Annotated in this window: 48 protein-coding genes and 3 pseudogenes (2 of these 51 cut by a window edge); 13 read left to right on the top strand and 38 right to left on the bottom strand. The window is 41.8% G+C overall.

All coding sequences use genetic code 11. The annotated features are described in order from the left end of the window. The 10 genes from LC455_RS22495 to hutU form a co-directional block, all read right to left on the bottom strand. Positions 1–1,125: the 5' portion of a Ger(x)C family spore germination protein gene (locus tag LC455_RS22495; RefSeq protein ID WP_223594150.1), read on the bottom strand. The gene continues 87 nt to the left of window position 1, outside the view; the window shows 1,125 of its 1,212 coding nt (coding positions 1–1,125); the start codon lies at positions 1,123–1,125; its stop codon lies beyond the left edge, outside the window. Next, positions 1,122–2,231: a GerAB/ArcD/ProY family transporter gene (locus tag LC455_RS22490; protein ID WP_223594148.1), complete on the bottom strand. Its 1,110-nt coding sequence runs from the start codon at positions 2,229–2,231 to the stop codon at positions 1,122–1,124. The genes LC455_RS22495 and LC455_RS22490 overlap by 4 nt, the downstream gene beginning before the upstream one ends. 14 nt (positions 2,232–2,245) lie before the next feature. Next, positions 2,246–3,829 carry a spore germination protein gene (locus LC455_RS22485; protein ID WP_223594146.1) on the bottom strand — a complete coding sequence of 528 codons (1,584 nt, stop codon included), beginning with the start codon at positions 3,827–3,829 and terminating at the stop codon, positions 2,246–2,248. Positions 3,830–4,035: 206 nt separating this feature from the next. Further along, the gene (locus tag LC455_RS22480) at positions 4,036–4,758 is read right to left on the bottom strand and encodes an amino acid ABC transporter ATP-binding protein (protein WP_223594144.1); all 723 of its coding nucleotides are present in this window, start codon (positions 4,756–4,758) and stop codon (positions 4,036–4,038) included. Next, a complete protein-coding gene (locus LC455_RS22475) occupies positions 4,755–5,411 on the bottom strand; it encodes an amino acid ABC transporter permease (RefSeq protein WP_223594142.1) in 657 nt (218 codons plus the stop codon). The genes LC455_RS22480 and LC455_RS22475 overlap by 4 nt, the downstream gene beginning before the upstream one ends. 82 nt (positions 5,412–5,493) lie before the next feature. After that, on the bottom strand, positions 5,494–6,300 hold the full coding sequence (locus LC455_RS22470; RefSeq protein WP_223594140.1) for a basic amino acid ABC transporter substrate-binding protein: 807 nt from the start codon (positions 6,298–6,300) through the stop codon (positions 5,494–5,496). An 83-nt stretch (positions 6,301–6,383) separates the two neighbouring features. Beyond that, complete coding sequence (gene hutH, locus LC455_RS22465) at positions 6,384–7,904, bottom strand: histidine ammonia-lyase (protein WP_223594138.1); 1,521 nt, start codon at positions 7,902–7,904, stop codon at positions 6,384–6,386. 139 nt (positions 7,905–8,043) lie between these two features. Next, positions 8,044–9,213 carry a M20/M25/M40 family metallo-hydrolase gene (locus LC455_RS22460; RefSeq protein WP_223594136.1) on the bottom strand — a complete coding sequence of 390 codons (1,170 nt, stop codon included), beginning with the start codon at positions 9,211–9,213 and terminating at the stop codon, positions 8,044–8,046. Between the two features lie 21 nt (positions 9,214–9,234). After that, positions 9,235–10,476, bottom strand: a complete 1,242-nt coding sequence (hutI, locus tag LC455_RS22455) for an imidazolonepropionase (RefSeq protein WP_223594134.1) — start codon at positions 10,474–10,476, stop codon at positions 9,235–9,237. A gap of 213 nt (positions 10,477–10,689) precedes the next feature. Further along, a complete protein-coding gene (gene hutU, locus LC455_RS22450; RefSeq protein WP_223594132.1) occupies positions 10,690–12,411 on the bottom strand; it encodes a urocanate hydratase in 1,722 nt (573 codons plus the stop codon). 310 nt (positions 12,412–12,721) lie between these two features. Between hutU and LC455_RS22445 the strand changes: the two genes are divergently transcribed. Next, the gene (locus LC455_RS22445; protein WP_223594131.1) at positions 12,722–14,443 is read left to right on the top strand and encodes a sigma-54 interaction domain-containing protein; all 1,722 of its coding nucleotides are present in this window, start codon (positions 12,722–12,724) and stop codon (positions 14,441–14,443) included. Positions 14,444–14,473: 30 nt separating this feature from the next. Here the strand turns inward: LC455_RS22445 and LC455_RS22440 are convergent, their stop codons facing one another. From LC455_RS22440 to LC455_RS22420, 6 genes and pseudogenes are all read right to left on the bottom strand, one after another. Beyond that, positions 14,474–15,430 carry a UDP-glucose dehydrogenase family protein gene (locus LC455_RS22440; RefSeq protein ID WP_317851470.1) on the bottom strand — a complete coding sequence of 319 codons (957 nt, stop codon included), beginning with the start codon at positions 15,428–15,430 and terminating at the stop codon, positions 14,474–14,476. Beyond that, positions 15,415–15,821: pseudogene (locus LC455_RS31535) on the bottom strand (2-dehydropantoate 2-reductase N-terminal domain-containing protein). Before LC455_RS31535 ends, LC455_RS22440 begins: the two are co-directional and overlap by 16 nt. A gap of 228 nt (positions 15,822–16,049) precedes the next feature. After that, entirely contained in the window at positions 16,050–16,568 is a 519-nt protein-coding gene (locus tag LC455_RS22435; RefSeq protein ID WP_440446418.1) for a YfiT family bacillithiol transferase, read from the bottom strand. A 154-nt stretch (positions 16,569–16,722) separates the two neighbouring features. After that, complete coding sequence (gene msrA / locus LC455_RS22430) at positions 16,723–17,667, bottom strand: peptide-methionine (S)-S-oxide reductase MsrA (protein WP_223594128.1); 945 nt, start codon at positions 17,665–17,667, stop codon at positions 16,723–16,725. Between the two features lie 105 nt (positions 17,668–17,772). Further along, the gene (locus LC455_RS22425; protein ID WP_223594126.1) at positions 17,773–19,398 is read right to left on the bottom strand and encodes a hypothetical protein; all 1,626 of its coding nucleotides are present in this window, start codon (positions 19,396–19,398) and stop codon (positions 17,773–17,775) included. Between the two features lie 39 nt (positions 19,399–19,437). Further along, positions 19,438–20,298, bottom strand: coding sequence for a hypothetical protein (locus tag LC455_RS22420; protein WP_223594125.1), 861 nt, complete (start codon positions 20,296–20,298; stop codon positions 19,438–19,440). Between the two features lie 732 nt (positions 20,299–21,030). On the opposite strand from LC455_RS22420, the gene LC455_RS22415 reads away from it, so the two are divergent. Continuing rightward, positions 21,031–21,453: an organic hydroperoxide resistance protein gene (locus LC455_RS22415; protein ID WP_223594123.1), complete on the top strand. Its 423-nt coding sequence runs from the start codon at positions 21,031–21,033 to the stop codon at positions 21,451–21,453. A 60-nt stretch (positions 21,454–21,513) separates the two neighbouring features. On the opposite strand, the gene LC455_RS22410 is transcribed toward LC455_RS22415, so the two are convergent. Next, positions 21,514–21,993, bottom strand: a complete 480-nt coding sequence (locus tag LC455_RS22410) for a DUF2231 domain-containing protein (RefSeq protein ID WP_223594121.1) — start codon at positions 21,991–21,993, stop codon at positions 21,514–21,516. A gap of 14 nt (positions 21,994–22,007) precedes the next feature. Further along, positions 22,008–22,346, bottom strand: a complete 339-nt coding sequence (locus LC455_RS22405) for a hypothetical protein (RefSeq protein ID WP_223594120.1) — start codon at positions 22,344–22,346, stop codon at positions 22,008–22,010. A 465-nt stretch (positions 22,347–22,811) separates the two neighbouring features. Between LC455_RS22405 and LC455_RS22400 the strand changes: the two genes are divergently transcribed. The 3 genes from LC455_RS22400 to LC455_RS22390 all read left to right on the top strand — a co-directional run bounded on the left by LC455_RS22400 (position 22,812) and on the right by LC455_RS22390 (position 25,029). Beyond that, a complete protein-coding gene (locus tag LC455_RS22400) occupies positions 22,812–23,711 on the top strand; it encodes an SDR family NAD(P)-dependent oxidoreductase (protein ID WP_223594119.1) in 900 nt (299 codons plus the stop codon). Between the two features lie 51 nt (positions 23,712–23,762). Beyond that, a complete protein-coding gene (locus LC455_RS22395; protein ID WP_223594118.1) occupies positions 23,763–24,356 on the top strand; it encodes a TetR/AcrR family transcriptional regulator in 594 nt (197 codons plus the stop codon). 217 nt (positions 24,357–24,573) lie between these two features. Beyond that, the gene (locus tag LC455_RS22390; protein ID WP_223594117.1) at positions 24,574–25,029 is read left to right on the top strand and encodes a staygreen family protein; all 456 of its coding nucleotides are present in this window, start codon (positions 24,574–24,576) and stop codon (positions 25,027–25,029) included. 269 nt (positions 25,030–25,298) lie between these two features. Here the strand turns inward: LC455_RS22390 and LC455_RS32100 are convergent. The 3 genes and pseudogenes from LC455_RS32100 to guaD all read right to left on the bottom strand — a co-directional run. After that, positions 25,299–25,637, bottom strand: a pseudogene (locus tag LC455_RS32100) (COG4315 family predicted lipoprotein); the annotation flags it as partial. Positions 25,638–25,685: 48 nt separating this feature from the next. Beyond that, positions 25,686–26,126, bottom strand: a pseudogene (locus LC455_RS32095) (COG4315 family predicted lipoprotein); the annotation flags it as partial. 144 nt (positions 26,127–26,270) lie between these two features. Continuing rightward, the gene (gene guaD / locus LC455_RS22375) at positions 26,271–27,644 is read right to left on the bottom strand and encodes a guanine deaminase (RefSeq protein WP_223594115.1); all 1,374 of its coding nucleotides are present in this window, start codon (positions 27,642–27,644) and stop codon (positions 26,271–26,273) included. Positions 27,645–27,894: 250 nt separating this feature from the next. On the opposite strand from guaD, the gene LC455_RS22370 reads away from it, so the two are divergent. The 4 genes from LC455_RS22370 to LC455_RS22355 all read left to right on the top strand — a co-directional run bounded on the left by LC455_RS22370 (position 27,895) and on the right by LC455_RS22355 (position 32,997). After that, positions 27,895–29,148 carry a dicarboxylate/amino acid:cation symporter gene (locus tag LC455_RS22370; RefSeq protein WP_223594113.1) on the top strand — a complete coding sequence of 418 codons (1,254 nt, stop codon included), beginning with the start codon at positions 27,895–27,897 and terminating at the stop codon, positions 29,146–29,148. A gap of 109 nt (positions 29,149–29,257) precedes the next feature. Beyond that, positions 29,258–29,935, top strand: a complete 678-nt coding sequence (locus tag LC455_RS22365) for a response regulator (RefSeq protein ID WP_223594111.1) — start codon at positions 29,258–29,260, stop codon at positions 29,933–29,935. A gap of 14 nt (positions 29,936–29,949) precedes the next feature. Then, a complete protein-coding gene (dcuS, locus tag LC455_RS22360; protein WP_223594110.1) occupies positions 29,950–31,557 on the top strand; it encodes a DcuS/MalK family sensor histidine kinase in 1,608 nt (535 codons plus the stop codon). Positions 31,558–31,617: 60 nt separating this feature from the next. Then, a complete protein-coding gene (locus LC455_RS22355) occupies positions 31,618–32,997 on the top strand; it encodes an NAD-dependent malic enzyme (protein WP_263297872.1) in 1,380 nt (459 codons plus the stop codon). Between the two features lie 366 nt (positions 32,998–33,363). On the opposite strand, the gene LC455_RS22350 is transcribed toward LC455_RS22355, so the two are convergent. From LC455_RS22350 to LC455_RS22335, 4 genes are all read right to left on the bottom strand, one after another. Continuing rightward, positions 33,364–34,785: a glycoside hydrolase family 1 protein gene (locus tag LC455_RS22350; protein ID WP_223594105.1), complete on the bottom strand. Its 1,422-nt coding sequence runs from the start codon at positions 34,783–34,785 to the stop codon at positions 33,364–33,366. Positions 34,786–34,851: 66 nt separating this feature from the next. Then, complete coding sequence (locus LC455_RS22345; RefSeq protein WP_223594104.1) at positions 34,852–35,208, bottom strand: PTS lactose/cellobiose transporter subunit IIA; 357 nt, start codon at positions 35,206–35,208, stop codon at positions 34,852–34,854. A 23-nt stretch (positions 35,209–35,231) separates the two neighbouring features. Beyond that, complete coding sequence (locus tag LC455_RS22340; RefSeq protein ID WP_223594102.1) at positions 35,232–36,464, bottom strand: PTS sugar transporter subunit IIC; 1,233 nt, start codon at positions 36,462–36,464, stop codon at positions 35,232–35,234. 24 nt (positions 36,465–36,488) lie between these two features. After that, the gene (locus LC455_RS22335; RefSeq protein WP_223594095.1) at positions 36,489–36,806 is read right to left on the bottom strand and encodes a PTS sugar transporter subunit IIB; all 318 of its coding nucleotides are present in this window, start codon (positions 36,804–36,806) and stop codon (positions 36,489–36,491) included. Positions 36,807–36,987: 181 nt separating this feature from the next. Here LC455_RS22335 and LC455_RS22330 point away from each other — a divergent pair, with 181 nt between their 5' ends. Together LC455_RS22330 and LC455_RS22325 are read left to right on the top strand one after the other, a co-directional pair. Beyond that, entirely contained in the window at positions 36,988–38,916 is a 1,929-nt protein-coding gene (locus LC455_RS22330) for a BglG family transcription antiterminator (protein WP_223594093.1), read from the top strand. 152 nt (positions 38,917–39,068) lie between these two features. Further along, on the top strand, positions 39,069–39,986 hold the full coding sequence (locus tag LC455_RS22325) for an aldo/keto reductase (RefSeq protein WP_223594091.1): 918 nt from the start codon (positions 39,069–39,071) through the stop codon (positions 39,984–39,986). Positions 39,987–40,048: 62 nt separating this feature from the next. Here LC455_RS22325 and hxlB read toward each other — a convergent pair whose 3' ends face one another. The 13 genes from hxlB to LC455_RS31520 all read right to left on the bottom strand — a co-directional run bounded on the left by hxlB (position 40,049) and on the right by LC455_RS31520 (position 53,043). Next, complete coding sequence (gene hxlB / locus LC455_RS22320) at positions 40,049–40,597, bottom strand: 6-phospho-3-hexuloisomerase (RefSeq protein ID WP_223594086.1); 549 nt, start codon at positions 40,595–40,597, stop codon at positions 40,049–40,051. Positions 40,598–40,599: 2 nt separating this feature from the next. Then, positions 40,600–41,235: a 3-hexulose-6-phosphate synthase gene (gene hxlA, locus LC455_RS22315; RefSeq protein ID WP_223594084.1), complete on the bottom strand. Its 636-nt coding sequence runs from the start codon at positions 41,233–41,235 to the stop codon at positions 40,600–40,602. A 65-nt stretch (positions 41,236–41,300) separates the two neighbouring features. Beyond that, positions 41,301–42,278, bottom strand: coding sequence for a LacI family DNA-binding transcriptional regulator (locus LC455_RS22310; protein WP_223594083.1), 978 nt, complete (start codon positions 42,276–42,278; stop codon positions 41,301–41,303). 148 nt (positions 42,279–42,426) lie between these two features. Beyond that, entirely contained in the window at positions 42,427–43,062 is a 636-nt protein-coding gene (locus LC455_RS22305) for a bifunctional 4-hydroxy-2-oxoglutarate aldolase/2-dehydro-3-deoxy-phosphogluconate aldolase (protein ID WP_223594080.1), read from the bottom strand. A gap of 63 nt (positions 43,063–43,125) precedes the next feature. Next, a complete protein-coding gene (locus tag LC455_RS22300) occupies positions 43,126–44,406 on the bottom strand; it encodes an MFS transporter (RefSeq protein ID WP_223594079.1) in 1,281 nt (426 codons plus the stop codon). Position 44,407: 1 nt separating this feature from the next. After that, the gene (locus LC455_RS22295; protein ID WP_223594078.1) at positions 44,408–45,367 is read right to left on the bottom strand and encodes a sugar kinase; all 960 of its coding nucleotides are present in this window, start codon (positions 45,365–45,367) and stop codon (positions 44,408–44,410) included. Further along, on the bottom strand, positions 45,355–46,125 hold the full coding sequence (locus tag LC455_RS22290; RefSeq protein ID WP_223594076.1) for a sugar phosphate isomerase/epimerase family protein: 771 nt from the start codon (positions 46,123–46,125) through the stop codon (positions 45,355–45,357). The genes LC455_RS22295 and LC455_RS22290 overlap by 13 nt, the downstream gene beginning before the upstream one ends. 195 nt (positions 46,126–46,320) lie before the next feature. Next, positions 46,321–47,496 (bottom strand): NupC/NupG family nucleoside CNT transporter, encoded by a 1,176-nt coding sequence (locus LC455_RS22285; protein ID WP_223594074.1) that lies wholly within the window; start codon positions 47,494–47,496, stop codon positions 46,321–46,323. 1 nt (position 47,497) lies between these two features. Then, entirely contained in the window at positions 47,498–48,145 is a 648-nt protein-coding gene (locus LC455_RS22280) for an AmiS/UreI family transporter (RefSeq protein ID WP_223594073.1), read from the bottom strand. A gap of 339 nt (positions 48,146–48,484) precedes the next feature. Next, positions 48,485–50,329 (bottom strand): hypothetical protein, encoded by a 1,845-nt coding sequence (locus LC455_RS22275; RefSeq protein ID WP_223594072.1) that lies wholly within the window; start codon positions 50,327–50,329, stop codon positions 48,485–48,487. 39 nt (positions 50,330–50,368) lie between these two features. After that, positions 50,369–51,124: a DUF4253 domain-containing protein gene (locus tag LC455_RS31780; RefSeq protein ID WP_223594071.1), complete on the bottom strand. Its 756-nt coding sequence runs from the start codon at positions 51,122–51,124 to the stop codon at positions 50,369–50,371. A gap of 301 nt (positions 51,125–51,425) precedes the next feature. Next, positions 51,426–52,304, bottom strand: coding sequence for an Ig-like domain-containing protein (locus LC455_RS22265; RefSeq protein ID WP_223594069.1), 879 nt, complete (start codon positions 52,302–52,304; stop codon positions 51,426–51,428). A 70-nt stretch (positions 52,305–52,374) separates the two neighbouring features. Continuing rightward, the gene (locus LC455_RS31520; protein ID WP_263297868.1) at positions 52,375–53,043 is read right to left on the bottom strand and encodes a collagen-like protein; all 669 of its coding nucleotides are present in this window, start codon (positions 53,041–53,043) and stop codon (positions 52,375–52,377) included. 362 nt (positions 53,044–53,405) lie between these two features. Here LC455_RS31520 and LC455_RS22255 point away from each other — a divergent pair, with 362 nt between their 5' ends. Continuing rightward, the gene (locus LC455_RS22255; protein WP_223594067.1) at positions 53,406–54,524 is read left to right on the top strand and encodes an oxygenase MpaB family protein; all 1,119 of its coding nucleotides are present in this window, start codon (positions 53,406–53,408) and stop codon (positions 54,522–54,524) included. A gap of 452 nt (positions 54,525–54,976) precedes the next feature. Beyond that, positions 54,977–57,671, top strand: partial view of a S8 family serine peptidase gene (locus tag LC455_RS31775; RefSeq protein ID WP_317851467.1) — the 5' portion only. 797 nt of this gene lie beyond the right edge of the window; only the first 2,695 of its 3,492 coding nucleotides appear in the window; its start codon is at positions 54,977–54,979; the stop codon falls past the right edge of the window.

Below are 57,671 nucleotides of genomic sequence, written 5' to 3'. Positions count from 1 at the left end.
TACTTCTATGGTTGGAAAGATTTCATCCCAATGATTTTTTTCCCTTTTCCAAGCTTCGGGGTATTTGCGGTGAAAGGCATCTGCAAACCCAAAAACATCTGCTTTCATACCCTTTTGAACTTCCTTCAATGTTTCGTGCACTCTTTTAGCAAGTTGGATGTTTAATTGCTGCTCTAAAGACTTAACTACTTTAGGATTCGCCACATCTAAATTTGTTGTATTTTGTATGATATCATCATCCGCTTCAGCTTTGAGTACGATTTCCCATTTGCCATTTTGTATTTTCGGAATGATTTTTGAATTAGCCCGCAATAATTTCATGGAAACATAACCTTTTTCACCTTTAGGTGTAACGGAGATGGTAGAATATTTAATTTCATCTCTAAGCCACAAAAGCCCCCTCGTAAGGGAATCATTTATTTTACCAACCATTTTATCCCTTTTAAAGATAGCCGTTCCGCTAATATAGGCGATGGTTCGCTTTTCTTCCTGACCTTCGATTGGCGGAAGAATCTTAATCCAAGGGACAGCCGTATCCCCTGCTTCACTTACAAGCATTTCCGCGAAATCTTTGGTGGTAACCGTCATTCCTATTTTATGTTCCCCCAATTCTCGAACAACTTCTGCAAGGTCACGTTCCAGCGGAGGCAGAAGACTTAATATTTTTCGAGCTCTCTGTTTGCTGATAAATAATTGCGCTCGTTCACGAAGTTCTGGCATACGCATAAAAAAATCGACATGCTCTGCAAGTCCCTCTTTAGCTATTGTCTCATTGAAGATAAACACTTCACAATGACTCCAGAAAATTTGGCGCGGCAGCTTTTCTTGAAGAATCGACATAGCCTCAGCAATGGTATTTCCTTGGGCAGATCGTATCAAGGTCTGCATGTTTCCGCTGTCGCTGCTGCCTTCCATTCCCTGCTCACTTCCGCCGCCCTTAGGTATATACAAAAGAACCGTGAGCTCCATTTTTCCATCTTGTTTTTTATCGATACCGGCACCTCTTATCAATGCCAGATCGTTTACCTCTCTTCTATCCCAACAGCCCGAAAGCAAGAAAATGAATAGAATAAGGAAAAGAAATACAATCTTTTTTTGGGAGGCTTTCCAAAAATGCTGACTCATCCTGGAAATGACCCTTTCATTTGCTGTCTTTTCTTTTTAAGCCACGCAATGGTCAGAAGGAAAACTGGAATGCCAGCCTGAACGGACAGCAGATAAAAGGCTCCTGAAGAACTAAGAAAGTGAGATAGGACCTGCAAATTTGGCGCTGACCATATCCCAAATAAAATTAATAAAAAGCCAGTTGGGAGAACAATCGGGCGAAAATCGGAAAGCTTCAGCCACTGCGCAATCCCCAAAACAAGCACATAATAAAAAACGGTAATCTTAACAAATGTTCCTGCCACCCAAATGGCCATCACAATCGATTCCAAATGGGCCAAAAAATCAGCAATACTAATATACCGAGCTGCCACCATAACCGGATAAGTCAATAAAGCTGTCATTTTTCCAAATAACAATAGGGACATTACATTGGTAAGCACCATATAAAACATCACACTCAAGACCGAAATCATTGCCCATTTCATCCCTTTATTCCGGTCTCTTAAATAGGGGAAGAAAAAAGAGACAAGAATAAATTCACTAAACCAGCTTTGCAGAACAACTGACCCCTTTAGGGATGGACCTAACCCGTTTTCCAGCATCGGAAATAAATGCTTCATATCCAAATCTTTAATAAGCATGACAAATATAACCAAATAAAGGACTAACAAAACAGGGACAATCATTTCCGAGCATCTCCCAATCACTTCAAGGCCGCCATAGACAGCCATGGAGGAAACAATAATCATCGTCGAAAACACGACGACCATGGGTGTATGATGGAGGAAGGTACCCGAAACGAATTCTCCATATTCGCGGACTATAATTCCAGTTACATGAAAATAATAAAACACAAGAATCAAGCCAAGAATTTTCCCAAGAATTTTCCCTAGAATTTGTTCGCTATATTCAAAAATCGTTTCATTCGGATAGAACTTATGAAGTCGATAAGCAACAAAAACAATCATAAAACCCATGAAAGAAGCCCAAATCGGCGATAGCCACAAATCTTGTTTGGCTGACTTTGCAGTTATCGCAGGGACGAGAAGTAATCCGGTTGCCAAAATGGTTGGATTCATCATAATGGCCATTTGTAATGCCGATATCTTGCCCTGTTCAAGCATGTCCTTTTCAACTCCTATTCAGTCCCCTTTTGCGGGTTAGGTTTCTGACCCTCAGACTGTCGATTGGTATTAGAATAGCCTGTCAAGCGAGTGCGCTTTTTAAGGGACCACCAAGGTGCTCTTATCAATACATCTTTCATCTCTGCTCCCTTCATAGGTGCCATCGGAGACAGATAGGGAACGCCAAAGGAACGTATCGTGTTTAAATGAACAATGATCGTAAGAATCCCGAGCATAATCCCGAGTAACCCCAATGTCCCTGCTGCCACAATCATTGGGAAGCGCAGCATTCTGATAGCGGTGGATGCGTTGTACCGGGGAATGGCAAAGGAAGCAACCCCGGTGATTGCTACCACCATGACCATTGGTGCCGATACAAGCCCCGACGAGACAGCTGCCTGGCCAATGACTAAGGCCCCAACAATACTGACAGCGGAACCTACTTGTTTGGGCAAACGGATACCAGCCTCCCTAATGGCTTCAAATGTAATCTCCATAATGATCGCTTCAACAAGAGCAGGAAACGGGACTTGCTCCCTTGACTTCGCCATACTTAATAATAAGGTGGTCGGCAGCATCTCTTGATGATAGGTAAGAATCGCCACATACGTAGATGGAAGCAGTAAGGCTATTAGTAAAAAAAGGTAACGCAGCCAGCGAATGAGTGTCCCGATCATGAAACGTTGATAATAATCCTCTGATGCTTGAAACAAGGAATATAGGGTAGTGGGAGCTATAAGGACAAAAGGTGTCCCATCTACTAAGATGGCCACACGCCCTTCCAACAAACTCGATGCCGCAACATCAGGCCGTTCTGTATTTAAAATTTGCGGGAACGGCGAGAAAGGATTATCCTCGATGAACTCTTCGATATAGCCGCTCTCTAATACACCGTCGATATCAATGCGGTTCAGCCTGTTATGGACTTCTTCAAGCAGTTGTTGATCAACAACCCCCTCGATATACATATAAACAATTTGCGTTTGACTATAACGCCCCACGACTAAGGATTTCATTTTTAAATCGGGGCTTTTAATTTTCCTTCGTAAAAGCGATATATTAACACTTAAGGTTTCCGTAAAGCCATCCCTGGGCCCTCGAACAACAGATTCAGCCATTGGTTCTTCAATGGCGCGTTTTTCCCATTTCGCCAAACCTACAGTGATTCCCTGTAGTTGTTGATCAATCAAAATGACCGGATTCCCTGAAGAGATTTCCTGAACCGCCTGCATTGTGTCAGTAATAGGTTTCACCTTCGAAACGGACAGCTTCTGCTCAAGTATCGCCTGTATATCGGGAAGACTCGCTGTTTCTTGCTGCATTAGCGGCGAGAGCACATTTTTATCGATTTCTTCAATATTGGCCAAACCTTCTGTATAAATGAGAAGGGCTTTTGTTTTATTACCGATTAAAAAGCTGCGAAAAATAACATCAGGACAATCTGTGAATGTAGATTTCAAGACAGCTTCATTTTCAAATAAATGGCGTGAAAGTGTTTCCCGGTATGCATTTTGCTCCCGTTCACTTTCCAGCTGCTCATGTCCTTTAAAGTCTTCCTTTTTGAAATTAAGGCCTCTCATTTTTCGCCGCAAACCCATCACGAATTCCTCATTTTGTTTTGTTCAGTCTATTATCCTTTTTCAAGAAAATAATTCCATGTTTTAGTATGCTTCTAAATGGTTTTATTATCCAAGCATGATCACAAAATATGGATGTATTTATCTTAAACAACGGTAAAGGTCTGTTAGTAAAATCCGATTACAACAAAAAAAGACCAAATCGCCGCACGAATTGGTCTTTTTTTTTACAAAACCTTACTTAAAAAGGATATCGTCCGTTCTTCTTTTGGATTTTCGAATAATTCACTTGGGACATTTTCTTCTACAATGAAGCCGCCATCCATAAAAATGACACGGTCGCCCACTTCTCTGGCAAAGCCCATTTCATGGGTCACAACGACCATTGTCATTCCTTCCTTGGCGAGCTGCTTCATGACCTCTAATACCTCGCCGACCATTTCCGGGTCCAGGGCAGAAGTGGGTTCATCGAAAAGCATGATTTTTGGCTCCATCGCCAGGGCCCTGGCAATGGCGACACGCTGCTTTTGCCCCCCGGAAAGCGAATCTGGATATGCATCCGCCTTGTCTTCAAGCCCAACCTTTCTTAAAAGCGCCAACCCTTTCTCCCTTGCTTGTTCCGCAGCAACCTTTCTCACCTTCATCGGCGAGAGCATAATATTTTCAATGACCGTTTTATGTGGAAACAGATTAAACTGCTGAAAGACCATGCCCACTTCCGTCCGCACTTTATTGATATCTGTTTTTTTGTCAGCAAGATCAATACCTTCTATAAAAATATGTCCGTCTGTAATCGTTTCTAATAAATTGATGCACCGTAAAAAGGTGGACTTCCCTGACCCGGATGGACCTATCACCACAACAACCTCCTGCGGCTGGACCGAAACATTAATGTTCTTTAACACTTCGTGTTTTCCAAATGATTTTTTTAAATTTCTTATCTTAATCATCCGGTCGCGAGCCTCCTCTCCAATTTAGTTAGCAGAAAGCTTAAGCTGATAGTTAACAGGAGGTAGATTACTGCTGCGGTAAGATACGGCTCCCAAACCCGAAAATACTGGCCCTGCATGGCTCGTCCCCAATACATGAGTTCTGGCGCTGCAATTAACGCGGCCAGTGATGAATCCTTGATTAATACAATAAACTCATTTCCTAACGGAGGGATCATCCGTTTGAAGGCCTGCGGCAAAATCACATACCGCATCGCTTGGAAATGATTCATCCCGAGCGATCGTGCCGCCTCCATCTGTCCCCGATCAATCGATTGGATTCCTGCGCGGAAAATCTCCGCAATATACGCAGCTGAACAAAACGAAAGCGCTAAAATAGCTGCCACAATGGCATTGGTTTTTCCAAGGAACAACGGAACAACAGCAAAATGAATCAACAAAATTTGAACCAAAAAAGGTGTTCCGCGGAAAAAGACGATATACCAGGCAAACGGCTGCACAAAAATTTTATTTTTCATCATTTTGCCGAGTCCAATTAAGAGCCCCAAAATCGTTCCGAACAAAATACTGGCAATGGAAAGACCAATGGTGAGCATCGTCCCTTTTAGAAAAAAAGAACTATATTCAGATATTAAATCAAAACGAAAATCCATAAGCTAATCCTCCTTTATTAAAATTTTTCTCACCCAAAAATTGCGTAACTGCTTTTTGTAGAAGAGTTACGCAATTCCACCATTATTCGCTTAACAAACTCGCATCAGGAGCAACCTTAAACCACTGTTGATAAATCTTTGCATATTCACCGTTTTCCAGCACTGTTTTGATGGCTTTGTCGAAGTCGCCTTTTAGCCTGCTGCCCTTTGGAAACATCAGTCCATAAAATTCTTTTTCAAAGGCTGCATCATCTTTAATTACGACTACTTTTTCGTTTGGATTATTTTTTACGTATTCTTCGACGACTGTGTTATCAGCAACCACGGCATCCACACCGCCGCCTTTTAATTCCATGATCGCCAAGTTAGTGCTTTCAAATTTTTTCAGATCGGGACTGTTTTTTCCTAGGATGGCTTCAACAGCCTCCTGCCCTGTGGTCCCATTTTGCACAGCTACATTTTTCCCTTTCAAATCTGCTGCACTTTTTATCGGGCTTCCCTCTGGCACGAGGATTTCATTTGTCGATAGAAAGTAAGGGATTGAAAAATCATACGTCTGCTCCCGTTCATCGTTAATTGTGATCGCGGAGATACCAAAGTCAGCAGTTTTTCCTTTTATTTCCACAAATAAAGGATCCCAGCCGGTATTCACGACATTAATTTGGTAACCGGCTTCTTTTGCTACAATCTTGATAAAATCTAGATCAAACCCTTTGATATCTCCCTTATCCATGTATTCAAACGGGGCGTATTCCGCATTAGTCACAACCTTCAGTGTTTTCTTGTCCTGACTGCCTTCCCCACCTCCGCTGGTGGTCTTACTGGTCCCGCATGCTGATACAATCAACATTAAAACAAAGACGATAGATAAAATTTTATACGACTTCATAATGAACCCCCTTTTTTAATATCCGAAAATTCAGACTTTTATTTAGAGATTGAGCCTTGAACAGCTCAACCTCTTTCTATTAATTAAACCAATGATGAATCCCTTAAAATAAATTGCGCCAGTTCTTCCATTTGATCCGATATCGCCCGGTCCGATTCAAGCGGCGGACAGATTTCCCGGATCTTTTCTAAATACGCCCTTGTTGCCGGTGCCAATTCCTTTTCTGCCTTTTCTAAATAAATTGCCTGGGAGGCGCAGATCATTTCAATCGCAATAACCCTTGCAGAATTGTGAATGATCTCGCGGGCTTGTCTTGAGGCAATCGTCCCCATGCTGACGTGGTCCTCCTGATTGGCCGAAGTCGGAATCGAGTCCACACTTGCCGGGTGGGCGAGCACTTTATTTTCCGATACAAGCGATGCTGCAGCATATTGCGCCACCATCAGGCCGCATTCCAGCCCTGGGTCCACTGCCAGAAATGGCGATAGACCGCTCAATTGCGGATTGACGAGCCTTTCTGTTCTGCGCTCAGAAATATTCGCCCATTCTGCTGCCGCCACCTTTAAAAAGTCCATCGATAATGCGATTGGCTGACCATGGAAGTGCCCCCCTGAGAGGATTTCACCGCTTTCTAAAACAATGGGGTTATCGGTAGTTGAGTTCATTTCCACGCTCAAACGCTGATCAACATACTGAATCGCCTGCCACGAGGCACCATGAACCTGGGGAATACAGCGAATCGAGTAAGCATCCTGTATGCGGATTTCTCCCTGGCGGGTAATACGTTTACTGCCCTCCAGCCAATTCCTCATCCGGGAAGCAACCAATTCCAGCTCCGGATGCGGCCGGACCGCTAAAAGCTCGCTGTCAAAAGCAGAAACCACTCCGTTCAGTGCCTCCATCGTTAAACAGGCGGCCATATCAGCGGCAACACCGACACGTTCTGCTTCATTCAAAGCAAGTGTGCCGACTGCAGACATCGCCTGAGTTCCGTTAATAAGAGCAAGACCTTCCTTTGCTTGAAGGGATACCGGTTGAAGCCCCGCACGTTTTAGAGCTTCTGCACCCAGCAGGATTTCGCCTTTGAATTCGGCTTTCCCCTCGCCGACCAATACAATCGCAATATGAGAAAGCGGAGCTAGATCGCCGCTGGCACCCACAGAACCCTTACAAGGAACAACCGGATGAACCCCATTGTTGATCATGTCGATGAGCAGCTGCAGCGTTTCTACCCTGATTCCGGAGAAGCCTTTCGCAAGGGAGTTGGCTCTCAGTGTCATCATCGCTCTGACAACGGGGATTGGCAGCGGTTCACCGACACCGACAGCGTCGGCACGCAATAAATTCAACTGCAATTTCGCATTATCTTCACGGTCAATTTCGATATCGCTGAGTTTTCCGAACCCAGTATTCACACCGTAAACGACTTTTCCATCATTGATTTGTTTTTCCACGCGCTTGCGGCTTTCCCGCACTCGCAGCCAGTTATGCTCCGGTATGTCTACTTTCGCCTCGCCCTTTGCAACCCTTTCCACTTTATAACGGTCCAGGGTTAAGCCGTCTAATTCTATTAATTTCAACTCTACCAATTCTTTGCTGCCCATGATTTCTCACTCCTATAAAGGTTTAATCGACTTTATAAAATATTATAAAGCTCTTAATTAACTCTATTAAACTTAGTTGTTGATTTGCGCTCCAATCAACCTTCTTAAAATTCAACAGCCTAATAAAAAAACATTCCCATTATTCGGCGATTTTATGGTTTACATACCACTGTTCTATCAATGCAGCTGTTAATCGCCCTGTATTAATCAGGTTATCAATGCTAATACATTCCCTGAAGGAATGGATATTTTGGAATCCCAGTCCAAGCGTCAAACAGGTTAGTCCATGTTCATTTAACACATTCGTATCGGCACCGCCTAATGTTTCCGTTAAATACGGCTTCACGTCTATATTTTCAGCCGCAGTTTCCACTGTCTTTACTAAAATATTATCCTCTGGAATATCAAAGCCGAGATACTTTTTCTCAATCCTCACGTCCACTTTTCCGCCCTTTTTCTCGGCGGCCTGCTTCATGACTTCCTCCATATGCTCTAGCTGGGCATCTAATTTCTCCTTTAAAAAACTCCGCACCTCACCGGCAATGGTGACGCTGCCCGGAATGATCGATGTCAGCTCACCGCCTTTGATGATCCCGATATTGGCAAGTGTTTCTTCATCAATGGCACCGAGCTTCATATTCGCTAATCCTTCGGCGGCAAGAATAAACGCGCTGTTACCTTCCTCAGCATTGAGGGCGATATGGGCAGCATTTCCTTGAACCTCCATCCAAATCCGGCTGCTGTACGGTCCTTTTAAAATAATCTGGCCAACATCGCCGCTGCTGTCAAAAATATATCCGGTTTTGCTTTTTGCCTTGCTGTAGTCCATATATGTAGCACCAACTAGGCCTGGCTGTTCATTGACCGTTAAAATCAATTCAAGCGGTCCATGCGGGACCCCGCTCTCGATAATAGCGCGGATCGCTTCCAAATAAGCCGCCAAGGCCGCCCTGTCGTCGGCTCCAAGTATGGTCGTGCCATCTGAATAAATGACGCCTTCTTTAATGACTGGTTTCAATCCTTCCGTTGGCAGTACTGTGTCCATATGGGTTGAGAAAAATAACGGCGGAATCGACGGGTCCGTTCCTTCCCTCCAGGCGATTAAGTTCCCAACTTCTCCATCGAAATTTTTGTGTGCCTCATCAAACTCAAAGGTAAAACCTAACTCAGGCAGTGCCATTTTCAAATACTCCGCCACAAGACTTTCTTTTGTGCTCGGGGCATTTATTTTTGCCAGCTCCAAAAATAATTTCTGCAGGCGGTCCGCATTAATATAGTCAGCGGCTTTTGCTGCTTGATTCGTTCTCATTCAGTGTCCCTCCTTATAGAATTAGCGGCTAACGACAATCTTTCCGTTCTTAATCACAGTTTCCACAATGTTCGTCCCAAGCTCGTAAGCTATATGCTTATAGGTTGGAACATTCCAAATCTGCAAGTCTGCTAGTTTTCCTTCTTCAATGACTCCCCTATCATCGAGGTCAAGAGCCCTTGCGCCGCCATAGGTAGCAGCTTTGATCGCTTCTTCCACAGAGAATTGATAGAGTCGGCAGGCAAGGTTAATCACAAATTGCATCGATTGAGTATAGCAGGCGGGACATAAATCAGTTGCCAAGGCGATGTTCATGCCAAGGTCGAGCATTTTTCGTGCTTCGAATGGACGCTTATGAGCAACCGCAAAATCAAGTGCCGGCATTAACACGCCGGTAACCTTTGCTTCAGCGAGCTTTTCCATTACTTCAACTGGCGTGTAATTCAAATGGTCAATCGACACCATTTTCATTTCGGCTGCGAGGTCCGATCCGCCAATATAGGAATAGGCATCGGCATGAATTTTTGGTTTCATTCCGTACTGGAGCCCGGCTTTCAGGATCATTTCTGATTCCGCTGCGGTAAAATAACCTTCATCACACCAAACATCGCAAAATTCCGCCAGTCCCCGTTCTCCTACCTGCGGAATCATCTCGCTGACGATTTTAAAAAGATATTCCGCTTTCGTTAAATTTTCCGGAAATCCATGGGCACCTAAAAACGTATTAAGTACATCGATGGGTGTTTCTTTATTCAACCTTCTGCTGACTTCTAAAATTTTGATTTCACTCTCGGTCGTCAAACCATAGCCGCTCTTGCTTTCGACTGTAGTGATCCCATAATCCAGCATGTTCATCAGCCGTTTTTTTGATTGTTCAAAGAGCTCTTCAGCGGGTCGATTCCTCGTTAATTCAACAGTTCGGTTCGGTCCTGCAGAAATCCCGAGCTTTTTGGGGTCAAGCCCTGCCACCTTTGCTGTGTACTCTTCTACTCTAGTACCATAAAAAACTAAATGGGTGTGGGAATCTATGAAACCGGGGGCGACAACCTTTCCTTTAGCATCGATGACGGAAGAATGCTCTGTTATGAAGTCCTGCTTTATTTCCTCCTCAGTACCCACAGCAGCAATTTTTCCGTCCTTAATTGCAATCCAGGCATTTTGGAGGACGCCAATATCACTCATGCCTTCGCCCACACAGGTAATGACTTCTGAGGCATTGGTGATCAATAAATCTATTTTTGTCTTCAACTTTGTTTCAGACATTCTTATTAAAAACCTCCAATCTTTATGTAAATCCAAAAAAATTAGACTTTATCAGCGGATTTTTAGAGTTTATCAGTGAATTTTGGGTTTTATCAGCGAATCTGGAGTATTTATCAGCGAATTCCAGAGTTTTATCAGCGAATCAAATACTGAGTAAAAAAGAATAGTAGAGAACAATCCGGGATCTCTACTATCCAGTTTTTCTTTCGATCTTTATGCCTTTACATTTTCCTTTTCTAAATCCTTAGGGCCAAACGTTGCTTTTGGTGACCACCATAACGGAACCTTGATGCTTTCGTTCGTAAGTTTTCCTTTACCATTCGCTACATCACGGGCAGTTTCGTAACCGGCCTGGGCATGGCGGATAACGCCAATTCCTGAGTCAACGGTCATCGCCACTTCCAGTCTCATATCCGATTCTGCTGTACCATCGGCAACCATCGTTACACCGGTGTGAACCGCTTCCCCCATCGAATAGTTCGCTTGAAGGGCAATCAAATCACACATTCCGACTGCGTTTAATAGACCGTTCAATACCGGCCAGTCAGAAATTAAGTCGCCGCCGTCCTTCATATTTTCAGATTCAAAGGTAGGGTTCACAATGGAACCGGAGTCTAAGTTATCTCGTGAAAAAGCAACTGGTCCGGCAAGCTCGCCCTTTCGAATCATGTCATTTACTTTTAAAGCGAATTTCTTCCGCTGTCCAAAGCCCATATAACAAATACGTGCTGGCAAGGCTTCGATTGGAATATGTTCTTTGGCAAGCTTGATCCACCGGGTTACAAGCAAATCATCACTGAATTCTTCTAAAATCATATCGTCAATCTTTCGTAAATCCTCTGCTTCACCGGATAGACAAACCCAGCGGAATGGGCCGCGGCCTTCACAAAAGAGCGGACGGATGTATTCAGCAACGAAGCCTGGCAAACGCTTCGCTTCCTTCGCATCCATGCCGGCATCGATACATTCCTTTCGGATACTTGTACCGTATTCAAATGATTTCACCCCTAAGTCTAAGAACTTAATGAGCGCTTTTAGCTCGCGTACCATCGTTTCACGTGCTTTTTCTAAATAAAGCTCACGGTTTTTATCACGAAGCTCTTCTGCCTCATCGACTGAAAGCCCGGCTGGTAAGTAAGAAATAGGGTCATGGGCTGGGGTCATTGATGTGGCGATGTCTGGCAGGAACCCTTTTTGAATAACTTCTTCAAAAATATCAGCTGCGTTACCAACAACAGCAATCCCTAACGGTTTTCCCGCTGCCGCATATTCCTTCGCCAAGGCGATCGCCTCATCCAAGGAATCTACTAAAACATCAATAAATTTCTTTTCGATACGGCGATTAATGATTTCGACATTGGAATCACAAAGAATGGCGACACCGCCATGCATCGTCATTGCTCTTGTTTGGTTGCCTCCCATACCGCCTGCCCCGGCCGTTAACAGGATTTTACCAACCAGGGAATCGTCATAATGTAAGCGGGCAATCGCTGATAGGGTTTCAAATGTACCTTGGATAACACCTTGGGTACCAATGTACTCCCATGGAGCCGCTGTATAGTTGGCATACATCGTTAAGTTTTTATCTTGAAGATCATAGAATGTCGGCCAGTCAGCCTTCATGATGTTCGTCGTTGCCATGACAACGGTTGGCGCATATTTATGAGTTTTAAAGACGGCTACAGGCATACCGGATTGGACAACCAGTGTTTCATCATCTTCCAGTTCCTTTAACGATTTTACGATGGCGTGGTAGGACTCCCAGTTACGGGCCGCTTTTCCGATCCCGCCATAAATGACGAGTTCTTCCGGCTTTTCAGCGTTCTCCATATTGTTTTCAAGCATCCGCAAGATGGCCTCCTGTCTCCAGCCCTTACAGCGAAGTTCCGGTCCTCTCTGTGCTTTAACGGAATATAAGATTTCTGGTTTTGACATAAATAATTCCTCCTAGATTAAATGGTGTACTCTTATTTTTATATTGCAAGTACCGTGCCAAGATGGAGGAATGGTGCTTTTCTTTAAAAAATTCGCTACTAACCTATTAAATTAATGCTTAGCATATCGAAAAGACCGCAGATAGTTTTTGCAGGGTTTACGGGGGTAAAGTCGATTAAAGCTCCAACATTGAAAACGTTTGCATTTTTTTAATAGTGCAGATAAAATTTGCATGCAGATTATTTTAAACATTCGCAATAAATGTTATATTTTGAAATATAAACAATCTTTTTAAAAGGAGGTTTTTGGTATGAGTAATGCCGCATCAATTGGTTCGCTGGTTAGAAGTCTTGTAGACGGAGTCATTGTCTTAAATGGGAGCTGCGAAATTTTATGGCATGATGTAAATGAGGACCTCCAATTAGATCTTCCTATTGGGAGCAATATTTTTGATTTACTTCCAAATAAGGGAGAACTTTTAGTAGAAAATGATTCCTATCAAATAATAGTAAAGGATAAGAAGCTGGCAGTAGAAGTGAAAAAATTCTTTATGGACCAAGATTATCTGATTCTCAGTATAGAAGATACAACCAATATAACAACCAACCAAAAAGCAAGGTTGTATTGTCTTGAAAAAATTATCGAATCTCTGAATGAAGGCGTGGTGATGAGTGACCACGATGGAAAAATTGTCTTGTACAACGGGACTCAGGAAAAATTAGAAGGTCTGGACAGCAGGGAGATTCTCGGGAAACACCTTTGGGAAGCCTATAATTATAACCCGCAATATTCTGAGCACAAGCATACCTTTAAAACCGGCAAACCGATTTTCTCCAGATATCGGGCTCACGCTACAATCAATGGGGTACCAAAATATGTGAATTATAGTACTTATCCGATTCAGAAGGATGGGGAAACGATTGCTGTTTTTTCGATTAGTACGAATGAATCCAAACTCAAGAACTTGCTTCATGAAACGATTGAGCTCCGGAGGCAGGTCGTTCAATCGAATTCAACTAATCGCCTATTAAAAAATGGGACAACCTTTTCCTTTGATGATATTAAAGGAAAAAGCATTGCCTTAAAAAATCTCATTCTAGAGGCGCAAAATATTGCCATACATAATACCGACGTGTTAATCGTCGGGGAAACGGGAACGGGAAAAGAATTATTTGCCCAAAGTATCCATAACCACAGTCCAAGAGCAGAAAATCCGTTTGTCGCGATTAACTGTGCGGCGATACCGGAAACCCTTTTGGAAAGTACGTTATTTGGGACAGTCAAGGGGGCGTTTACCGGGGCAGCCAACCAGATCGGTCTGTTTGAATATGCCAAGAACGGGACTCTGTTCCTCGATGAAATTAACTCAATGCCGCTCGCGCTGCAATCGAAATTAATCCGTGTTCTACAGGAACGATTAGTTCGAAGAGTGGGGTCAAATGAAGTAACCCCTGTGGAGTGTACTGTAATCAGTGCATCAAACGAGGATCCGGAAAGGTTAATTGAGGAAGGAAAAATGCGCCTCGACTTATTTTATAGACTCGCGCATACAAGTCTCTATATTACTCCTTTAAGGGAGCGCACGGAGGATATTCATTTTTTCATTCATTTTTTCCTCGATAAGTACCGGCGGAAATTTAATAAAGAGGTTCCGAATCTCTCAACTGAGCTGCTCTCGATTCTACTTCAATATCATTGGCCGGGGAACACAAGAGAGCTCGAACATTTAATCGAAAATTTAATCATTCGGGCTGGTGAAAATGATGCGGCAATCGATGTTGACCATCTTCCAGCATTTATGAAGAAGAAATTACTGGCGGCTAAATCGGGGAAGGCAGCAAAGGAAAAGGAGTTGAAGAAGAATCCGTTTAAATCGATCTTCTCCAATTCGCAAGAGCACTATATCCAAAAAACGTTAGATGAAGCGGATTGGAATATCTCGCAGGCAGCCAAAACCCTTGGAATCACCCGTCAAAGTTTGCAGTATCATATTAAAAAACATGGTCTGGTTAAGCCAAGCAGCAGCATCTAAAAGAATAGGAGGTATATACCTCCTATTTTTTTATAAGGTTTCAACTAAAAAAGCCTGTAATTTTGTCCCCTGGCCCACTCCAACATACTTAAATCCCTTTTCTTCCATATACCTTTTTTGATAAATGTTTCTTAAATCAAAGAAAAGCGGTTTTTTGAGGAGTGATTTAACTTTTTCTAAATTAAGATTTCGAAATTGTTTCCACTCGGTGATAATGATTAGGGCATCACTATCCTTCATGGTTTCATATTCATCGCTGCAATAAACAATTCTGTCCCTTAAATGCACTAGTCTCCTATTTGCCTCTTTATAGGCAATCGGATCATAAACTTTAAATTTTGCTCCTTTTTTGGCAAGTTCATTAAGAATGGTAATAGAAGGAGCCTCTCTCATATCGTCAGTATTAGGCTTAAAGGATAAACCCAATACGGCCAGCTGCTTACCCTTCAAATCCCCCATTTCATCACTGATTTTACGGGCCATTAATAGTTTTTGATTTTCATTTGCTTGTATCGTTTGATCAATTAAGGAAAGGGGAGCTCCCATTTGCTTTCCCACTTCTGCTATCGCCCGCGTGTCCTTTGGAAAGCAACTTCCGCCAAAACCTGGACCAGGATGTAAAAACTCCGGACCTATTCTCCCGTCCTTTCCCATTCCATTTGCTACATCCTGAACATTGGCCCCTACCTTTTCGCAAAGATGGGCTATTTCATTCATAAAAGTTACCTTCATCGCAAGAAAAGCATTGGAAGCATACTTAATCATTTCAGCCGTTTCCATATCGGTTACGACATATTGGGAATCATCTAAAAATAATACTCGATACATTTGTTTGATTATATCCACAGCTCTCATTGTTTCAGATCCGATAACAACTCGATCTGGATGTAAGAAATCATCGATGGCTGAGCCCTCTCTTAAAAATTCCGGATTTGCCAGAATATCAAAATCGTAGGAAACTCCTCTAAGTCTTAGTTCTTCAAAAATCCATCCTTTAATCTTTTGGGCAGTGCCAATTGGTACAGTACTTTACTTTTATTAACGATTACCTTGTAACCATTCATATGACTTGCAATTTCCCTCACGGCCGCTTCGATAAATTGTAAATCCGCACTGCCGTCTACAGCTGGGGGAGTACCAACTGCAATCATAATCACATCGCATTCGGATACAGCGCTTTTTAGATCAGTGGTAAAAATTAAGCGTTTAGAATAAATACTTCGTTCTACAATCAAGTCAAGCCCCGGTTCGTAAATAGGAACGATACCTCTCTTAACCCGTTAATTTTTTCGCTATTGTTATCTACACAAGTAACATCTAATCCCAAATCGGCAAGAACAGCACCGGTAACTAAACCAACATAACCAGTACCAATCACCGCAATTTTATTTATCGCCAGACCGCTCACCCCTTGTTCATTTATTATAGTATGCAAAAAAATTATTGCATTCCCGGTAATATATCCATTCGTGATTGATTTCCAAAACTACCATACCAGATTATCTGTTCCTACTACGCAGGTAATTTATGAAAACTAAAAGGAATCAATGTTAATTAGACATTGACCCCCATAATAGATGAAGGCTTTCCCTCTTTATATGTAGGGCTAGCTGCGATTACATGCATTTGCAGCTAGGACATGTGCAAGATGATGCTGACCATGCCAGGAATAAATACCAATATTTTTTCCTACGGTCACTTCTCCTGACTCTGGATGGATAAACTTCTTATCTAAATCATTAGGACTTAGATTTCGCAGCAGATGGACCCAGCGGCTGTGCAAAGCTTCAAGCAGCGAAAGTGAAATATCAACCGGCAAGCTGGAATCCGGCAGTTCAGCCCATTTGCCTTCATCATATGGCTTGATGACAGGAATTTTCTCTGTAAGAGCTAATTTAAAACGAATATAGGCATTCATATGGCTATCCGCAAGGTGATGGACTACCTGCCGGACTGTCCACCCTCCAGAACGATAAGGTGTATCCAGTTGTCTATCATTTAAGCCACTTACCGCATCCCGTAACAATCCAGGTAATGCTTCAATCTCATTGATCCAGCACTCCATAACAGCGGGCGTAATCTCTCCATCATACTGAAATTTCCCAATAGGATATCTCGGGTCCATTTCCATTCCTCCTCATGAAAAAAGGACCGCTCATTTATCAGAGCAGTCCCAAAGTGCGTAAAGGTGGGCATCACCCTTATTTGAACTTATTATTGCTGCTGAGTATTTAGTATTACAAATGGCAAATAAATTTTTAAGCGAAAAAGAATGTCGATTATTCAAACAGCTTTATAAACTCTCCATACCCTTCTTCCAGGAGTTTATCCTTTGGCACAAACCGGAGGGCCGCTGAATTAATGCAGTACCGTGCACGGTCGGGGCCTGGTCCATCGTCAAATACGTGACCGAGATGGGAATCCGCCGTTTTGCCTCGGACCTCGATTCTCCTCATTCCATGCGAGGTATCAAAACGCTCTTCAATTTCCATCCGGCGAAGCGGCTTCGTAAAGCTCGGCCAACCGCAGCCTGCATCATATTTATCGGTTGAACTGAACAGAGGCTCGCCCGAGATAATATCCACATAAATGCCCTCAACCGTATGATTCCAATATTCATTTTGGAACGGCGGCTCTGTTTTGTTATTCCTGGTAACTTCAAACTGAAGCGGCGTCAGTTCCTTTCGTAATTCCTCATCACTTTTGCGCTTCTTCCAGTTTTCTCGAATAAAGCGCGCCCGCCCGGAACCTTCCTGATAGTGGTTATAGTGAAATGGCATTTTTTTATAATAATATTGATGCTTTTCCTCCGCCTTATAAAAAGGGCCTGCGGGGAGGATTTCTGTTACAATCGGCTGTTCAAAACGCCCGCTCTCGGCAAGCTCCCTTTTTGAAGCCTCCGCCATCTCACGCTGGGCTTCATTATGATAAAAAATTGCCGTCCGATACGAAAGCCCTCGATCATTAAACTGACCGCCTGCATCTGTTGGGTCAATTTGCTGCCAAAACAGCTCCAGTAATTTTTTATAAGGAAAGATTTCGGGGTCAAAGATAATCTGAACTGCTTCATAATGGCCGGTTGCATCAGAACATACTTCCTCATAAGTAGGGTTTTCAGTATGGCCGCCTATATAGCCGGAGGTTACTTCTTGAATCCCAGGCTGTTCGTCGAATGGTGATACCATGCACCAAAAGCAGCCGCCTGCAAATGTTGCTTTTTCCATCGGTGGTCAACTCCTTATTCATTATGATTATTACCTTTAGAATAAACAAAATGCAATAAAAAAAGAAACCGAAGGAAAGATCCATCGGTTTCTTTGAATAATAGATTATTCTTGTGTAGAAGCATCAACAGTAGTTTCTTCTGTTACTGCTTCTTCAGAAACTTTTACACCAGCTAATACAGCAGAATTTGCAGCTGCATGTTCTACTGCATTTTGGCTTGCATTTACGCTAGCTTGAGCTTTTGCTTTGTTTGCTGCAGATTTGTTTACTTCTGCAGCTTCTTCAGTTACTAATTCTTCTGTTGCAGTTTCTTCAGTTACTGCTTCTGTTGCTTCTGTTGTAGTTTCTTCAGTTACCGCTTCTGTTGCTTCTGTTGCAGTTTCTTCAGTTACCGCTTCTGTTGCTTCTTCTCCAGCTTCTTCAGTTACTGCTTCTGTTGCTTCTTCTCCAGCTTCTTCAGTTACTGCTTCTGTTGCTTCTTTTCCAGCTTCTTCAGTTACTGCTTCTGTTGTATCTGCAGTTTCATCAGTGACTACTTCTGTTGCTTCTTCCCCAGCTTGTTCAGTTTCAGTTGCTGCTTTTGCAGCTTCATTGGCAATTACTACAGCTGAGTTCTTTGATGCATGTTCTAAAGCAGTTGCACTTGCATGAGTCGCTTGAGACTTTGCTTTGTTCGCATAAGAAGGATTAACCTTAGCATCTTCTTCAGTTACCGCTTCTGTTGCTTCTTCTCCAGCTTCTTCAGTTACTGCTTCTGTTGCTTCTTCTCCAGCTTCTTCAGTTACTGCTTCTGTCGCTTCTTCTCCAGCTTCTTCAGTTACTGCTTCTGTTGCATCTGTTGCAGTTTCATCAGTTACTGCTTCTGTTGTTTCTGTTGCAGTTTCATCAGTTACTGCATCTGTTGCTTCTTCCCCAGCCTGTTCAGTTTCAGTTGCTGCTTTTGCAGCTTCATTGGCAATTACTACGGCTGAGTTCTTTGATGCATGTTCTAAAGCAGTTGCACTTGCATGAGTCGCTTGAGATTTTGCTTTGTTCGCAAAAGAAGGATTAACCTTTGCTTCTTTCTCATCATCTTCTTCAGTTACCGCTTCTGCTTCGTCTTCATCCTTTGTTTTGACTACAGCTTCCGTTTTAATAGCAGTTTGCTTAGAATCAGAATCTTGATCTTCATCAGCATCTTCTTTATCTTCCGTTTTCACGGCAGTCTCGGAATCTACTTCTTCAGACTTTTCCTCTTCTTTAACAGCTTCATCGTCAGTTTTTACAGCTTCTTCTGTTTCAACTTCTGTTGTTGCAGTAGCTTCCGCTTGATTTTCAACTGTTTCTTCAACAGGTACAGTTGCAGCCTCTTCTGTTGCTGGTTCTTGAACCTGAGCTTCCTCTGTTTTTGCCTCTTCAGTTTTTCCAACCTTACCTAAAACGGCAGAGTTTGGATTAGCATGCCATTTTGCATTCTCGCTTGCATGATAGATAGCTTGGGATTTGCTCGCCTTTTCAGCTTTTGGCTGCTCTTTAACTGCCGGTGCTGCAGGCTTCACTTGAACTGCTGGCTTAGCATTGACCTGAACTTTTACACTTTGTTCAGTTTTTACATGAACGTTTTGTCCAGCTTTTTCCTTGCCAAGACCAGCCGCTTCAGTAAAATGTCCTCCTGCAAATACTCCAAACGATACTGCTCCAGCCAATACGAAAGATTTCACAACAGAATTAGGGTTTAAGTAATGTTTCATTTTTAAATTCGCTCCTTTTATTATCATGTCCCGTGGCATTTAGCGGCGGTTAACCATTTTTAATAAAGGAGCTTCTTGTGGCGGTGGTGCCGGCGGCGCATTCACCCATTGATTAGTCAATAATGCAGACCGTGAAAGGTACAGTTGGACAAATTTGATTTCATAGTATTTATTCCATTCAAACCACTTATCCAACGAACTTATCATGTTTAGCCCCTGGCTGACTCGATCATTTGACGACCCGCCTGAACTATTGGAACGTTGAGTTGGGTTCGTCGCCCGATCAGCGTTAGGGATTTCATCATTTTTGGCAGGGACCTTTCTTTTACTTGCTGGTTTCTCCGCAAGTGGTTCATTAGGTTCTAGCTTATTCGGTTGCGATAAATGTGAATCTTCCCTTTGAGCTTCTAATCGGCTCGTTGACTCGCCTGGATTATTTACACCAAGGTTAGAAGAAACAGACAAATTTTCAGATGCCTGCGTATCCTTTCCTAACCCCTGGTTACTTTCGTTTGTCATGGCTTTTTTCTGTTGCCCTGGTGCCTCAACGTTTTTCTCTGTCTTTTTTATAACAGACTGGCCGTTTCCTTTTGCCTGAACTGGCAAACTTTTCGGCGCTACCGCTGCTTTTTGTGATGCAGCTTGTTGAGTACCATAGTTGGATACCTGTTGTTTTACAGTAGCCTGATTTTTATTAGCAGGTGCAGGTACTGTTTTTTCCGGTGACTTTGCTTGGACGTCAGCTTGCAGGTTTTTGCTATCAGCTTGTGCTGCCTGTACAGCCGCATTTTGGGCATTCTGCTGCCCGCTAAGCTCGTTCTTTTCTGCAAAGGCATTGTGTGGTAAAAACAAGGCTGCTCCAACCATAAGGCCTGAAATAATAAAATGGCGGAAGTGCAATCTCTCACCCCCTTTCAACGAATCATTTCTTACATGACAGCATTCGACTCGTTAAAACATTTTTTGACCGTTTTCTCCTTTTCTCATTAGAAACGATTCTTTTCACCTAAAAGCTCATGATTCAAAATACCTCAATATTGAATAGAATTAGGACTTTGTTCTGAAGGAAAGTAATAAATCTTGAGGTCCCCTTAAAGTGACCGGGGGAAACTTTTTCGAGCGGCAGCAGGCACTGTCAACTTTTCACAATGACCGTTGTTCTTTTTTTCATGCCACCTCGGGCACCTTCAGCCTCCCACAGTGACCGCTCTACTCTTTTCCAGGCCTCCTCGGGCACTGTCAGCCTTCCACAGTGACTGCCCTACTCTTTTCCAGGCCCCCTCGGGCACTTTCAGCCTTTCACAGTAACCGCTCTACTCTTTTCCCAGCCGCCTCGGGCACTGTCAGCCTTATACAGTAACTGCTCTACTCTTTTCCAAGCCACCTCGGGCACTTTCAGCCTTTCACAGTGACCGCTCTACTCTTTTCCCAGCCGCCTCGGGCACTGTCAACCTCCCACAGTGACCGACAGCCTCTATTCCGACCTCCCTCGGGCAATGTCAACTCTCTACAAATTTTCATTTTTACGCAATTTAATTGTTGACTTTATAAAGGTTTCCAAGTAATATGATTTTGTAATATTAAATTGCACACAATCAAATTTTATAAAATCAAAAAGGAGAGATTTATCAAATGGAAGCATTATACACAGCAAGCGCAACCGCTGAGGGCGGAAGACTAGGAAAAGTGACTAGCAGTGACGGCACACTAGATTTAGCACTGTCCATGCCAAAATCCCTTGGCGGACAAGGTAAAGAAAATGCCACAAATCCTGAACAATTATTCGCAGCTGGCTATGCAGCTTGCTTTGATAGCGCCTTAAATTTAGTGGCTCGACAAGCAAGAAAGCGGATTGAATCTAAGGTAACGGCAGAGGTTTCTTTAGGAAAAGACACGGACGGAGGCTACAAATTAGCAGCTGCCTTAAATGTGGCAATAGCTGGTGTCTCTTTCGAAGAAGCAGAGGAATTAGTAAAACTTGCACATGGTGTTTGTCCTTATTCTAAGGCTACTAGTGGTAATATCGAGGTTCAATTAACAACAAGGTTACTATAATAGGAAAGTAGAAAGGGAAAGGCTTCAAACCTTTCCCTTTTAATATCCAATGGTTCCTTATTAACATTTCTCCGATTCTGACTTATCATGGATGGGTTCGCTGCCTACAGCGTAACGGTAGACCAGATGACCGCCAAACCAGCCCCCAATCAGCAGAAAAATAAGCCCTAACAAGGAGAGAGAAACGGAACTCATTAACCGCCAACCGGATAGTACATCAACACCAAAACGAATAAAAAAGCTGCACGTATACAAAATGATTGCCGTAATTATCATGATCATATGGCGCATTGCCACACGATCAGCGCTCCCTTCCTGAGGGATGGCCATAAAGTCAATCACTCCAGTAATAAGCGCTGGCAGGGACAAAACCAGTCCTATGGCAAGGTTATAAAATGAAAAACTCCACCAGAACGAAGCATCCGTCCAGATTCCAAGCAGATCACCAAGGAACGACACCGGTAATAGGGCCATTGGAAAATGCGTAACGACAGGGTGTACCGGATGCCCCAAAAACCTTAACTTGGCCCGCTGTTTCATGTAACGCCCACCCCTTACAAAACTCCAATAAGTAAGAGAACATATGCGATAACGGCAGCTAATGCATGAATAACGATTAGACCTTTAGGATGAGGCTTTCGGCGTAAGTGGTAGGAAAAGAGTACGAATCCGCCAAGCGCGGCGATGAGGAATAGAATTAAGGATGTAATAACAAGTGAGCCTGCATTTTCCTGCACGACCCCAAGGATTAAAGTGATAAGACCAATTGCAGCAACGGCTCCATGGATAAGCGATAGACTCATGGGCAACTCTTTCTGACGAAGCCCTAAAACCCCAACCACCAGACCACCAAGCGCCGCGATGGCAAAAAGAATAACAGATGAGAACAGCATCTTTACAATCCCCTCCATTTTTCAATTTTCAAGCAGCCAAATTCGTACAAAAAGAAATAAATCTAATTAATCAATACAAAAATTGATTAATTCGGTTTATACATTATACTTCTGAATTAATTAAAGAATAACTTGATAATTAAATTTTTTGGAGCAGCAGACAAAAATTAATTTGGAAGAATCTATACAGCTTTACATCGCGCATGTTCTCCAAAAAAAATCCAATACTTTTGGAATTAAACCATAAAACTCCCAATAGAATCTCCACTGCACAGCTAATATTCCCATACATGGAATGACATAAAAAGTTCATTCTCTCTCCTTTCATAAGTCCTTGGAAAATTTCAAACTAATTTTTAAATTATCCAAACCATAAATTGTAAATTTTTATTACAATTTCCAAATACTAACATACACTATTTATAAATGAATGAAATATTCATTCAAAAAGGAGGCTTAATCGTTATGAGTGAACGAGAATGGAATCTTCAGGACAAATATGTATTGATTACAGGAGCAACAAATGGAATCGGGCTTGCAGCAGCAAAGGCTATTGCTGCACGTGGAGCAAATATCGGAATCATTGCCAGAAATCAGCTAAGGGCAGAGGAAATTTCTAAACAATTAAAGAAGCAAACGAGCAAACCGATTAAGGTAGATATCTTTATCGCTGATCTTTCCTCTCAAAGTTCCATCCGCCAAGCAGCCGACCAGATACTGGACAGATGCCCACAGATTGATATTTTAGTCAATAATGCCGGGGCTTTATTCGATACCTTTCAGAAAACGGAGGAAGGCGTGGAAATGACATGGGCATTGAACCACCTGGCACCCTTCCTGCTCACTTTACTGCTTTTAGATCGCCTGAAGGAAAATAATGAAGCTCGAGTAATCAATACTGCTTCACATGGGCATAAGATGGTGAAAAACGGTTTTGATTTTGATAATATCAACGGTGAAGATCTCTATACGGGAGTTAAAAAGTTAATGGGCGGTCCAACACTTCGCTATGCTCAGACCAAGCTTGCTAATATTTTATTTACATCGGAATTGGCATACCGGCTAGAAGGAACAAATATTACCGTTCATTGTTTTGATCCTGGACTCGTTGCCACGAATTTTAATCAAAACAATGGAAGGATGGCCAAAGCGACAATGGCTGTCATGAATCTCTTTTCCCGTAAACCGGAGGAGGGAGCGGATACATTAATCTGGCTCGCGGAAATGAAGGTTGTATCCTGGCTAAACGGAAAATACTGTGCTGACAGACAATTACAGAAACCGACGGAAGTGGCCGCTGACAGAGAATTGGCCAAAAGGCTTTGGGAAATTAGTGAGGAACAAGTTGGGGTATCATTGAAATAATTTTTATAATTTATTAATATAAAAAAACCTTATGGAAGAGGATGAATAAGGGTGACACCATTAAATGATCACCAACTGGACCAGCTCCGTGATGAACGGAAAGAACAAATAAAGAAAGCTGCTCTAAAAGTATTTGCCCGCCGGGGACTGATTGGAACGAAAATGAGCATGATTGCTCAGGAAGCGGGCATTAGCCAAGGTCTATCCTATCGATATTACCGTTCCAAGGATGAGCTTTTTATTGCACTTGTTCAGGATGCGATGGAAGAAACGGCTAAGGCATTTGCAGCATTCGGGCTCATGCAAGGATCTCCTTTAGAAAAAATCAAAGAATTTACCATAAATATGCTGGATGAAAGCAATCGACATTCCTTTATGCTCATACAGCAGGTACAAACATCCGATGAAGTACCTGACAAGGCAAAAGATATTGTCCAGCAATATCCAACCAGTTCTCTTATTGAACAAATGACCCCCATCTTTAAAGAGGGGCAAGAGAAAGGGGAATTTAGTAAAGGCGACCCTGATGAGCTTTTGATGCTCTATTTCTCCGTCATTTCCGGTTTGATGCTGCTGCCTCACGGACTAGATGGGGTTAACTTAATTCATCAGGTTGATAATTTAATGAAAATATTAAAGGAATGAAGCAAACAAATTCAAGTCACCTATCGTCATGGATTCTAACAGGCACTTATTACAGTAGGTGACTTATTTTTTGAATGTATTCGGTCAAAATGACTTAGGCTAATCTCATAATATTATTATCTTGTTTTTAATGAACTATTGTTCGAGGATTACAAAAGAAATACCTTTTTGAAAATTAACTTATCTATTAAAAAACTGGCCGATTGGAGTTGGTTGCTTGAGCACTTTTAATCCTGGGAAACTATTTGTGGCTTACAGCAGTGGTGTTACAGCTACGGAACCTGTTATACCAAGATGTTATACACTTACTCACTCTGATATTACTGGAGATCTATGTTTAACAATTGGAATTCGTTATGCCTGGGAAAATATCAATCTTAATAGAGATGAAGTATTAGGAGTATGGAAACAAGTTGGAAGTTCCTTCCACTTCTATGTTTATATATATTTAGATCAAGGGGAATATAACATAAATGTAGCTGCAAAACGTAATGAAATATTTAAAAGTGAATTACCACTTGCATTAACAGCTATTCGATACGGTGATAGGTTCTTATTCGACGCATACCCTAATCTAGAACAATCTTTAATAATAATTAACTTTATGTCCTCCTATCCTCAGTTTGCTAGACAAGAAAGCTGGGGAACTTTCCTCCATTTTTCATACCGATAATTATCTAAGATGATATGTCACAACTAACATAGTCACTTCCTCCACCAACGTACATTCTTCTTATAGTTTACTTGAAAACAAAAAACCTAAGAAGAATGCACTCAAATCAGTGCCTTCTTCTTATTATTAACTGCCTCTATTTATGGTAAGGTTCACCACGATTAATTCCGATATTTCAACGTTAAAATGAATTATAAAAATGGAAAAGAGGCTTCCTCACAAACAATCTGTGAGAAAGCCTTTTCCGATTTTAAATGTATTTACTTGAATTAAAAAGTGGTTTCCGTATTAACGATATACCAAACATTCCCGACTCCCTGGCCTGTTACATCGCCTTTTGCTTTGTCTTTGATCCAATAATATAGCGGGTATCCTTTGTAGGTCACTTGCTCGGCTCCATTATCTTCCCGCTTGATCGTGCCAAAATCACTTGGGTTAAAGCCTTCAGGCACTTTGAAATCTTTGGCTGAAAATGCCGGCCAGTTTACCAGACATTGCCCACTGCAATTGCTTTTTCCGGGTTGATCCTTCGTAAAATAATACAAGGTCATTCCATTTGCATCAGCTAAGTATTTGCCAATCTTATTATCTTCTAATAATTGTAATTGATTGACGTTTGCCTCTTCAAAAGTGGTTTGGCTATTAACAATAAACCAGACATTCCCGACTCCCTGACCAGTTACATCGCCTTTTGCTTTGTCTTTTATCCAATAATATAGCGGATATCCTTTGTAAGTTACTTGCTCTACTCCATTATCTTCCCTCTTGATCGTACCAAAATCGCTTAGGTTAAAGCCATCAGGCACTTTGAAATCTTTAGCTGAAAAAGCCGGCCAGTTTTCTAAGCATTGCCCGCTGCAATTGCTCTTTCCAACTTGATCCTTTGTAAACCAATACAACGCCATTCCCTTGGAATCCGCTAAGTAATTTCCAATATTCGCATTATCTAATAGTTGTAAACCATTCTCTTCGGACTTACTCCCTTTGTCAGCTGTTACTGTTTCGCTTTTTGGCTCCTTCTTTTTCGCAGTCTGATCGGTCTGGCTGTTACAAGCCGCTAATACTAAGATGACTGAAAAAACGGCTAAGAAAAACATCCACTTCTTCATTTAAGTCCCTCCCCAAAATTGTTTACATTTGAGGAAACGGACAATGTTTTAAACCGGTTTGATTTTTTTAAAAATTTTTCCAAAAAAATTACTAACCAAATTTAAAAAAGCTGAGACCGTTGACTGATTACCTCAACGGTCTTTTCGTGAATGAACCTTTTCTCCTTGGACCCAGACTTCACGAATGTTTTCCGGCCGGACCAAATACATGATTTTTTGAAAAATATCGTTTAAATCTTCATTTGTATCATAAATAGGCAGCTTGGCAGTTTCTAATAAGGTATCGATGAGTTGGACATCCCACACATAGTTTTCCGCAATGCGGCCGATTGGCAGACTTACACTTTCCCCTCCGCCAGCGGTGGCCAAATAGAACGCTTCATTAAGCGTAATCCGTGAATTCGGAACTCCGCGTTCTTCAGCAGAAAGAGCCGTATCAACACCATCCTCCAACATTCTCGATGACATCACCGCTTGTCGCACATTATCGAACAGACTTGGGGAAAATCCTCCTGAAATATCCGAGCCTAATCCAATTTCTATCCCTTTTGAATGCAACCGAGCAATCGGAATAACGCTATTGGCAAAGTAGGCATTAGAAATAGGACAATGACAGACAGCCGTACCCGTTTCGGCAAAGAGCCCCGCATCGTCGTCATTTAGAAAATTACAATGCGCCATAATAGACTTTTCACGTAATAGACCAAAATCATTTAAGGCAAACGCATCATTTTTATGAAAACGATCATGGACATACCCATGCTCCCAGTCACTTTCACTGCAGTGCGATTGGACGTAAGTATTATACTTTGCGGCTAATTCACCTAAGCCTTTTAATGTATCGTCTGTACAGCTTGGAATAAACCGAGGAGTAACGACTGGATAAACCCCCTGTTTCGTTCGCTTCGTCAATTCGCGAACAGCTAAAATAAACTCTTCCGTATCCGCCAATGCCGAAACAGTATCAGCGTCACGATAATATTCAGGGGTTTGGTCGGGGTTATCCATGACGACCTTCCCCACTAATCCCCTCTGACCTTTTTCGGCGCATATTTCTGCCAGCAATAAACTCGCTTCTTTATGGACAGTTGCAAAATAAAGCGCGGTCGTTGTCCCGTTAGCTAGTAAGGCACTGACGACATCCTCGTACACATTTTTGGCAAAGTCTAAATCGGAAAATTTAGACTCAATCGGAAAGGTATACGTATTCAACCATTCATAAAGCGGGATATCCAATGCCGTACCGGCCTGGGCCCACTGCGGAGCGTGCACATGTAAATCGATAAAGCCAGGTAACAAATACTGCCCTTCATCCAAACGATGAAAATTCTCTGTGTCTTGGTAAGCATTAAGTAAAGCTTGATATCCCACATCTTCTGGAGCCACGATTTTTTCAATTAATCCGTTTTCGTTAACACAAAAAAGATGGTCTTTTAAAATTTGAATTTCTTTTGGAGATTGACTTGTAAAAGCAGTCCCTTGAAAAATTCGCGTATATGGTTTCATGAATTCCACCCTCGTATTCTTGATTTCAATATTGTAATTGTAGAGCAGTAATAATGTTAAGTCCAACAAACGAAAGAAGCGATGACGTCGAGACCAAAATAACCAAAAAGAACGATATAACCAAAATATTGTCAGATAATTCACTAAAATTTATACTTCATTTAGTGATAGCGAGTTTCTATCATATTCATCTTGTTTAACTTGTAAGTGTTTACATTATTTTAAACTTAATAGATTAGGGGGATTGTCAATGAAAATCAATTTTAAGAGCCTTACCACGCAAGTTGTGATTGCCATTGTCCTTGGGATTGTCTTTGGTGCCTTATTTCCGAAAATGGGATCCGAATTAAAAGTGTTATCCGATATTTTTGTCAAAATGATCAAAATGGTCATTGCACCGATTATCTTCTTAACCATTGTCGTCGGTATTGCCGGTATGGGGGATATGAAGAAGGTCGGCCGAATTGGCGGAAAAGCTTTACTTTATTTTGAAATCGTTTCCACTATCTCTTTGGCGATCGGTATTCTGTTTGCTACGATTTTTAAGCCAGGTGCAGGGGTCAACGCCCACAGCGCAAATGCAGACATTAGCCAATTCACCAAGCAGGCAGCAGAAGGAAGCCACAGCTTCATGGACTTTATCATGGGAATCATCCCTGAAAACTTTATAGGTGCTTTAGCCAACGGTCAGCTTCTTCCGGTTCTTTTCTTGGCCGTCCTATTCGGAATCGCCTTAGCAGGCCTTGGCGAAAGAAGCAAGTCTGTCATTGATTTATTTGAAAAATTATCCGAAACCTTCTTCCGAATTGTAAACATCATTATGTATTATTCACCGATTGCAGCTTTTGGAGCAATCTCCTATACGATTGGCCAGTTCGGGATTGGTTCGCTTTTATCCCTCGGAAAATTGTTCGGGTTAACGGTATTGGCGATGGCAGTATTTATCGTTGTCATTCTCGGCGGAATTGCAAAATTTTATCGTTTTAATATCTTCAAATTTATCAGCTATATTAAAGACGAAATCTTTTTAGTATTAGGTACATCCTCTTCTGAATCGGCTCTTCCTAAAATGGTGGAGAAGCTTGAAACATACGGATGTTCAAAATCTGTTGTCGGTCTTGTTGTACCGACCGGGTATTCGTTTAACTTGGATGGAACCTCCATCTACCTATCGATGGCAGCACTATTCATCGCTCAAGCTTTTGGAGTTGATTTAAGCCTTGGGCAGGAACTCACACTGCTTGGCGTATTAATGCTTACTTCTAAAGGGGCTGCAGGTGTAACAGGCTCCGGTTTTGTTACCTTGGCAGCAACTCTCGCAGCATTCCCAAGCGTTCCGGTTGAAGGAATTGCCCTTCTTCTAGGGGTTGACCGCTTTATGTCAACGGCCCGTGCCCTGACAAATCTTATCGGTAACGGGGTTGCAACGGTGGTTGTTTCCAAAATGGAAAATGAGTTTGATGATAAAGCTGCAACAAAGTCATCTTTGAGCAAAACAGCGTAACCATGCTTACACATGTATAACTTTCAGCCACGGTATACGTGGCTGTTTCTTTGGTTATTCGCCATTAAGTAAGCTATAATGGGCAAAAAAGCAAGGAAAGGAGAGAATCATGGAACCAATCCGAGTCTTGATTGTCGAGGATGATCCGATGGTCATGGAGATTAACGCGGAATTTGTATCCAAGCTGCCAGGTTTTACGTTAGTCGGAAAAGCCTTTTCTGGCAAAGATGCCCTGTCTTTAATCAAGGAAGTCCATCCAAATCTAGTCCTGCTCGATTACTTTTTGCCGGACATGAACGGATTTTCCCTCCTTCAGCTAATTAGAAACGAAAACTATCCTTTAGATGTCATTCTCTTAACAGCCAACCGCGATCCCCAACATGTACAGGAAATTTTCCGTGCCGGGGTTGTCGATTATATTGTTAAGCCGTTCCGGTTTGACCGATTCCAATCGGCGCTAGAGCAGTACCGAAACACCTTTAAAAAATTCAAGGAAAACCGGCCATTGGAACAGGCTGATTTGGATGCGATGACAAGAGTCCCTACAAAGCAGCCGGAGCATGAAGAGTCCTTGCCAAAAGGATTAAATGACAGGACCATGAAGCAGGTTTTACAATTTTTAGATGGGCAGACAGAGCCTCTATCCTCTGATGAAGTGGCCGCTGGAACTGGTTTAGCGCGAGTTACGGTACGCCGTTATTTAGACTATCTAGAGAAAAAGGGCGACATCCTCATGGAAATTCAATATGGTTCCGTCGGCCGCCCTATGAACAAGTACCGGTTATAGAAAGAGGGGGTCTTGTGCGACATAAAAAACCACTGTTTCGTCTGCAAACGACCATTACCCTTCTCGTCTGCGGAGTAGTGGCATTAGCATTATTTGTAACCGATCTACTCATCAGCCAGGAAATCGGAAACACGACCAAAAACAATCAGTCAGAAAAAGCCATGAATATTGCTAGGATGGCCGCTCATTCTCCCCTTATTCTAGAAGCACTCGAGCATAAGCGGAGCGAAAGCGACATCCAGGATTTTACCAATGAAATGGTGAAAGCAACAAACGTCGAATTTATTGTCGTGCTTGATATGAAGGGGATTCGGAAATCACATCCTAATCCTAGTAAAATTGGCGAACGATTTGTCGGCGGGGATGAAGGGCCTGTCCTCCATGGCCATGAACATATCTCAACAGCCAAAGGAACCTTAGGCTACTCTTTGAGAGCGTTTACACCTGTTTACTCAAGTTCTGGGAAACAAATTGGCGCAGTAGCGGTTGGAATTTCCCTTGATAAGGTCCAACAGGATGTAAGAAACAGCAAAAAGGTTATTATACTAGCCGTCATTTTCGGGGTTATGATTGGCGTCATCGGCGCTGTTATTTTAGCTAGAAAAATTAAGAAAAGCATGTTTGGACTCGAACCGTTTGAAATCGGAAAATTACTGGAAGAGCGAAGTGCCATGCTTCAATCGACAAAGGAAGGCATTCTAGCAGTTGACCAGGACGCCCGGATTACGCTTATTAATAATGAAGCACTGCGTTTATTCGAAGAGGCAGGAATTAAGGAAAATCCAGCAGGACGCTTGGTCGACGAATACATCCCACAGCTTCATCTAAAAAATGTCTTAGAATCAGGAAAACCCCGGCTTAATGAAGAAATTGATTTATCCGGTATTACCCTGTTAACGAATCAAGTGCCCATCCGAGTCGGAAATGAAATGGTCGGAGCGATCACGACCTTCCGCAACAAAACGGAAATCAATAAACTGGCAAAAGAGCTTACGGGAGTCACACTCTATGCGGAAGCACTAAGGGCCCAGTCCCACGAATTTATGAACAAGCTTCATGTTATTCTCGGGTTGGTTCATCTCGAGCGCTATGAAAAGCTGGCCGACTATATTAACCAGATTTCCGATCACCTTCAAAGCGAGGTCGGTTATATTGTTAGTAAAATAAAGGACCCGGCCTTAGCGGGGTTCATTCTCGGGAAAATGAGCTACGCAAGAGAGCTGGGGGCGGAACTTTCCTTTACAGCAGAAACGGTTTTGCCTGAGCCTGCTTCACCTGAAATCACACATGAACTAATCACCATAATCGGCAATTTAATTGATAATGCTTTAGAGGCTTTCACAGAGCAAGAAAACAAAGAAGTATCGGTTCATTTTGACTATTACGATCAAGAGGTTTTCATCGAAGTAGCCGATAACGGTCCTGGAATGGACGAAGAACTGGCTGAAAAAATCTTTTTCAAAGGCGTTTCGACAAAAGGAACGGACCGTGGAATTGGATTATCACTGGTGAAACGAAGTGTGGAAAAACTTCATGGGCAAGTAGAACTCTTCACAAGTGTGGGAGAAGGAACTAGATTTACGCTTACATTCCCCTATCAAATCAAAGGGGAAAACGAATAAAATTACCATCAAGGAGTGGTCAGAGTGGCAATTGGAAAAGGTACAAGTACACATATTATTATGCGTTTACAATTAGATGTAGAGGTTTTTTCATTTGGTGAAATTGCCAGCTGCATCAGTAATGCAGGCGGCGATATTATCGGGGTCGATGTCATTTCCTCGAGCAAAACTCATACCATCCGGGACATCACCGTCAATGTCCCTGGTTTGAAGCATAGCCGGCATTTAGGCGAGTTAATCTCCAAGCTGAAGGGCGTCAAGGTCCTGCAAATTTCCGACCGAACCTTCCTGATGCATCTAGGAGGAAAAATCGAGACCGCACTCAAAACGAGAATTAAGAACAGAGAAGATTTGGCGAGGGTCTATACACCAGGAGTTGCAAATGTCTGCACTGCGATTGCCGAAGAACCTGAAAAAGCTTATTCCTTAACAATTAAGCGTAACACGATTGCGGTTATCTCTGACGGAACTGCCGTCCTGGGCCTTGGGAATATTGGACCGTATGCCGCCATGCCGGTAATGGAAGGAAAGGCGATGCTCTTTAAACAACTGGCGAATGTCGATTCTTTCCCCATCTGCCTCGATACGGAAGATACGGAAGAAATCATTCGGACAATTAAAGCCGTTGCCCCGGCCTTTGGCGGAATCAATTTAGAGGATATTTCCGCACCAAGATGCTTTGAAATCGAAGAAAGATTAAAGCAAGAGCTCGATATCCCTGTTTTTCACGACGATCAACATGGAACCGCCGTTGTGCTTCTTGCCGGACTTTTAAATGCATTAAGAATTACCAATAAAAAACTTGAAGATATCAAAGTCGTCTTCACTGGCATTGGCGCTGCAGGAATGGCGTGTACAAAGATTCTCCTTTCAGCTGGCGTTCGCAACGTTATCGGCGTGGACAGGCATGGGGCTATCCACCGTGATGTTCAGTATGACAATCCTTATTGGAATGCCTATGCGAAAATGACCAATCCCGATAATCTAAAAGGTTCCTTATCAGAGGTTATTGTCGGGGCTGATGTTTTTATCGGCGTTTCAGCTCCTGGAATCTTGAAGGTTGAGGACGTAAAAACGATGGCGAAGGATCCGATCGTATTCGCCATGGCTAACCCGGAACCGGAAATTAACCCGGATATCGCCGAGCCTTATGTACGGGTAATGGCAACCGGCCGCTCCGATTACCCGAATCAAATCAATAATGTTCTTTGTTTTCCAGGAATCTTCCGCGGTGCGCTCGACTGCCGCGCGAGTGAAATTAATGAAGAAATGAAGGTGGCGGCAGCGAAAGCGATTGCTTCCGTTGTGTCGGACGAGGAACTAAGCGAATCATATATTATTCCGAGCGTATTCAATGATAAGGTCGTAGAACGGGTCCGCGCAGCCGTGGTCCAAGCAGCCCATCAGACAGGCGTCGCACGGAAAGAACCGCGCCCGTGATGTTAGCTTTTTCAAATTTATCGGCAAATCCTCAAGCACAATATTTTACAGATAATAGAAAACGCGTATCCGCAACGGTGCGTGTTTTCTTTTGGCCTTCTACCGGTTTAACGTTTTTTCATTATCTGCTGTGTGACCGAATGGGGATGGGATATGGATGACAGACACGTAAGGTGGTTCGACTAGGTGACTCAAATGAGGATTGTAAGGCCTTTATGGTCACGTAGACTCGTTCTAAGTGACCCAACTAGGGTTTCAAAAGCTGTTACGGTCACGTAGAGAGGTTCTACGTGACCCAAATGCAGCCAAATGTCAAATTTCGGGCACATAGGCAGGGCACAATAGGAGACCCAATCTTATTTCACCCTAAAGCTTCTGTCCATTCGACCGGATTACTTCTTGATACCAATAAAAACTATCCTTTTTGATCCGTCTTAAATCCTTGAGGTCATCATCGGTTCGGTTAACGTATACAAACCCATACCTTTTCCGAAACCCGCTTGTCGTGCTTAACAGATCCATAAAAGACCACGGGCAATAGCCGAATAATTCGACACCATCCGCAATCGCTAAACGGCACTGTTCCAGATGTTTTCGAAGATAATCAATACGATACTCATCATGGACTTTTTCGTCCTCTGTCAAAACATCGACCGCACCCATGCCATTTTCCGTAATGATTATCGGTAACCCATAGCGGTCATTCAACTCATTTAACAAAGTGCGAAGGCCGATTGCGTCGATTTCCCAGTCCCAATCGGTTTTGTCCAAATATGGATTAGAGCTTCCTTGGTAAATTCCCGGGATAACTTCAAACTCCGTTTCTCCTTTTTTCCCATCGACATTGATGCTCATATCCTTGTTCTCCAACGATTCCGGCGCATATTTCACGACCCGGCTTTGGTAATAATTGATGCCTAAAAAGTCAGGCTTTGCTGATTGAAGGAGCTCCATATCGCCTTCTTCAATCGTTGGCGTGACGCCATGTTCCTCCATATAGCGCCAAATGTTTTTTCGGTACCGGCCATGGACATATAAGTCGGTAAAAAGATAGGTGCGGAAATCATCGGCTTCCCGTGCTGCCTGTACATCTTCCGGCCTGCAAGACTCCGGATAATTAGGCGAAAGCCCGATCGCTGGCCCGATTTTGGCATCAGGGATGACTTCACGACAGAGCTTGATCGCCTTCGCATGGGCGAGTGTCATGATATGGTTCATTTCATACTTTTGTTTTTCCAAAGACAATTCCTGATCAAACTCCATCAAGTAAGGCAGAAGGAACATATTGCTTTGTTCATTGATCGTGAACCAATATTTAACCTGGCCGCCTAAATTCTCGAACAAAACTTTACAGAAATAAGCGAAATCATCAATGATCTGGCGACTTGACCAGCCGCCGTATTCCTCCTGAAGACAAGCAGGCAAATCAAAATGGTAGATTGTGGCCAATGGTTCGATTCCATTCTCCCTTAACTCTTCTACAAGATTTTGATAAAATTGAAGCCCCTGCTGGTTCACCTCTCCCCGGCCATGAGGCAAGACGCGGGGCCAGGAAATCGAAAAACGATAGGCCGTCATGCCGAGCTCCTTCATAAGCGCAATATCTTCTTTAAAACGATGGTAATGATCCGATGTTACGCTTGTATCTGCATAATTAGGATTGATGTTTTTATCAACGATGGATAGATTTTTCCCCTCTTCAAGATGGGCACCTTCCACTTGGTAAGCGGCTGTGGCAGCCGACCAAAAAAAATCCTCAGGGAATGCAATGGAATGCTGATAGTTCATCAATTACTACTCCTCTCAAAAATATAAATGCCAGACACATTGGCTGACTGGCATTTACATCGCTTCTTATTTTCCTTCCAGCTTTTTCAAACGTTTATCGAACTCGCCAAATACATGAACTAATTGTTTAGCCGTATTCCACTCACTCATGATCGTCATCAAGGTATCCTGAGCATGTGCAAATAATAAGGAGAACTCAATTTTTTCCCCGCGGGCTTCCCCCTGTATCGTTGCTGTTTGAACAGAATGTGCGGCCGTGATTTTCTTTTTCGCTTCCGTCAATTTCTGCTCCGCCTTTTCGAAATCACATGTCGCAATACAGTCTAATGCTTCTTTAATGATGACTCGTGCATCTCCTGCATGCAGAATAATCTGCATCGAGATTTCATTAATATCCTTCTCGTTTACTTTGTCTTCAACCAATTTTCGTTACCTCCAAGACGTTTCTATTCTTCCTGTTCCTTTTTAACCTGCTGCATGTCATAGACCTTAAAGAACGGGAACCAAATCAACCATGATACTACTAATATAACAACTAATAAAATTAATCCCCTAAAATCAGAATTCACGAGGAAGGTAGAAATCCCCACGGGCAAATACCATAATTGGAAAACTTCCGCAGGTATTTTCACCATTCCCAGGTTTAAAACAATGTACGTGATGGCTGGAATAATCAGCGCATTCAACCACATTGGAATCATTAAGATTGGATTAAAGGCAATGGGAGCACCAAAAATGACAGGCTCGTTGATATTGAATATAGATGGTGTAATGGTTACTTTTCCAATCGCTTTTAAGTGGTTGGATTTTGCAAAAAATAACATCATCAACACAAAAGGCAATGTGGTTCCCATTCCGCCAATCCAAACCCAGGCCATTTGGGTTTCCATTGTAAAGATGTTTTGCACCTCTAAACCTTTGGAGACAGCATGGCTATTCGCTTCAATCCCGGCCAGCCAAATCGGGTAGACAATTGGGTACAAGGCCCAAGCACTAATCCCGAACGAATATAAGAAAATGCCGAGAAATGAGATCAAAACAAACCCTGCAAAACTTTGTCCAAGTATGGATATTGGTTCAAATACCTTCAAAATTAATGCATAAAAATCGAATTGCAGCTGGAAAGTGAACAACCATCCAAACAGTAATAAAAGCGTGATTGGAATGATGGTATCAAACCAGACAATGATAAAGTCCGGAAGAGAGCTTGAATTTTTAAAGAATGAGAACTTGGTAAAAAGGTACAGAACCGAGCCTGCAACAATCCCTACGAAAAGAGCAACAAACATTCCGTTTCCGCCAAAACGTTCTAATGAAAAAGTGATGTTGCCATCGTCCGTGAGCTTTGGCATGAGCAAAATGAAAAATAGGGATACCCCAGTCAGCCCGGCGATTAACTTTCTATCATTCTTTTTCTTTTTCTCCATAATGAAATAAGGGACTAAAAAGGCAATAAAAATACTAATAAGTCCAAATGAAAACGTAGTAATCGGCGAGAAATTAGGCATTTTGGGTATATACTCATTCAAAATGGAAATCATCGTGATCAGAGAGCCGACCAGGATGAATGGCAATGTCGCCATAAAAGCGTCTTGAATAGCAGCAATCCATGCATTTCTCGTTATTTTATTCATTTTGGGCGTGAATTTTTCATTCATCCATTTAATAAACGCATTCATCGCATAACCTCTTTTCTGCCATTATTATTTTTCCCCAAGAAGCGCTAGGATCAGGTCCAGGCCTTTATTTCCATCCAATAAACCGTAGATGGTTTGAGGGATCACAGCTGCCGGAATATGGTAAGGTTCCACCTTTGATTTTAAATCCTCTTCCATATATTTCAGATGCGGCCCAATTAGCAGGGCACTAATTTCATTGATGTATTCATCGATTTCCGACTCACTTCTAGCAATCACATTCATTTCGATATTTCTCTTTTTGGCTGCCTTGCGAATATTTTGCGCCATGAACCCGCTGGAAGCACCTCCTCCGCAAACTAATAAAACTGTTTTTTCATTCATCGTTCATTCCTCCTGTAAAGAAAATTGGATTTGTTATTCTGATGTCATTGTCCTTTTTTTCAGTCCTTCCTCTCAAGTAGAAAAAGTTCCTCATGGCAGGAAATCTGCCAACCTTTCTATTTATCAGGCATTTCTATAAAATATAAGAGTGATAATAGATATCGGTGGAGGTTTTGAAAGTATGAAAAAGGAGAGAGAGAACACGATTATTCAATTTCTGCTGAAAAAGAATAATTGGGTAAAAGCAGATATTTTGGCCAGCCAATTCTCCATATCCAGCCGAAGCATCCGCAATTATGTAAATAAAATAAACGAGAGCACCTCCCCCAACATATTAATCATGTCTTCTAACCTTGGGTATAAAATAAATGAAACCGTTTACGATGAAATCAAACGAAGCGAACATGTAAATAACACTGCGCCACAGGCGCCTAATGAGCGGCTCCATTACCTTTTAAAGCAAGCGATTCTAAATAGTGAGGGAATAGATATTTTTGACCTAAGTGAAACACTTTATGTCAGTGTCTCCACCATTGAAAGTGATATAAAAAAGGCGAAAAGCCTATTGGAAAAATTCCAACTGTCATTCAAGCGTGATGGCGACCACATCATCTTGAATGGGCTGGAGCAGGATAAACGGAAATTGATGAGCCACATCTTCTACGAAGAAACGAAAGACCAATTTTTGCATGTGGATAGTATACAGGCAGCGTTTGACTATGATGTGAAGGACTTTAAAAAAGAACTGATTAATGTATTGGCAAGGCATAATCTCTATGTCAATGAGTACACGATTGGGAACATTTTGCTCCATATCGTGATTGCCACGGAACGGATCAAAAAACACCGGACCATTTCCGAGGAGTTCATCAAAACCTTGAAAAACACCAAGGAATATGAGGCAGCATCAGATATCGCCGAATTGATCCAAACTGAATTCGGCGTCGCTTTTGACGGTGCAGAGCTTTATTACCTGACTATTTTGTTAATCAGTAAAGCAACCATTTTGCGGTATGACAGCCTGAACAAGGATAATCTCAGTGAATATATCGAGGAGCGCTATATCCTTTTGGTAAATGACATCATTCAAAAGGTAAACGATTATTATTTGGTCGATATTTATGACGATGAATTCTTAATTAAATTCACCTTGCATATCCGTAATTTGATAAATCGGGCACGGCATAATTATTTGTCCAAAAACCCGCTGACGAACCAAATTAAATCTTCTTATCCACTAATCTATGACCTGGCCGTATTTATTTCGAATCAGATCCAAAAAAGGGAGCACATTCAAATAAATGAGGACGAAATAGCCTATATTGCTTTTCATATCGGCGCATTTCTAGAACGGCAAAAAGTGCTTGAAAGCAAAATGACCTGTACCGTTGTCTGTCCGGAGTATTACAATCTGCATATGCCGATGGTGAAAAGACTGGAGCAAAAGTTCGGAGAGGAAATGGAAATCAGCAGGGTGATTACAAATGTTGATATCGATTTTGAGCAAATCGACTCGGATATCATGATCACGACTGTCCCAATGCCGAAAATGGCAGGCCATGAAATCATTCACGTCAATCCTTTCATGCTCGAAGAGGACATTCAAAGGATTCATCAAAGTATCGTGAAACTGAAAAAGGAGCGAAGCCGCCAAAAGCTAAAAAATTACTTGATCAGCCTTTTCGACCCCCACTTGTTCCAACATAACATTTATTTGGACAATGAATTTGAGATGATCAGGTTCATCGGGGAGAAAATGGTCGAGTTAGGTTTTGTAGAAAAAGGATTTATAGACGATGTAATCGAAAGAGAAAACATGTCTTCCACATCATTTGATAATAATGTAGCCGTCCCGCACTCGATGCATATGAACGCCTTAAAGTCTTCTATTTCGATTATATTAAATGACAAACCTGTAAAATGGGGAGGACATTCCGTCCAAATCATAGCCCTCATCGCTATAAATAAGGAGGAACGAAACATTTTCAGGGATATCTACGATAGCTTTATCAAGATACTATCTGAACCAGAAAATGTATACTTATTATTAAAGTCTAAGAATTATGATGAGTTTATTAATAATCTTTTAATATTAATGGAAGAGTTATGAAAATCAGGCGGGGCCACGTCTCAAACTCGCCAACTTGGGACTCCAACGACCCACCGGATACATTATTTAATATCAAACAGTTTGCTGTACATTAGACATGTATTTCAATAAAGTAAGAATGTGCCATTGTTCATAAAAAGGAGGAGTTCTAAATGAGAACAATAAAGCTAGGAAGCAGCTCATTAGAGGTACCAGTACTGGCCGTTGGCTGTATGCGAATTAACTCGCTGGACAAACCCGATGCTGAGCGCTTTGTCCAAACCGCTTTAGAAGAAGGGGCAAACTTTTTCGACCATGCCGATATTTATGGAAGCGGGACATGTGAGGAAATCTTTGCTGATGCCATTCATATGAATGCAGAGGTTCGCGAAAAAATCATTTTGCAATCCAAATGCGGCATTCGCAAGGGCATGTTCGACTTTTCCAAAGAGTATATTTTAGAGTCAGTCGACGGAATTTTAAAACGCCTGAAGACGGAATATCTTGACGTTCTCCTGCTGCATCGCCCGGATGCACTTGTGGAGCCTGAAGAAGTCGCGGAAGCTTTTGATATTCTTGAAAGTTCCGGAAAAGTACGGCATTTCGGTGTATCAAACCAGAATCCGATGCAGATTCAACTTTTACAAAAATTTGTCAAACAGCCGCTTGTGGCAAACCAATTGCAATTAAGCATCACTAACGCCACGATGATCTCAAATGGAATCAATGTTAACATGGAAAATGATTCAGCCATCAACCGGGATGGAAGCGTGCTAGATTTTTGCAGATTGAATGATATTACCATTCAGCCTTGGTCTCCCTTCCAATATGGATTCTTTGAGGGCGTATTCCTTGGCAGCGACAAGTTCCCTGAGTTAAATCAGAAGATCGATGAAATCGCCGCTAAATATGAAGTAAGCAACACGACCATTGCGGTTGCGTGGCTATTACGTCATCCCTCCAAAATGCAGCCAATCATTGGTACCATGAATCTGGACAGGTTAAAAGATTGTTGTAAGGCAACCGAAATTCATCTAACACGGGAAGAATGGTATTCAATCTATCGCGCAGCGGGCAACATACTTCCTTAAATAATGTAAAAAAATAAGTCGGTCTCTAAGCTGTGAGAGACCGACTTATTTTTCAATAGTTTTTACTCCAAATTACTATGCCGGCCAAACGCCTGGGAATGGTCCACTTCGTTCAGCTTGCCAAACAGCAGGCAGATTGTATCAAACAAAATATGCACACTTTGGTCAAAAAGAGATCCAAGCGGCTGAATCGTTTGTAATTCATTCTCGCGCCGGTACTTGGTTGCTGCCGGAACATGAAGGATATGTGTAGATGCTGCAGCCAGTGGTGACTCAGGATTGGTGGTAACCGCCATCACCGAGCAGCCGATTGATTGTGTTTTTTCAGAGGTCCAAACCACACTCTTCGTTGTCCCTGATCCCGATACCGCCACCAACAAATCCCCTTGTTCAATCGATGGTGTAATCGTTTCTCCCACTACATACACCGTTGCCCCCAAATGCATCAATCTCATCGCAAAAGATTTTGCCATTAAGCCAGAACGGCCTTCGCCAATAATAAAAATTCGCTTCGCTTGATGCAATTCGGACGCCAATGTTTCGAGCTGCCCTTCTTCCACCTGACTGATAACCGTTTCTACTTCTTTTAAAATTGTTTGGATGACTGACATCTTTATTCCCCCTGCCCAATTGCTTGTTTAAATTTTACTGCGGCCTCTGACGGATTGTTTGCTTTTGCAATCGCTGAGCCCACAATGACCACTGATGGATTGATTGTCTTTCTTAGACTTTCCAACGAATCCAACGTAATTCCGCCCGCTGCGGCCAGTTTAAAAGTTGGATCCGTAAGAAGTCCGCCGTGCTTTGTTCCCAAGTTCTTTGCTCCGGTTTCCTCTTGCTCATCCTTACTTACATGAGCGCAAAAAATGGCTTCGTTATACTTCAATAAATCCGTTACTTGCTCTTTTGAGGTGTTCAATAAATCTATCATTACCAGTTTGTTATATCGTTTGGCCACTTTGATGCAAGCATCAATCGTTACGAGCGGGGATACCCCCATAACCGTGGCGATATCTGCCCCGGCTTCAAAGGCCATCTCGAATTCGTAACGGGCATTGTCAATCGTTTTCATATCGGCCACAATCACCTTATTGGGAAAAGCTTGCTTTAGCTCTTTTACACTGCTCATCCCAAATTCTTTTATTAGAGAAGTCCCTACCTCCACCCAATCAACGGAATCCTCCACTTGTTTGGTAAGTTCTATGGCTTCGGCGACCGTCATCCGGTCCAAAGCAAGTTGTAATTTCATCGTTATAATCTCCTTTACTAAATCGGTTTAGTGAAACTTCAAATGAGATGGTGTCAGGCACCCGCCTACACCATCTGACTTGGGAACACAAACTCTTCCGGCTCCCGTTCGACTTTATTTATTTGATCAAACAGCAATTCTGCTGCCTTCCGCCCCATTTCCGAGGCTGGCTGGACAATAAAAGAAATCGGTGTTTCAACTAAATGAGCAAACGGAATATTATCAAAGACGATCAGTTCAACATCCTTGCCAAGTTTAAGACCCTTTTCTTTTAAAAATTCCACAACCGCTAGAAAAACACGGTCATTTCCAGCAAACAAAGCGGTCGGCCGCTCCTTCAAGGAAAAGAGTTTTTCAAGTTTGCCCTGCATTTCACTAATGCTGGATTCAATAATGAACTCATCAGTTACTTTTAAACCGGCATCTATCATCGCTTTTTTATAGCCTTCCAATCGATCCCGCCTCGTACTGACCGTTAACGGCTGCACCGCAAAGGCAATATTTTGATGGCCCTTTGCAATCAAAGATTGAATGGCCCTATAGGTGGACATCACGTTATCGGTTAGCACCGAAAATGCATCGAGATTTTCTACCCTTCGATCGACAAACACGACTGGATAGCCTTGCTTGATCATGCTTTCATATAAATCATTATTTTGTCCAGTTGGAAAAATAATCAGGCCATCGACCTGCTTAGCGCGCAGCATCTCAATATATCGCTTTTCTTTTTCTGGATTATCATCGGCGTTGCAAACGATGGCGTGTAAATCGTGATCTTGGCAGAAGTCTTCAATCGCACGGCTAATTTCCGTTGATAAATAGTGCATGATATTGGCTACGATGATACCGACCATCGAGGTCCGCTTTTGCTTTAAGCTTCTGGCAATATAATTGGGCTGATAGCCTAGCTTTTCTATCGCTTCTTCAATTTTTTGTTTTGTTTTTTCACCCATGTATTCAAACCGTTTATTGAGAAATTGCGAAACGGTACTTTTAGAGACACCGGCTTCTTTCGCTACATCGGCCATTGTTACTTTTTCCATACAATCCACTCTTTCAATCTGCATCAATGACTTCATTTTAGCGATAAATCATCGGTTTTTCCAGTTTTGTAAAACAAGAAACGGGCGTTCATTGCCCGTGAGCCACGAAATTGTGCTCTCACGGTAAATGAAATGATTTCAGTTTCACTCATCCCCGCGCAATCTGAACCTCTTCCATCAACTTCCGGGCATTGTGTGTGACCTCGAATAAATAATCCTCTGTCAGTGCCTTGGCAGGATCAACCAAGGAAGTTCCTACACCAACCGCCACCGCTCCAGCACGAATATAATCCTTAGCATTTTGCAGGTTAATGCCTCCTGTTGGCATCAGCGGGATATGTGGCAGCGGACCGGCTATATTTTTAAAGTACCCAGGCCCCACTGCACCAGCAGGGAAAACCTTAATCACATCGGCACCATGTTCATAGGCATTTAGAATTTCCGTTGGAGTAAAGGCACCCGGTACACTAATTACCCCATACCGTTTCGTCATACGGATGGTTTCCACATTTATTGTTGGCGAAAAAACAAACTTCGAACCGGCCATAATAGCCGCTCGCGCTGTTTCTGGATCGAGGACAGTCCCTGCGCCAACTAACAAGTCATCCCCAAATACATCTGCCGCTTTTTCAATAATCGCAAAGGCCTTTTGCGTTTCCATCGTGATTTCAAGAGCCGTAACCCCGCCTTCTTTAAGGGCGTTTGCCATAGGAATAATCGATTCAAGAGTGGCACCGCGAATGACTGCAACAACTGCTCTATTTTTTAGTTCCTCAATACCCATTCAAAATCTCTCCCTTTAATGGTCAACAGCTTTAGAGATGGGACTCTAAAGCTGCGGCCAGTTTTATGCACTTATTTTAGCATTTCCAGATTCTGTTTGTTTTTTCGCTGACTTAACTGCCAATACAGTTAAAATAGCGGATAAGAATAGCGAGCCTGCCATGAAGATATAAGAGGCACTAAATCCCCCCGTTGCTCCATTCAAATAACCAACTGCATAAGAGCCAGCAAAAGAACCTAATGCACCCATACTGTTAATCAGGGCCATTGCGCCGCCAGCTACATTTCGCGGCAGGATTTCAGGAATGATCGCAAAGAATGGTCCATATGGAGCATACATCGCACCGCCGGCGATCACTAATAAGATGAATGAAATCCAGAAATGGTCTGTTCCAATTGCATAAGAGGCATAGAATGCAATGGCACCAATTAAAAGGAACGGCCAAACAAATGCGTTTCGATTCAAGGTTTTATCAGAGAAATAAGAAGCAACTAACATAAGAATAATAGCTAAAATATAAGGAACCGAAGACAACCATCCAGTTTTGACAATATCCATATTTGGCGCTGCTTTAATGATTGAAGGAAGCCACATTACAAACCCATATACACCAATGCTCCAAAGGAAGTATTGCGCACTTAACAAAATTACGGGTTTTGATTTAAAGGCTTCGCTATAATTTTTAACAGGCTTAATCCCTTCCTGCTCACTAGCTAACTGTTGTTCAAAATCGTTCTTTTCTTGCTCCGTTAACCATTTTGCTTCTCTAGGTTTGTCATTGACAACCTTCCACCAAATAAATGCCCAAATTACGGCAGGAAGACCTTCTGCAATAAACATCCATCTCCAGCCAACAGAGTTCACCAAATAGCCAGAAACAATCGACATCCATAATACCGTTGCAGGATTTCCTAAAATTAAGAACGTATTAGCACGAGAGCGTTCTGCTTTCGTAAACCAGTTGCTTAAAAGGACCAGCATGGAAGGCATAACAGCACTTTCCACGACGCCAAGCGCAAAGCGAATCACAAATAATAATTTAATATTCGAGACCATTCCAGTAAAAGAAGCTAATAACCCCCAAGCAATCAACGACCAGAAAATGAGCACCTTCGCACTCTTTTTCTCAGCAAATGCGGCACCAGGCACTTGGAAAAAGAAATAACCTAAGAAGAAAAGAGAACCCAGTAAGGAAGAAGTACCCGCTGTAATGTGAAGATCCTCGGCTAAACCTGAAGCGGCCCCGAAGCCATAGTTGGCACGGTCAAGATAGGCAAGACTGTACGTGATAAACGCAATCGGAATTAAGCGCAGCCATCTTTGTTTCGCAATCGTTTGTTTCATGTCATTTCACTCCCTGTAAATTTTCTTCTATATATTTTTGCAGTTGATATGGGGTTGGGTAGCCATCGTTGTCTCCCGGTGATTGCACAGCTAGAGAACCAATTGCATTTCCCCTTGCAACGGTATCCTGAATCGAAAGGTTCTCCAAGAGTCCGCTAATAACACCAACAGCAAAGCCATCTCCGGCCCCGACCGTATCAATAACCTCTTTCACTTTAAAACCTGGAACGGTTCCTTCATCAAAAGCGGTTTTATAAAAGGCTCCTTCGTCACCAAGCTTAATCACCACAATCTCGACACCACTTTCTAAGTAAAAAGAAGCAATATCTCGCGGGTTCTTATACCCAGTCAAGATTTCACCCTCTGAAATTCCCGGGAGCACATAGTTAGCTCTGAAGGCAACGGCATTGATTTGTTCCACCATTTCTTCTTTTGATGCCCAAAGTGATGGCCGTAAATTCGGATCAAACGAGACGGTTCGGCCATTATTTTTCATAAAAGATAAGGCATGTTTGGCATAGGCCCTTGCCTGTTCCGAAATAGCCAACGGAATTCCGGTCATATGAAGATGTTTTGCGGATTGAAAATAATCTTCATTGAAATCAGTGATTTGCAGGTGGCTTGCGGCCGAGCCTTTTCGGAAATATTGTACCTCAGGATCCCCCTCCAGTACTTTCGATTTCAGTTGAAAACCTGTTGGATTCTGTTGATCGATTAAGACCTGCTCAATGTTGACGTTTTCATTTTTAAGCCGTTCGATAATAAACCTTCCAAAAGCATCGTTGCCTACCTTACTGACCCAGCCAGCCTGAAGTCCCAGCCGGGCAAGGCCGATGGCCACGTTCGTTTCCGCACCAGCAAGCTCGAGTGTAAATTGATTGATCTGGTGTAAGGAACCAGGCTGATTGGCCATAAACATCGCCATCGCTTCACCAAAAGTAATGACATCTAGCTGTTGCATGAAATCGCCTCGCTTTCTAATACTAATTCCGAAATTAAATCGATATAGTCCTTCGTTTTCTCTTTCGGCTCAATTGGGAATTCAAGCGCTTTCACCATCGTGCTTGGAAAATGCTGCATGACTTTTTTCCAGCTATGATTCCCTTCCCTTTGAAGCGGCACCGTGAGTAGCCCCTCTTCCACTTGTTTTAAATGAAGATAAACGACGTATGGTGAGAGCTTAGCAAGAGCTTCCTCCACACGTTGGCCGGAATAATACCAATTCCCGGCATCGAAGGTCATTTTAACGGGAACCTTTTTTTCGGTAACGTTTTCAAAAAAGGATGTTAACTGGCTGACATTCCCGCCATGGGGTGTCTGGTCATTTTCGACCAATAATTGAATGTTTTTGTATTGATTTAGGTAAGCCGCAAGATCACTTATGTTTGAAGCATCATGTTTATAATGCCCGAGTGACACCTTAAGCCACTTTGCCCCCATCTCCATCGCTTCTTGAAAAATCTCAGTTAATTCTGTTTCATTTAATTTATGGTTCTCTTTCCATAATTCAATGGGAGCGGAGTATACCGCAAAAAGTCCATTGCTGGCCATTTCATTTCGAATTTTGTCTAGCTGCGGATCTTGGACCGGTAATAATTCACGGCGAATCTCGACCCCAAAAGCTCCTGATTGAGCAATAAGTTGGAGAAAGGATTCCTGCCCATTCTCTAACACTTTGAATCTATCAAAAGCATTCAACGGAACAATCACGTTTTTCATGTTAAAGATCCTTTCTAAGCTGTGATATTGATAAATCGATTTAGTAAACCGGTTTAGTAAATCGATTTATTTTTATTATAAAGACAATGTAAGCGTTTTTCAATAGGAGATTTTTTATTTTTTTTAAGGAAAATAAAAACCCCTCTCATCACTTTAGTTTACAAAATGATAAAAGGGGTTTGCAATATTGAATGATTACAAGAACAAACCGACGATCGTTCCAGTTAAGACTGATCCCATTGTGGCTACTAACAATACTTTTAGACCAACCTTAGCTAACTCACTTGCCTTTTCATTATTGATCGCTTGTACAGTTCCCAAAATAATTCCAATAGATGAAAAGTTCGCAAATGATACTAAGAATGCTGAAACGATACCTACAGTCTTATGAGACATATGAGGGATCATTTTCATGAAGTCTAACATAGCAACGAACTCGTTAGCGGCTACCTTCGTACCCATGACTGATCCAGATTTAATAATTTCATTTGCAGGGATACCCATGATCCATGCGATTGGCGCGAATACATATCCAAGTACGCCGGTGAAAGAGATGCCGAAGATGGAAGTGAAAATCCAGTTAACGGCTGCAATCAATCCTACATAAGTGATTAGCATAGCGCCTACGATTAAGGCCGTCTTTCCGCCAAGCAATGTCCAGTTACCAATTGCTTCGAAAAGTGATTTCTCCGGAATCATTCCCTTAATATCGATTATTTCATCTTCTTCTTTACGAACAGGACATACAATTGTTGATAGGATAAGTCCGGAGAATACGTTAATAGGTAATGCAACCAATACGAACTCCGCAGGAATCATTTGCATGTATGCACCTAAGATTGAACAGCTGACTGCAACAAGAGAAGAAGTAACAACAACGAATAAGCGGTTTCCAGAAAGATTAGGAATGAATGACTTAACAGAAAGGATAGCAGAAGTATCACCGAATACCATGGAATTCACGGCAACAAATGATTCCACCTTTGGCAGGCCTGTTATTTTACTTACTGCACCACCAATGTATTTAATCGCTAATGGCAATATTCTCGAATAAGTCAAAATACCTAGAATAGCTGTTACGAATACAATCATCATTAGAACATTAACAAAGAATAAATTCTTTCCTGCAAGGTCCCCGAAAACGAATGAGATACCGTCATTACCGAAAGAAAGAACTTTGTTAAAGCCCTCTACAATCTTATTTAGAACTTTTTTACCAATTGAAGTATTCAGCATAAACCAAGCTATTAACAACTGAACGGCTGTCATAATCCCAATTGCACGATAATTGATGTTTTTCTTATCGTTTGACATCAACCAGGCTATACCCATGAGAATAAGGATACCAACGATTCCAATTATAATTGACATATTATTTTACCTCCAAAGCATTGATTACAGGGATTGCTTGACTTCTTTTCCCTTTATTATTTGAAAGTTTCCATCTAAAAAAACTAACAATAAAATAAACAATAGCTAGAATTAATACACAGGTCCAAATTCGGTAGACATTTTGTGTATTCCAGACACCTAAAAAATAAAGGAGTGCTGGAATGGTCAACGTAATCCATGATTGAACAAAGGCAACCAAACCAATATAATGTTCAATTTTTTTATTAAGCGCATTTGATAAAAAGAAGAGAAACCATAAAAATGTCCACATGCCCCATGTTAGTGCATCGACTACATTATGAAAGTGAATACTAGATGTAAAGGTATAGACGACTCCAACCAAACTAACCCAAAGACTGAACCAGCCGAGTCCGCTGCCATCAAGTCCCTTTAATGCCGTGAACCCAACATATAAATAAGTTAAGCCAAATAGAAAAATTGATGCATTATTATAAAGCTCCCAATGATCTTGATTCGAAACAACGATCAAATAGGATGGGATAATCATTTGAATGGTACCAACGAAAATATTAAAGATACCAACACTTTTTGCATCCGCTTTCCCTAACAGCATAAGACTGTTTAGAAATAAGACAGCACCAGAAAGAAATAAACCAACAAAACCCATTATGTTCCTCCTCACTTATTCGAGGTATTTTCTGCTAAATTTCTATCATCAACTAGTTTTACATGAAACGCTTTCACTCGTTAAATACCTAAATAATATACCATACAATTTGAACAAAAGTTAAACTATATTTGAACAAAGTTTTAATTTATTTTTTTCCATTTTCATTAAAAATGCCCATTTTAATGGAAATCGCAAAAATAAAATACTCAAACTTATTTTAAAAGTATGAAATTTTGTAAAAGTTTGTTGAAAAAATGTAAATTTTAAAAACATAAAAAAAGCTGCCACAATGACAGCTTCGAATTACAACTCTTTATTTTACGCTTCCTCGAAATATTATTGCAGAACCCCATTCTTATCAAAATAATACCTTTTCCCATTTATGGTGTGCCAGCCAACCGCCTGTTTCCCTGATGATAAATAATAATACCAGTACTTATTGTTTGGCCCTAAATTAACCCACTCATTCGCAGCCATGGCACCATTTGTTTTAAAGTAATACTTTGTACCGCTTATGATTTGCATTCCAGTTGCCATACCGCCCCATTTGTTGAGGTAATACCACTTACCGCCTTGGTACAGCCAGCCCGTTGTCATGGCGCCGCTTGTGCCGAAATAATACCATTCTTTGATGCTGGATGGCGCTGAATAAAGTGCTTGGTTCACATAAAGATTTTTCCATCCTGTTGCCATAACTCCATTATTTGGATCGAAATAGTACCACTTGCCGTTTACTTGCTTCCAATCAACCGCTGCTGCACCACTTGTATTGAGGTAATACCATTTTCCGCTGATATTCTTCCAGCCCCCTGCAGCCATGGCACCATTACTATCAAAAATGTATAATTTGCCGCCAACGAAATGGGCGCCCGTTACCATATAACCTTCTTGTTCGTCTAAGTAATACCATTTCTTGTTCCAGCTAACCCAGCCTGTAACGAGCTCTCCCTCATTATTGAAATAATACCAATCGCCTTCAATTTGCTGCCATCCCGTTTGCATGACCCCATCACTATTAAAATAGTAGAATTCACTGCCGATCATCGCAAAGCCAGTGACCATCGTTCCGTACTCATCGAAAAAATACCATTTGTTATCAATCAGCTGCCAGTCATAAACGAGTTCGCCAGTCGTTAAAAAATAATACATGCCATCCTCAATATAATTCCAGCCGGCTACCATTTTTCCATCTTTATTAAGGTAGTATTCTTTATCATCTACATAAATCCAGCCAGTAACCATCACTCCGTTTTCATCAAAGTAATAGCGATGATGATCGTAATCAAACCAACCTACTTTAGGATTACCGGATTCGTCAATAAAATAGCGCTTTCCATTAACTTCCACCCATCCTGAAGCTTTTCCCACAGTGAAATCGATATTACTAAAATCTCTCGTATTTTCTCCGCTATAAAAGACGCTATTATAAACGTATCGATAGTTATAATTATATCGGTCCGTCACAACAAAATGATCAAGCTTCCAAGTTCCAGTCTCGAAAGACTGATCAATCGAAATAGTAGAAATTTGCGGATTAAACGAATCGCTAAAGAAAAAAGAACGTAACTTATCAGAAGGAGTACGATAAACGGCTTCAATTCTAGTAGAATCATAATTTCCTAAATTATTTAATCCCGCAGCAGAAATTTTTATCGTATCGCCCAACGAGCCCTGATTCTTATCGATACTTACCGCCCCTAGCTGCGGCTGATACCCTGACGGATCGACATAGAAATTGCCCGCACTTAAGTCGGTTGCTTCCGGAGCGCCAGGAAATAATTCAGCATTTTTGAAAAAATAATCTCTCCCATTTAAAAAAACGCTAATTTCGCTAACCTTCCAATTCCCCTTTGCATGGTAATCCTCTATTTTAAATTTAGTAACATACTTCTTCGCTGCCTCGTCATACTCTAATCTGGCTGCCCTTGAATAGGTATTCCCATCATCAACAGCACGAAGTGTTAAGTATACAGAAGAAGCCACTGCTGCTGGTTCGAATCCTAAATCTAAACTAATGTCAACATAATCCCCAACCTTCACAGCCTTGGAACTAAGCTGAAGATCTTTCATCACCACTCCAGCTGCAAGTGCTTGCTGGCTGCTAAACTGCGAAACTAGGAAAAAACATAAAGCTGCAAACAAAATCCTAAACCATAATCCAGAAACCCGACTTCCTTTCAAGTTAATCCCCCTTATCCTAAAAAAAACAGTTCTCTTTTTTTAATCCCACCAAAAATACCATACAGAAGAATTGACCAGTGTCCCGGCAAGCGCCTTGACTGTTCCTACTCCTTGCCAGACTATATCCCCACAAAATCCAAATTGCTCCCAAGCAAGAAATTCTGAATCTTCTTGTGTCGTGGGAGGGTTCTCCACAAATAATTCCCAGACATCAGAAGCAACCAAAGCTGGCATTGCTCCATATTTTTCATACCAGTATTTGAATACAGCCACTTGTTCTTCTGGCAAAGGGCATTCATTGAATCCGCCCATTGGCACCCAAGCCGCTGCTTCCCAAGGTTTATCCGTTGGTATCTTTGCGAGAATGATTTTTTCGTTAATTGCATCCTCAATAGAAAGAAAATGATGCGTTTGTTCCTCTATTACAAACTCGCCGGTGATATCGTAGTCCTCGTTCTCATCCTCACCCATGGGCATGACATCCTCAAGCAGGTTCTTTAATAGTTTTTTTGCGTCAATATCCTTCGCTTTCTCTAGGATGGAATCCCGATCATCGTGAGAGAATCCATTATCTGCATTAGTATCCATAATTTCTAGCATCAATTCTGAAGGGATAATGATAAGAGGCGTGTACCCTTCTTTTTTGCCATCGATAAGTGCCTCATTATAAATCCTCGTAACAGTATTAGCATCTTTCTCATCAATAATCCGACATTCGCAACTTAATTTAGCAATTATTTCTTCAATATAATCTTTATGATTTTCTTTTTTCTTGAATTTATCAAATATCCCCACGTTCTTCCTCTCCCATAAGAAGGACACATTTAATAGTGTCCTCCTGATTATTTTTTTCTAATTTCATTATATTACTAAAAATTTCCTATTCATATTAATTTTATAGATTACCAACTTCACAAAAAAATATAACTTTCCGCGAGACATAGAAGTAAAACTCGCCTTTTTATTGGGATTAATTTATTATTTTTTATCAATATTTGATATTCATCTAGGCATTCAAATAACAAAACAGCACCTCTCCATCAAATTAGAGGGTGCTGTTGTTTTTTCGCAAAAACATCCAAAAAATTTAACTATGTTATTCTGTTACTGTTGAATCATAATTTTGTCCATCATCAACAGCAGAGCCATTTTCCCCTTGGCTATGTGGAACATTGACTAGAACACTCCCAACAGAGGAACCTCCCTTGCTATCTGTTGCCGTGAAGGAAATTTGATAGACCCTGCCATTCCCTTTTCCGTCCCGTTCGGCTCTTATCCAAGCGATGTCTGTTCCTATTCCAGCTCCATCAGCTGTTTTCCCCACTGCCTCATCTTGTGTGATGCCTGTAATTCTAATAGTGACTGGATCCCCATCCGAATCGGTTACGTTCTGAATGGTAACAGGTACCATTTTATTATTTGAAACCGAGATGCTGTCGATTGATGGTACAGCATTTGATACATCTGGCGCTTGGTCGGGAATCCCTTCAAATTGAACGGTTATAAACGTATCGGCTGTTTGATGGAGATAGTAAGGAAAGTCCTTGAGATTGGCTCCCAAGATTGTCGGAATGTCTGTACCGCCCGATGTTGCGGCGACTACTTTGCTGGCCCATACTGTATTCTCCGTATAATTTTTCAACCCATTCACACGGACACCAGCAATATTGTTAAAAGGAATAGAGTTTTGGTCATATCTTGCGACAGTTGTGAATGTATTGTTGGTCAAGTCAATGGAAAAATGATAATCTTCGCCGGCAGCTGAGTCCGGCGGAAACCAATCCACACCCTTAACTAACTCATCAATCGTATATGTTAATTCATGGGTAACAGAGGTAACTTCATAAATGGTAATGCTTTCTGCTTTTGACAAATCGACCACTTCCGGTGTTGCGGCAACCGCTTGGGAAGCAAATACGGAAAAACCTATTACGAGAGATGCAATTCCTGCCAACCACTTTTTTCTTTTTTCCATAGAAAATCTCCTCCGTTAGATGTTTTTAGCATATCCATCAAAGATAGGAAAGTAAGTAACAAGCACTCAACTAGTAAGGAGTACAGATCACATACACGTATAAATCCTCTTTTAGACCAAAACTATTTTTATTTTCTGCACTCACTTCCCAGCCACTCCAGTCAACGGAGGGATAACTACCATTTATACGGACGCCTTCTGTAAAGTTATAAGTTAAGTATCCTCCCGATACCACTTTCTCTCCAGGATGACATTTAGCTGTAAAGGTACCTGAACTTTGATTTGGGATTAGGTTAGAAGTACCATATTTAACCAAATCAACATATCCTTGAGGCCCTGTAGCCCCAGTGTCTCCTTTATCGCCTTTTTCACCTTTTTCACCCTGAGGTCCCTGAGGGCCTGTAGGTCCCGTTGCACCAGTGTCTCCCTTATCACCTTTTTCACCCTGAAGTCCCTGAGGCCCTGTAGCCCCTGTAGCCCCAGTTTCCCCTTTATCCCCTTTAAGTCCTGTATCGCCTTTAGGACCTACCTGGTTCCAACTAATTTTCATTTCTTTCGCGTCGGCACATGTTTCTTGGGCACCTATTATTCTGAGCGCACCACTTTTTTGATTTACACAACCGTAATAAACGGTATCGTTTCCTTCAGCAAATGTGGTCACGACTGATGATGTAAGGGTCACAGCTAGAATAATTAAACTATTTCGTATAGTAGTGAATCTCTTCAATTTTCCCATCATTCTCTCCCCCAAATTTCTAAGCTTTGTTATTCTGTTGTTAAAAAGGAAATACCTTCAAATTTACCGCTATATGTGAATAGGGACTCATTCCCACTCGTTGATATTTACCCCCTTTCGCTTCGTAATCCAATCATAACAAAAGGGATTTTCCCAGTTATAGAGTATAGGGCGGGAACTTTATGGGTAATGATTAGGAAGATTCTTGGGAACTTATTAGGAAAATTTTAGGTACCACTATTGAACCAAAGGTTCGTTTGGTAAAATTATGAATAGCGTATTTAGAAGTTTTCATATTAGTAGGAATATATATATAATGTTTCAAGTCTTTTAATCTACCAAAGAATAGTAAGAGGGGGAAAGAGATGTTATTAACAGACGAGTTTTTGGAGAAGTTACGGAAAGAAGGGGATCCAGTACCGGACCGAATAATTGAAGAACTGTTCAAGAACAGTCAGGTGGGTTCCGTAAACAGTTTGTTGAAGCAATTAATGTACAATGACCAAGAGTATCCGGAAGAGCTGCCTGATACGATAGAATTTTGGCTTAAGGATACAGCTTATTGCCCAGAAGGCGTGGACTGGTCGAGAATAAGAAATGCAACAGATTTATTTCAGGAACACGGCATTGCCATCACCTTCCTATTATCAACATCCTCACTAGTGAATTGTTACGCAGCACGTAAAGGTGTGAAGGTCCTTACATTCAGTTACCGTTTAGGTCAAAATGCATACCGCAGGATAGCAGAAACGGGGCAATTTGTTCTTCATGTCATGGGACCAGGCGGACTTGAACGAGGGGGACTAGGAATCAAAGCCATTCAAAAAGTCCGTTTAATGCATTCAGCTATTCGACATTTGGTTCAAAAGACCGGCAGATGGGATGAAAAAGAAAATGGCATCCCCATCTGTCAGGAGGACCTGCTTGGTACCTTATTAACCTTTTCCATTGTCATCATAGCTGGGCTTCGCCAATTAGGTATGAAAGTAACAGAAAAACAGGCGGAAGATTACTTGTACTTTTGGAAAATCGTCGGAATCATGCTGGGAGTTCGGAAGGATATTATTCCAGAAACTATGGAAGAAGGAATTCAGTTGGAGAAAATGATTAAAAAAAGACATCATGGGCCGTCCCCTGAAGGGGTCCAGATGACCAAGGCTCTACTTGAGTTTCATGCAGGTCTCATTCCCGGTCAGATGTTTGACAACATAATCCCTGCTCTAATTCGAGAAACCGCAGGCGACGAAATAGCGGACTGGATGGAAGTTCCGCACTCCAATTGGCAAAACCTTATGAAACACAAAGAGCTAATGGGCTTTTTTCTTGATTCTGACTATACGGGCTTTTTTGGAAGTATGATCAATCGGCTTGGGTTAGCCTTAATGAAGCGCCAGTCACTTGCCATGACCGATTATGAATATACCCCATTTCTCATACCAACCGAACTGCGGAAAGTTTGGGGGATTGAAGAAAAAATAGTATAACAAAAAACTAAACCGGGATTATGTGTAAATTACATAATCCCCTATTCCTCCCAGGATCATTAAGAAAGACCGTCATCCATTTGCATCTCTTTTCCAAAATGTCCATATAGACTTTATTAAAATAAAAATACCTAGCTAAAATGGAAAAAGAATAATTTTATTTACAATAAGGGGGTAAATTGGGGGAATTTGAAGGGTTATAGTTTTTATTTTTTCGACATTTTTTTAGAACAATAGGACAAAATGAACATCCCTCTCACAAAAAAGCGCATGTAAATGCGCTTTTTTTCTTATTTTGTTTAATTATTTAAAAATATTCTTTAGGGTATGGAACAATTTTTTACAAAAAAAATGTGAAATTACGGCATTATTTCCCCAATTTACACCTTTTCCGAAAATTCCTATTATTGAAAATAGAGATAAAATCATACACAAAGGAGAGGGGAATTTAAATGAAAAAATGGAAGAGCATGCCATTTAAAGTGCTGACAACAGCAGCATTGTCTGCAATGTTGCTTTCAAGTACATATGTTTCGGCTGAAACGGTAAACGATGGCTCAAACAATGAAATCACACTTCAAGATATCTTGAAGCAGGGGCATGAAATTTTAATGGCTGAGCATGGACAAGCAACAGATGAAGCAAGCAATGATCCATTTGATTATCGGAATGTAAAAAACGGAAAAAATCCATTTAAGGGGGACCAAGATGTACGCGTCATTGTAGAGCTCGATCAGCCAACTGATCTCCCTGCCACTGCATCCCCTGAAAAAATTCAGGATAAAGTTATCAGCGAGCTTCCAAAGGGTCAGGAGAAAGCTGTAAGACATCGCTTCCACACAGGATTTAACGGATTTTCGATGGAAACAAAATTCAAAGACTTAAAAGACATTCAAAAAATCGATGGCGTGAAGCGCATTCATATTGCCCGCACGTTCACCGCAGCGGCAGATGAGAGTAAAGGTTTAGTTCAAGCACAAAAGGTATGGCAGTCTCTTGGCTACCAAGGGGAAGGCATGCTAGTTGCTGTTGTCGATTCAGGCGTTGATTATAAACATAAAGATTTGACCTTAACTGATACGGGAAAAGCTCAAGAGAAACTTACAGCTTCGAATATTGAAGCGAAACTAGCTTCTACAGAAGCGAACGATGTTTGGTACAACGATAAGGTGCCAACCGGCTATGACTGGGCAGATAATGATAATGATGTATTCCCTAGCACAAATCCGCATGGTATGCACGTATCTGGTATCATCTCTGCTAATGGAGATGAAAGCGCTAACGGCGTAAAAGGAATTGCACCGGGTGCACAAATCCTCGCTGAAAAAGTCTTCTCTGATAAAGGCGGCGGCGGCGCACAGGAAGATGATATCATTGCCGGCATTCAGCACGCAGTGGAAATGGGCGCCGATGTTATTAACATGAGTTTAGGTTCTGATGCAGGTCCGGTAAGCGAAAGTGAAGATCCGGTTCAACAAGCAATTCGTGAAGCAACTGAGCAAGGTGCATTAGTAGTGGTAGCAGGAGGTAATGCTTCCTATAGCTCAAAGAACAATATCATGATGAGTTCATTATTGCCGTATGCAGACAATCCAGATATCGGAACGGTAGGCTCTCCTGGTGTCAGCCCGTTTGCTTTGTCTGTTGCATCATATGAGAACAACAATATCCAAATGAATACGCTTCATTTATCTGATGGAACAGAACTTGCTTTCCAAGATCAGACGTACTCTGGATTTGCACTAGGAGACAAGCTCGATCCAAATAAGGAATACCAAGTGGTGTATGGAGTAGAAGGAAAAGACACCGACATCAAAAACATGGACTTAGCTGGAAAAATCATGATTTGCCAGCCGAAGACCACATATTCAAATTGGACTTATGTCCAATCCTATGCGAAGGCTAAGGGTGCAGTGGCAACGATTTTCGTTCCACCGACCACGATGAAAGATTATCCGCAATTACCTTTAGTATCAACGTCGATTCCAGTTGTTTCGACAAGCAAGGATGCCGGACAAAGCATGATCGCAAAACTTCAATCAGGTCAAAACATAACGGTAAAATTGTCAAACGGCACATGGATTGACAATCCGCTGAAAAATACGGTTTCTTACTTCTCCTCATGGGGAACACCTGAAAATCTTGATTTCAAACCTGAAATCACAGGGGTCGGCGGTCAAATTTATTCGACGATTCCAAATAACAAATATCAAGTCATGAGCGGAACATCTATGGCAACTCCTCAAGTAGCAGGTGGAGCGGCATTATTGATGGAATCCCTGCGTAATAAAGGCTTGGCGAAAAATGAAGATACAGCATTGTTAGCAAAACTTGCACTAATGAATACAGCAAATATTATTGCCGACCCAAGAACTGATAACAAGCTTCCATACTCTCCACGCATGCAAGGTTCTGGCTTAATGGAGATTCAAAATGCGATTAATACTCCTGTATTGTTGCGAAACAAACGCGCACCGCTTGAGCAAGCAGGCAGCGTAGCCCTGCATGAAATCGGGGACACTCATTTCAATATGAAGCTTGAAATGCAAGCATTAGAAGGCAAAGATGTTCCTGATTCAATGGAATACAAAGTTGTTGTAGATGTGTTAACGGACGAAGTAACGCATGCTTCTTATGACTTGGGCGTGTTTGGATTCAATACGAGGGAAAATGATTACAATACAACTAAGATGACGCGTATCGAAGGAGCAGATGTTCATGTGAACGGCGGAGACGCGATTACGATCAAGCGCGGCAAGCAAAAAGAGTTAAGCATTGATGTACAGCTTCCAGAAAATATGAAGAAAAACACCTTCGTCGAAGGATTCGTGCGCTTGGTGCCAACATCCAATAATAAGAGCGAAAAAGTCGTTCCGTTATCGATGCCATACATGGGCTTCTACGGAAAATGGGATGAGCCGAAAAACATCGATCCTTCTCCTGAGAAAAACGATGCGTACTTAGGCTACACAACCCTTTGGGATGATATTTCTGATGGACCGCTGGCATTAGACCCGTTAACCCATAAATATACCGCTCAGCGCGTAGGAGTCTCTCCATATTCCATAGCAAATGGGGTCAGGGCGAGCTTCACCGTGCTGCGAAACTTGTCAAAACTTGAAGCTTATATCGCCGATAAAGACGGAA

It is taken from the genome of Neobacillus bataviensis (genome assembly GCF_019969725.1).
Note: the sequence above shows the minus strand (reverse complement) of the source record. Positions and strands in the feature narration are given on the sequence as shown.

Excerpts from the sequence above, each read along its gene's own strand:
- msrA (WP_223594128.1), bottom strand. The coding sequence starts at position 17,667 with ATGGAAAAAGCAACATTTGCAGGCGGCTGCTTTTGGTGCATGGTATCA.
- LC455_RS22415 (WP_223594123.1), top strand. The coding sequence starts at position 21,031 with ATGGAAGCATTATACACAGCAAGCGCAACCGCTGAGGGCGGAAGACTA.
- LC455_RS22445 (WP_223594131.1), top strand. The coding sequence starts at position 12,722 with ATGAGTAATGCCGCATCAATTGGTTCGCTGGTTAGAAGTCTTGTAGAC.
- LC455_RS22310 (WP_223594083.1), bottom strand. The coding sequence starts at position 42,278 with ATGGAAAAAGTAACAATGGCCGATGTAGCGAAAGAAGCCGGTGTCTCT.
- LC455_RS22490 (WP_223594148.1), bottom strand. The coding sequence starts at position 2,231 with ATGCTTGAACAGGGCAAGATATCGGCATTACAAATGGCCATTATGATG.
- LC455_RS22425 (WP_223594126.1), bottom strand. The coding sequence starts at position 19,398 with ATGAAACATTACTTAAACCCTAATTCTGTTGTGAAATCTTTCGTATTG.
- hutH (WP_223594138.1), bottom strand. The coding sequence starts at position 7,904 with ATGGGCAGCAAAGAATTGGTAGAGTTGAAATTAATAGAATTAGACGGC.
- LC455_RS22460 (WP_223594136.1), bottom strand. The coding sequence starts at position 9,213 with ATGAGAACGAATCAAGCAGCAAAAGCCGCTGACTATATTAATGCGGAC.
- LC455_RS22410 (WP_223594121.1), bottom strand. The coding sequence starts at position 21,993 with ATGAAACAGCGGGCCAAGTTAAGGTTTTTGGGGCATCCGGTACACCCT.
- LC455_RS22290 (WP_223594076.1), bottom strand. The coding sequence starts at position 46,125 with ATGAAAAACGTGATTGTTCCGTTGAATGCTTTTGATAGATTCAAAGTG.
- LC455_RS22475 (WP_223594142.1), bottom strand. The coding sequence starts at position 5,411 with ATGGATTTTCGTTTTGATTTAATATCTGAATATAGTTCTTTTTTTCTA.
- LC455_RS22285 (WP_223594074.1), bottom strand. The coding sequence starts at position 47,496 with ATGTCAATTATAATTGGAATCGTTGGTATCCTTATTCTCATGGGTATA.
- LC455_RS22295 (WP_223594078.1), bottom strand. The coding sequence starts at position 45,367 with ATGCAACAGCTAGATGTCATTACTTTTGGTGAAGCGATGGCGATGTTT.
- LC455_RS22330 (WP_223594093.1), top strand. The coding sequence starts at position 36,988 with ATGAAAAAGGAGAGAGAGAACACGATTATTCAATTTCTGCTGAAAAAG.
- LC455_RS22350 (WP_223594105.1), bottom strand. The coding sequence starts at position 34,785 with ATGAACTATCAGCATTCCATTGCATTCCCTGAGGATTTTTTTTGGTCG.
- LC455_RS22335 (WP_223594095.1), bottom strand. The coding sequence starts at position 36,806 with ATGAATGAAAAAACAGTTTTATTAGTTTGCGGAGGAGGTGCTTCCAGC.
- LC455_RS31520 (WP_263297868.1), bottom strand. The coding sequence starts at position 53,043 with ATGATGGGAAAATTGAAGAGATTCACTACTATACGAAATAGTTTAATT.
- hutU (WP_223594132.1), bottom strand. The coding sequence starts at position 12,411 with ATGTCAAAACCAGAAATCTTATATTCCGTTAAAGCACAGAGAGGACCG.
- hxlA (WP_223594084.1), bottom strand. The coding sequence starts at position 41,235 with ATGAAATTACAACTTGCTTTGGACCGGATGACGGTCGCCGAAGCCATA.
- LC455_RS22480 (WP_223594144.1), bottom strand. The coding sequence starts at position 4,758 with ATGATTAAGATAAGAAATTTAAAAAAATCATTTGGAAAACACGAAGTG.
- LC455_RS22280 (WP_223594073.1), bottom strand. The coding sequence starts at position 48,145 with ATGGGTTTTGTTGGTTTATTTCTTTCTGGTGCTGTCTTATTTCTAAAC.
- LC455_RS22355 (WP_263297872.1), top strand. The coding sequence starts at position 31,618 with ATGCGTTTACAATTAGATGTAGAGGTTTTTTCATTTGGTGAAATTGCC.
- LC455_RS22300 (WP_223594079.1), bottom strand. The coding sequence starts at position 44,406 with ATGAAACAAACGATTGCGAAACAAAGATGGCTGCGCTTAATTCCGATT.
- LC455_RS22370 (WP_223594113.1), top strand. The coding sequence starts at position 27,895 with ATGAAAATCAATTTTAAGAGCCTTACCACGCAAGTTGTGATTGCCATT.
- LC455_RS22265 (WP_223594069.1), bottom strand. The coding sequence starts at position 52,304 with ATGGAAAAAAGAAAAAAGTGGTTGGCAGGAATTGCATCTCTCGTAATA.
- LC455_RS22340 (WP_223594102.1), bottom strand. The coding sequence starts at position 36,464 with ATGAATGCGTTTATTAAATGGATGAATGAAAAATTCACGCCCAAAATG.
- LC455_RS22485 (WP_223594146.1), bottom strand. The coding sequence starts at position 3,829 with ATGGGTTTGCGGCGAAAAATGAGAGGCCTTAATTTCAAAAAGGAAGAC.
- LC455_RS22435 (WP_440446418.1), bottom strand. The coding sequence starts at position 16,568 with ATGGACCCGAGATATCCTATTGGGAAATTTCAGTATGATGGAGAGATT.
- guaD (WP_223594115.1), bottom strand. The coding sequence starts at position 27,644 with ATGAAACCATATACGCGAATTTTTCAAGGGACTGCTTTTACAAGTCAA.
- LC455_RS22470 (WP_223594140.1), bottom strand. The coding sequence starts at position 6,300 with ATGAAGTCGTATAAAATTTTATCTATCGTCTTTGTTTTAATGTTGATT.
- LC455_RS22400 (WP_223594119.1), top strand. The coding sequence starts at position 22,812 with ATGAGTGAACGAGAATGGAATCTTCAGGACAAATATGTATTGATTACA.
- LC455_RS22365 (WP_223594111.1), top strand. The coding sequence starts at position 29,258 with ATGGAACCAATCCGAGTCTTGATTGTCGAGGATGATCCGATGGTCATG.
- LC455_RS22305 (WP_223594080.1), bottom strand. The coding sequence starts at position 43,062 with ATGGGTATTGAGGAACTAAAAAATAGAGCAGTTGTTGCAGTCATTCGC.
- LC455_RS22255 (WP_223594067.1), top strand. The coding sequence starts at position 53,406 with ATGTTATTAACAGACGAGTTTTTGGAGAAGTTACGGAAAGAAGGGGAT.
- hxlB (WP_223594086.1), bottom strand. The coding sequence starts at position 40,597 with ATGTCAGTCATCCAAACAATTTTAAAAGAAGTAGAAACGGTTATCAGT.
- hutI (WP_223594134.1), bottom strand. The coding sequence starts at position 10,476 with ATGTCTGAAACAAAGTTGAAGACAAAAATAGATTTATTGATCACCAAT.
- LC455_RS22405 (WP_223594120.1), bottom strand. The coding sequence starts at position 22,346 with ATGCTGTTCTCATCTGTTATTCTTTTTGCCATCGCGGCGCTTGGTGGT.
- LC455_RS22325 (WP_223594091.1), top strand. The coding sequence starts at position 39,069 with ATGAGAACAATAAAGCTAGGAAGCAGCTCATTAGAGGTACCAGTACTG.